Source organism: Spongiimicrobium sp. 3-5 (assembly GCF_046557915.1).
Classification (GTDB): domain Bacteria; phylum Bacteroidota; class Bacteroidia; order Flavobacteriales; family Flavobacteriaceae; genus JBHEBG01.
Window position 1 is genome coordinate 1 of record NZ_JBHEBG010000001.1, and the last position, 57,671, is coordinate 57,671.

The 57,671-nt window shown below is 38.6% G+C and carries 60 protein-coding genes (1 of these 60 running past the window's edge); 33 read left to right on the forward strand and 27 right to left on the reverse strand.

The genetic code is table 11. From position 1 onward, the window contains the following. Nucleotides 1-117: 117 nt before the first annotated feature. From ACEQ81_RS00005 to ACEQ81_RS00015, 3 genes are all read right to left on the reverse strand, one after another. Nucleotides 118-300 (reverse strand): hypothetical protein, encoded by a 183-nt coding sequence (locus ACEQ81_RS00005; RefSeq protein WP_411028783.1) that lies wholly within the window; start codon nucleotides 298-300, stop codon nucleotides 118-120. Nucleotides 301-681: 381 nt separating this feature from the next. Continuing rightward, complete coding sequence (locus tag ACEQ81_RS00010; protein WP_411028784.1) at nucleotides 682-1,062, reverse strand: alpha-L-rhamnosidase C-terminal domain-containing protein; 381 nt, start codon at nucleotides 1,060-1,062, stop codon at nucleotides 682-684. Between the two features lie 3 nt (nucleotides 1,063-1,065). Further along, entirely contained in the window at nucleotides 1,066-1,809 is a 744-nt protein-coding gene (locus ACEQ81_RS00015; RefSeq protein WP_411028785.1) for a trehalase family glycosidase, read from the reverse strand. A gap of 626 nt (nucleotides 1,810-2,435) precedes the next feature. Here ACEQ81_RS00015 and ACEQ81_RS00020 point away from each other — a divergent pair. From ACEQ81_RS00020 to ACEQ81_RS00030, 3 genes are all read left to right on the forward strand, one after another. Beyond that, complete coding sequence (locus tag ACEQ81_RS00020) at nucleotides 2,436-3,398, forward strand: fatty acid desaturase family protein (RefSeq protein ID WP_411028786.1); 963 nt, start codon at nucleotides 2,436-2,438, stop codon at nucleotides 3,396-3,398. A gap of 77 nt (nucleotides 3,399-3,475) precedes the next feature. Beyond that, on the forward strand, nucleotides 3,476-3,667 hold the full coding sequence (locus ACEQ81_RS00025; protein ID WP_411028787.1) for a cold-shock protein: 192 nt from the start codon (nucleotides 3,476-3,478) through the stop codon (nucleotides 3,665-3,667). 208 nt (nucleotides 3,668-3,875) lie between these two features. Continuing rightward, nucleotides 3,876-4,211 carry a hypothetical protein gene (locus tag ACEQ81_RS00030; RefSeq protein WP_411028788.1) on the forward strand — a complete coding sequence of 112 codons (336 nt, stop codon included), beginning with the start codon at nucleotides 3,876-3,878 and terminating at the stop codon, nucleotides 4,209-4,211. A gap of 230 nt (nucleotides 4,212-4,441) precedes the next feature. On the opposite strand, the gene ACEQ81_RS00035 is transcribed toward ACEQ81_RS00030, so the two are convergent. The 8 genes from ACEQ81_RS00035 to ACEQ81_RS00070 form a co-directional block, all read right to left on the reverse strand. Beyond that, nucleotides 4,442-4,696 (reverse strand): hypothetical protein, encoded by a 255-nt coding sequence (locus ACEQ81_RS00035; protein ID WP_411028789.1) that lies wholly within the window; start codon nucleotides 4,694-4,696, stop codon nucleotides 4,442-4,444. Continuing rightward, a complete protein-coding gene (locus ACEQ81_RS00040; protein ID WP_411028790.1) occupies nucleotides 4,693-5,544 on the reverse strand; it encodes a prohibitin family protein in 852 nt (283 codons plus the stop codon). Before ACEQ81_RS00040 ends, ACEQ81_RS00035 begins: the two co-directional genes overlap by 4 nt. Nucleotides 5,545-6,315: 771 nt before the next feature. Beyond that, nucleotides 6,316-6,990 (reverse strand): M15 family metallopeptidase, encoded by a 675-nt coding sequence (locus tag ACEQ81_RS00045; protein ID WP_411028791.1) that lies wholly within the window; start codon nucleotides 6,988-6,990, stop codon nucleotides 6,316-6,318. Beyond that, entirely contained in the window at nucleotides 6,968-8,053 is a 1,086-nt protein-coding gene (locus ACEQ81_RS00050) for an alanine/ornithine racemase family PLP-dependent enzyme (protein ID WP_411028792.1), read from the reverse strand. Before ACEQ81_RS00050 ends, ACEQ81_RS00045 begins: the two co-directional genes overlap by 23 nt. Continuing rightward, nucleotides 8,050-9,129, reverse strand: a complete 1,080-nt coding sequence (locus ACEQ81_RS00055) for a DUF1611 domain-containing protein (RefSeq protein ID WP_411028793.1) — start codon at nucleotides 9,127-9,129, stop codon at nucleotides 8,050-8,052. Before ACEQ81_RS00055 ends, ACEQ81_RS00050 begins: the two co-directional genes overlap by 4 nt. 12 nt (nucleotides 9,130-9,141) lie before the next feature. Continuing rightward, nucleotides 9,142-9,348, reverse strand: a complete 207-nt coding sequence (locus tag ACEQ81_RS00060) for a hypothetical protein (RefSeq protein WP_411028794.1) — start codon at nucleotides 9,346-9,348, stop codon at nucleotides 9,142-9,144. A gap of 660 nt (nucleotides 9,349-10,008) precedes the next feature. Then, on the reverse strand, nucleotides 10,009-10,164 hold the full coding sequence (locus ACEQ81_RS00065) for a hypothetical protein (protein ID WP_411028795.1): 156 nt from the start codon (nucleotides 10,162-10,164) through the stop codon (nucleotides 10,009-10,011). A gap of 105 nt (nucleotides 10,165-10,269) precedes the next feature. Beyond that, nucleotides 10,270-10,830: a helix-turn-helix domain-containing protein gene (locus ACEQ81_RS00070; RefSeq protein WP_411028796.1), complete on the reverse strand. Its 561-nt coding sequence runs from the start codon at nucleotides 10,828-10,830 to the stop codon at nucleotides 10,270-10,272. 570 nt (nucleotides 10,831-11,400) lie between these two features. Here ACEQ81_RS00070 and ACEQ81_RS00075 point away from each other — a divergent pair. Beyond that, a complete protein-coding gene (locus ACEQ81_RS00075) occupies nucleotides 11,401-12,513 on the forward strand; it encodes a serine hydrolase domain-containing protein (protein WP_411028797.1) in 1,113 nt (370 codons plus the stop codon). Nucleotides 12,514-12,797: 284 nt separating this feature from the next. Here ACEQ81_RS00075 and ACEQ81_RS00080 read toward each other — a convergent pair whose 3' ends face one another. Both ACEQ81_RS00080 and ACEQ81_RS00085 read right to left on the reverse strand, forming a co-directional pair. Next, nucleotides 12,798-13,100, reverse strand: a complete 303-nt coding sequence (locus ACEQ81_RS00080) for a hypothetical protein (protein WP_411028798.1) — start codon at nucleotides 13,098-13,100, stop codon at nucleotides 12,798-12,800. Between the two features lie 835 nt (nucleotides 13,101-13,935). After that, nucleotides 13,936-16,158 (reverse strand): alpha-L-rhamnosidase C-terminal domain-containing protein, encoded by a 2,223-nt coding sequence (locus ACEQ81_RS00085; protein ID WP_411028799.1) that lies wholly within the window; start codon nucleotides 16,156-16,158, stop codon nucleotides 13,936-13,938. A 306-nt stretch (nucleotides 16,159-16,464) separates the two neighbouring features. Here ACEQ81_RS00085 and ACEQ81_RS00090 point away from each other — a divergent pair, with 306 nt between their 5' ends. Next, entirely contained in the window at nucleotides 16,465-19,278 is a 2,814-nt protein-coding gene (locus ACEQ81_RS00090) for a TonB-dependent receptor (protein ID WP_411028800.1), read from the forward strand. A gap of 149 nt (nucleotides 19,279-19,427) precedes the next feature. On the opposite strand, the gene ACEQ81_RS00095 is transcribed toward ACEQ81_RS00090, so the two are convergent. After that, complete coding sequence (locus tag ACEQ81_RS00095; RefSeq protein WP_411028801.1) at nucleotides 19,428-21,242, reverse strand: hypothetical protein; 1,815 nt, start codon at nucleotides 21,240-21,242, stop codon at nucleotides 19,428-19,430. 404 nt (nucleotides 21,243-21,646) lie between these two features. On the opposite strand from ACEQ81_RS00095, the gene ACEQ81_RS00100 reads away from it, so the two are divergent. From ACEQ81_RS00100 to ACEQ81_RS00230, 27 genes are all read left to right on the forward strand, one after another. Continuing rightward, the gene (locus tag ACEQ81_RS00100; RefSeq protein WP_411028802.1) at nucleotides 21,647-22,636 is read left to right on the forward strand and encodes an AraC family transcriptional regulator ligand-binding domain-containing protein; all 990 of its coding nucleotides are present in this window, start codon (nucleotides 21,647-21,649) and stop codon (nucleotides 22,634-22,636) included. A gap of 122 nt (nucleotides 22,637-22,758) precedes the next feature. After that, entirely contained in the window at nucleotides 22,759-23,262 is a 504-nt protein-coding gene (locus ACEQ81_RS00105) for a DUF1772 domain-containing protein (protein WP_411028803.1), read from the forward strand. A 77-nt stretch (nucleotides 23,263-23,339) separates the two neighbouring features. Then, nucleotides 23,340-24,182 (forward strand): NmrA family NAD(P)-binding protein, encoded by an 843-nt coding sequence (locus tag ACEQ81_RS00110; protein ID WP_411028804.1) that lies wholly within the window; start codon nucleotides 23,340-23,342, stop codon nucleotides 24,180-24,182. A 195-nt stretch (nucleotides 24,183-24,377) separates the two neighbouring features. Continuing rightward, entirely contained in the window at nucleotides 24,378-24,782 is a 405-nt protein-coding gene (locus ACEQ81_RS00115) for a DoxX family protein (protein ID WP_411028805.1), read from the forward strand. 197 nt (nucleotides 24,783-24,979) lie between these two features. After that, nucleotides 24,980-25,504, forward strand: coding sequence for a GNAT family N-acetyltransferase (locus ACEQ81_RS00120; RefSeq protein WP_411028806.1), 525 nt, complete (start codon nucleotides 24,980-24,982; stop codon nucleotides 25,502-25,504). Between the two features lie 34 nt (nucleotides 25,505-25,538). Next, on the forward strand, nucleotides 25,539-26,759 hold the full coding sequence (locus ACEQ81_RS00125; protein WP_411028807.1) for a carboxypeptidase-like regulatory domain-containing protein: 1,221 nt from the start codon (nucleotides 25,539-25,541) through the stop codon (nucleotides 26,757-26,759). Between the two features lie 263 nt (nucleotides 26,760-27,022). After that, nucleotides 27,023-27,784, forward strand: a complete 762-nt coding sequence (locus tag ACEQ81_RS00130) for an SDR family NAD(P)-dependent oxidoreductase (protein ID WP_411028808.1) — start codon at nucleotides 27,023-27,025, stop codon at nucleotides 27,782-27,784. A 13-nt stretch (nucleotides 27,785-27,797) separates the two neighbouring features. Beyond that, the gene (locus tag ACEQ81_RS00135; protein ID WP_411028809.1) at nucleotides 27,798-28,712 is read left to right on the forward strand and encodes a helix-turn-helix domain-containing protein; all 915 of its coding nucleotides are present in this window, start codon (nucleotides 27,798-27,800) and stop codon (nucleotides 28,710-28,712) included. Between the two features lie 19 nt (nucleotides 28,713-28,731). Beyond that, complete coding sequence (locus ACEQ81_RS00140) at nucleotides 28,732-29,355, forward strand: Crp/Fnr family transcriptional regulator (RefSeq protein WP_411028810.1); 624 nt, start codon at nucleotides 28,732-28,734, stop codon at nucleotides 29,353-29,355. 66 nt (nucleotides 29,356-29,421) lie between these two features. Continuing rightward, nucleotides 29,422-29,661 carry a hexameric tyrosine-coordinated heme protein gene (locus ACEQ81_RS00145; RefSeq protein ID WP_411028811.1) on the forward strand — a complete coding sequence of 80 codons (240 nt, stop codon included), beginning with the start codon at nucleotides 29,422-29,424 and terminating at the stop codon, nucleotides 29,659-29,661. A gap of 112 nt (nucleotides 29,662-29,773) precedes the next feature. After that, entirely contained in the window at nucleotides 29,774-30,274 is a 501-nt protein-coding gene (locus ACEQ81_RS00150; RefSeq protein WP_411028812.1) for a DUF1905 domain-containing protein, read from the forward strand. Nucleotides 30,275-30,375: 101 nt separating this feature from the next. After that, nucleotides 30,376-31,032 (forward strand): hypothetical protein, encoded by a 657-nt coding sequence (locus ACEQ81_RS00155; protein WP_411028813.1) that lies wholly within the window; start codon nucleotides 30,376-30,378, stop codon nucleotides 31,030-31,032. 295 nt (nucleotides 31,033-31,327) lie between these two features. Beyond that, nucleotides 31,328-32,770 carry a hypothetical protein gene (locus ACEQ81_RS00160; protein WP_411028814.1) on the forward strand — a complete coding sequence of 481 codons (1,443 nt, stop codon included), beginning with the start codon at nucleotides 31,328-31,330 and terminating at the stop codon, nucleotides 32,768-32,770. Between the two features lie 36 nt (nucleotides 32,771-32,806). Further along, nucleotides 32,807-33,361, forward strand: a complete 555-nt coding sequence (locus ACEQ81_RS00165; RefSeq protein ID WP_411028815.1) for a Crp/Fnr family transcriptional regulator — start codon at nucleotides 32,807-32,809, stop codon at nucleotides 33,359-33,361. 78 nt (nucleotides 33,362-33,439) lie between these two features. Next, nucleotides 33,440-34,054 carry a DUF998 domain-containing protein gene (locus ACEQ81_RS00170; RefSeq protein ID WP_411028816.1) on the forward strand — a complete coding sequence of 205 codons (615 nt, stop codon included), beginning with the start codon at nucleotides 33,440-33,442 and terminating at the stop codon, nucleotides 34,052-34,054. Between the two features lie 123 nt (nucleotides 34,055-34,177). Beyond that, nucleotides 34,178-34,672, forward strand: coding sequence for a hypothetical protein (locus ACEQ81_RS00175; protein ID WP_411028817.1), 495 nt, complete (start codon nucleotides 34,178-34,180; stop codon nucleotides 34,670-34,672). A gap of 13 nt (nucleotides 34,673-34,685) precedes the next feature. After that, on the forward strand, nucleotides 34,686-35,114 hold the full coding sequence (locus ACEQ81_RS00180; RefSeq protein WP_411028818.1) for a DUF1801 domain-containing protein: 429 nt from the start codon (nucleotides 34,686-34,688) through the stop codon (nucleotides 35,112-35,114). A gap of 64 nt (nucleotides 35,115-35,178) precedes the next feature. Next, complete coding sequence (locus tag ACEQ81_RS00185) at nucleotides 35,179-35,658, forward strand: L-2-amino-thiazoline-4-carboxylic acid hydrolase (RefSeq protein ID WP_411028819.1); 480 nt, start codon at nucleotides 35,179-35,181, stop codon at nucleotides 35,656-35,658. Between the two features lie 107 nt (nucleotides 35,659-35,765). Then, complete coding sequence (locus ACEQ81_RS00190) at nucleotides 35,766-36,473, forward strand: DUF4386 domain-containing protein (protein ID WP_411028820.1); 708 nt, start codon at nucleotides 35,766-35,768, stop codon at nucleotides 36,471-36,473. Between the two features lie 3 nt (nucleotides 36,474-36,476). Next, complete coding sequence (locus tag ACEQ81_RS00195) at nucleotides 36,477-37,187, forward strand: ATP-binding protein (protein WP_411028821.1); 711 nt, start codon at nucleotides 36,477-36,479, stop codon at nucleotides 37,185-37,187. Nucleotides 37,188-37,268: 81 nt separating this feature from the next. Further along, nucleotides 37,269-37,703, forward strand: coding sequence for a MarR family winged helix-turn-helix transcriptional regulator (locus tag ACEQ81_RS00200; RefSeq protein ID WP_411028822.1), 435 nt, complete (start codon nucleotides 37,269-37,271; stop codon nucleotides 37,701-37,703). 3 nt (nucleotides 37,704-37,706) lie between these two features. Next, the gene (locus ACEQ81_RS00205) at nucleotides 37,707-39,035 is read left to right on the forward strand and encodes a S41 family peptidase (protein ID WP_411028823.1); all 1,329 of its coding nucleotides are present in this window, start codon (nucleotides 37,707-37,709) and stop codon (nucleotides 39,033-39,035) included. 160 nt (nucleotides 39,036-39,195) lie between these two features. Then, nucleotides 39,196-39,954, forward strand: a complete 759-nt coding sequence (locus tag ACEQ81_RS00210) for a hypothetical protein (RefSeq protein ID WP_411028824.1) — start codon at nucleotides 39,196-39,198, stop codon at nucleotides 39,952-39,954. Beyond that, on the forward strand, nucleotides 39,932-40,702 hold the full coding sequence (modA, locus tag ACEQ81_RS00215) for a molybdate ABC transporter substrate-binding protein (protein ID WP_411028825.1): 771 nt from the start codon (nucleotides 39,932-39,934) through the stop codon (nucleotides 40,700-40,702). Before ACEQ81_RS00210 ends, modA begins: the two co-directional genes overlap by 23 nt. Then, complete coding sequence (locus tag ACEQ81_RS00220) at nucleotides 40,695-41,099, forward strand: TOBE domain-containing protein (RefSeq protein ID WP_411028826.1); 405 nt, start codon at nucleotides 40,695-40,697, stop codon at nucleotides 41,097-41,099. Before modA ends, ACEQ81_RS00220 begins: the two co-directional genes overlap by 8 nt. Beyond that, nucleotides 41,096-41,767 (forward strand): molybdate ABC transporter permease subunit, encoded by a 672-nt coding sequence (modB, locus tag ACEQ81_RS00225; RefSeq protein ID WP_411028827.1) that lies wholly within the window; start codon nucleotides 41,096-41,098, stop codon nucleotides 41,765-41,767. The genes ACEQ81_RS00220 and modB overlap by 4 nt, the downstream gene beginning before the upstream one ends. Then, complete coding sequence (locus ACEQ81_RS00230; RefSeq protein ID WP_411028828.1) at nucleotides 41,764-42,639, forward strand: ABC transporter ATP-binding protein; 876 nt, start codon at nucleotides 41,764-41,766, stop codon at nucleotides 42,637-42,639. Before modB ends, ACEQ81_RS00230 begins: the two co-directional genes overlap by 4 nt. A gap of 47 nt (nucleotides 42,640-42,686) precedes the next feature. Here the strand turns inward: ACEQ81_RS00230 and ACEQ81_RS00235 are convergent, their stop codons facing one another. The 13 genes from ACEQ81_RS00235 to ACEQ81_RS00295 form a co-directional block, all read right to left on the reverse strand. Further along, nucleotides 42,687-44,033, reverse strand: coding sequence for an MFS transporter (locus tag ACEQ81_RS00235; protein ID WP_411028829.1), 1,347 nt, complete (start codon nucleotides 44,031-44,033; stop codon nucleotides 42,687-42,689). 160 nt (nucleotides 44,034-44,193) lie between these two features. Beyond that, nucleotides 44,194-44,580 (reverse strand): hypothetical protein, encoded by a 387-nt coding sequence (locus ACEQ81_RS00240; RefSeq protein WP_411028830.1) that lies wholly within the window; start codon nucleotides 44,578-44,580, stop codon nucleotides 44,194-44,196. Nucleotides 44,581-44,591: 11 nt separating this feature from the next. Then, nucleotides 44,592-44,840 (reverse strand): hypothetical protein, encoded by a 249-nt coding sequence (locus ACEQ81_RS00245; protein WP_411028831.1) that lies wholly within the window; start codon nucleotides 44,838-44,840, stop codon nucleotides 44,592-44,594. Nucleotide 44,841: 1 nt separating this feature from the next. Continuing rightward, the gene (locus ACEQ81_RS00250) at nucleotides 44,842-45,225 is read right to left on the reverse strand and encodes a hypothetical protein (RefSeq protein ID WP_411028832.1); all 384 of its coding nucleotides are present in this window, start codon (nucleotides 45,223-45,225) and stop codon (nucleotides 44,842-44,844) included. An 11-nt stretch (nucleotides 45,226-45,236) separates the two neighbouring features. Continuing rightward, nucleotides 45,237-46,655 (reverse strand): hypothetical protein, encoded by a 1,419-nt coding sequence (locus ACEQ81_RS00255; RefSeq protein WP_411028833.1) that lies wholly within the window; start codon nucleotides 46,653-46,655, stop codon nucleotides 45,237-45,239. Between the two features lie 245 nt (nucleotides 46,656-46,900). Next, complete coding sequence (locus ACEQ81_RS00260; RefSeq protein ID WP_411028834.1) at nucleotides 46,901-47,578, reverse strand: hypothetical protein; 678 nt, start codon at nucleotides 47,576-47,578, stop codon at nucleotides 46,901-46,903. Between the two features lie 201 nt (nucleotides 47,579-47,779). Beyond that, on the reverse strand, nucleotides 47,780-47,962 hold the full coding sequence (locus ACEQ81_RS00265) for a CPXCG motif-containing cysteine-rich protein (protein WP_411028835.1): 183 nt from the start codon (nucleotides 47,960-47,962) through the stop codon (nucleotides 47,780-47,782). 47 nt (nucleotides 47,963-48,009) lie between these two features. Further along, nucleotides 48,010-49,374, reverse strand: coding sequence for a TolC family protein (locus ACEQ81_RS00270; RefSeq protein ID WP_411028836.1), 1,365 nt, complete (start codon nucleotides 49,372-49,374; stop codon nucleotides 48,010-48,012). Then, nucleotides 49,371-52,661: an efflux RND transporter permease subunit gene (locus ACEQ81_RS00275; protein WP_411028837.1), complete on the reverse strand. Its 3,291-nt coding sequence runs from the start codon at nucleotides 52,659-52,661 to the stop codon at nucleotides 49,371-49,373. The genes ACEQ81_RS00270 and ACEQ81_RS00275 overlap by 4 nt, the downstream gene beginning before the upstream one ends. Beyond that, on the reverse strand, nucleotides 52,658-53,791 hold the full coding sequence (locus ACEQ81_RS00280; RefSeq protein ID WP_411028838.1) for an efflux RND transporter periplasmic adaptor subunit: 1,134 nt from the start codon (nucleotides 53,789-53,791) through the stop codon (nucleotides 52,658-52,660). The genes ACEQ81_RS00275 and ACEQ81_RS00280 overlap by 4 nt, the downstream gene beginning before the upstream one ends. A 10-nt stretch (nucleotides 53,792-53,801) precedes the next feature. Further along, nucleotides 53,802-54,266 (reverse strand): MarR family winged helix-turn-helix transcriptional regulator, encoded by a 465-nt coding sequence (locus ACEQ81_RS00285; protein ID WP_411028839.1) that lies wholly within the window; start codon nucleotides 54,264-54,266, stop codon nucleotides 53,802-53,804. Between the two features lie 126 nt (nucleotides 54,267-54,392). Continuing rightward, nucleotides 54,393-55,271 (reverse strand): hypothetical protein, encoded by an 879-nt coding sequence (locus ACEQ81_RS00290; protein WP_411028840.1) that lies wholly within the window; start codon nucleotides 55,269-55,271, stop codon nucleotides 54,393-54,395. A 189-nt stretch (nucleotides 55,272-55,460) separates the two neighbouring features. After that, on the reverse strand, nucleotides 55,461-57,371 hold the full coding sequence (locus tag ACEQ81_RS00295) for an ABC-F family ATP-binding cassette domain-containing protein (protein ID WP_411028841.1): 1,911 nt from the start codon (nucleotides 57,369-57,371) through the stop codon (nucleotides 55,461-55,463). 65 nt (nucleotides 57,372-57,436) lie between these two features. Between ACEQ81_RS00295 and ACEQ81_RS00300 the strand changes: the two genes are divergently transcribed. After that, on the forward strand, nucleotides 57,437-57,671 hold the 5' portion of the coding sequence (locus ACEQ81_RS00300; RefSeq protein WP_411028842.1) for a DUF983 domain-containing protein. Its footprint extends 164 nt past the window's final position; only the first 235 of its 399 coding nucleotides appear in the window; its start codon is at nucleotides 57,437-57,439; its stop codon lies beyond the right edge, outside the window.

A 57,671-nucleotide genomic window follows, 5' to 3' on the forward strand; every position in this document is an offset into this window, starting at 1 on the left:
ATTGACCAAAAGTCGGTGGCTTTTTGTTTTTGCACCCGTGGACATATCGGCGGGCCATATCCGCCAAGGGCGGACACCGGTCCGGGTACAGTTCCCGCTACTAGGGGAAGCCATTGATCAAAAGTCGGTGGCTTTTTGTTTTTGCCCCATGGACATATCGGCGGGGCCATATCCGCCAAGGGCGGACACCGGTCCGGGTACAGTTCCCGCTACTAGGAGAAGCCATTGACCAAAAGTCAGTGGTTTTTGTTTTTGCCCCATGGACATATCGGCGGGGTCATATCCGCCAAGGGCGGACACTGGTCCGGGTACAGTTCCCGCTACTAGGAGAAGCCATTGATCAAAAGTCGGTGGCTTTTTGTTTTTGCACCCATGGACATATCGGCGGGGCCATATCCGCCAAGGGCGGACACTGGTCCGGGTACAGTTCCCGCTACTAGGAGAAGCCATTGACCAAAAGTCGGTGGCTTTTTGTTTTTGCACCCGTGGACATATCGGCGGGGTCATATCCGCCAAGGGCGGACACCGGTCCGGGTACAGTTCCCGCTACTAGGGGAAGCCTTGGGAGCGACGGTGGTCATTATGATTCTTAACAATGAGAAGGGAATAGTAAAAAACCCGGTCCACTTTATAGATAGACATTCAATTTAAATCATCAGTGGTTTTAAGCTTTTTTTTTGCTTAAAAACTGTTTATCAACTGAATTTCGTGTTTTCCCGGAGTTAAATGCAAGGATTCAAAAATCTGCAAAGTTTTTTTGCCATTATGAATCATTTGTTCGTTGTTTCTGTGAGATAAAATAAATTCTGCCCCCATGTTAGCAGGTATTTCAATGTTATATAACGCTACTCCATCAGCTTTTAAAACATAGGTGCCCCTTATTGTTCCTCTGATGGTGGGTACCTCAATGCTGCTTTTTTTCAAAGTGCCCAACTGCGGTTTAATGGTAGCAATATTGTAGCCTGGTGTTTTAGGTTGGATTCCCCATAGCCCTCGTGGGATAATATTTGCAGGAACCGCCCCCCATGCATGGTTCCAATCGGCGTTTGGTTTGTATTTCATGTCTCAAGCTTCTAAGGTGATTGTTGAGCCAATCCGTATCATATTGTACCAGCTTCGGTCACTCTGGTCGGTAAGTAATTCCAGTGCATAATCCTCCTCTTCGGCATGGTACAATGCATCCATTAAATATTGAGCACCATAAACACTACAGGCCATGCCTCTGGATTTAATGAACTCAACAACTGATGACACATATTCTTTAGGTACGATACCAAAGGCCAAGGGCATCATATTTGCATGAATGGACGAGTGGTCTGTTCCCTCACCATCTATATAATACCCCTTGTTTTTATCCAATAATTTTTCGTTGATTGATTTTTTAGCTTTCAATGCAAGCATTTCAAAATCCAGTACCTCATCTGTTTTTCCCAAAATAGAGGCGAATTCTGCCATAATCATCATGTTCTTGTAATAAAAACTATTGATTACAGTGTTATAGGGCATAAAAACAAATCCATCTCGCTCTCCTGTTACGTTGGGGTCTCCACCCCAACCAGCAGGAGGCCAGTCGGTTATATCTCTTAATTTCTCTTTATCATCCTTAAAACCCAACTTTATCATGAATTCCGGAGTCACATTTGTAGATGAAATTAGACCATCCTCTCGCGAAAGCTCTGTCAAGGTTTTATGTTTTAAACCTTCGTAGTATTTTTCAATAAGTTCAGTATTGCCGGTGTACATATAATCGGCATGAAACATCAAGGCTACATGCTGTTGCCATTCCGTGGGCCACGTTGGGTGTTCCATAAAAGGTGAATTAACGAAACCACTAAATAAGACCAGAAATGGGACTCCATTATCAAGAGTTCCTTCCGATGTCAAAAGTGTTTCGTAAAAAGGCCCTTTTAGTAGATCAATGAAGAAATATTGATAAAATACATATTCACCCAATTATAGCTTTTGGTTTATCATCTAAATCCTATGTTATAAAACATTGAATATCAGTATTTAACATATAATTGGCGAATATTGCCCAAATTACAGCTACCTTTATCAAGTTAAAATTCGGAAAGCTCCGATTAGTCTTGTCTTACCAGATTCAATATTCTTTTCCAGCTCTCTCTATTTTTAGTAATAGTGCAAAAAATATTTTTAGTCCACAAATAGGTTGGCGGTACTGGTTTAAATATTCATTTGTATTTAGAATGAACGTTTCCAATTGTCCCCAAACCTATTCAGGCTTATCCATAATCCTTAAACTGCATTTGTAAACAAGGATTTAAAACGACAATAATAGTATCAAAAATCCAAAATTTTCAGAAATAACAAACTCTGCTTTTTCAAAAACATTAAGAAACAGGGTCAACCGGTATTTCAAAACGAACAATAAGAGTAAGCATGCGAACAACAGCATGGTGGTTAAGACGATAGTAATGTTAACACTATTCTTTGCACCCTTGGTGCTGACCAATATTGGCGTTGTCGCGACCCCATGGTTGCTTTTCGTTTTATATATAACCAGTGGAATCGGGATGGCCGGAATTGGTATGGGTATTATGCACGATGCCATTCATGGTTCATACTCCAAAAATAAAAAAGTGAATACGTACCTAGGCTACACCATGAACCTAATAGGTGCGAACGCAACGGTATGGAAGATCCAGCATAACGTATTACACCATACATATACAAACATAGAAGGAGCGGACGATGATATTAACGCACCCTTTTTCCTGCGCTTTTCGCCACACGCAAAAAAATATAGACTCCATAGGTTTCAACATTTGTATGTATGGTTCTTTTATGGTCTGTCCACAGTCTCGTGGGTAACTGCCAAAGACTTCATAAGATTAGGCCGCTATAGAAAAATGGGGTTCCTAAACAAAAAGAATGAGTTCAGAAATGAACTATTAAAAATCATAGGCTGGAAACTATTGTACTATTCCTATGCTTTGATTATACCACTGTTAATGGTACCAATTGCTCCATGGATAGTCATCCTTGCCTTTCTTAGTATGCACTTTGTTACCGGGTTGCTTATAAGTATCGTATTTCAAGTGGCACACATTATGCCAAATATGGAATTCCCCCTGCCTGATAATAATGGTGAGGTTGAAGGAGATTGGTTTGCGCACCAATTGGCCACCACTACCAATTTTGCCCCCAAAAGTAGGTTTTTTTCGTGGTTGATTGGGGGATTGAACTATCAAATAGAACATCACTTACTACCTAACATCTGTCACATACATTATAAAAAAATATCAGATATTGTGGCTGATACCGCCAAGGAATATGGAATGCCTTATAATACAAAACGAACATTCGCTACGGCCATTAGGGATCATATTGGAGTTTTGCGCAAGTTGGGGAAAATACAACACATTCCAACACGGTAGTAGCACAATTTAAACAACAAAAAATTAAGATTATAAAACAAGTATTGAATAAAATAGTAAACAACGAATATAAAGTAATGAAAGAAGGAACAGTAAAATTTTTCAACAGTGCCAAAGGTTTTGGTTTTATAAAACCTATAGATTCGGATGAGGATGTCTTCGTACACCAAAGTGGTCTTATCGATGAGATTCGTGAAAATGACAACGTCAAATTCACGATGGAAAGAGGCCAAAAAGGAATGAACGCGGTAAATGTGGAACTGGCCTAAAAAGCCTCTAATTTACGTATTAGTCAAAATGCCATCTTTTGAAGATGGCATTTTACGTATTGTTTGTTGTTTTCTTTATAAGTACCGAAATTAAGCTTTGACTATGGACAGCTATGGTTCGAAAATAAACCGGGTATCTTAATGACGGAAGAGTACTTGAACCCAAATTCCAAAAGTTATCCTCCTTTTCAAGAAGATTAAAATAATTATGCGAACAATGCTATTCTTTATTTTTTTGACCACATTGGCCATTCCTCCGCACCAAGGAATAGATCAAATAAAAAAAGTAGAAGGGGTCTTTTTTGGGCGTGTTGAGGACGGATATTCATTTTGTTGTAAAACAGCATTGGGTATGGAAGAAATAGTTGTTTTTGATGAGATTCTGTCGGTTATACTTGAAAAATATCCACTACATATTGATAAACATGTTGGGGGAAATTTTATTATCTCATTTATTGAGAATGTAAAGGTTTGGGAAGATGATATCGAGGAAACATCTACAGTAATACGCTTACAAAAGCTTATGCCGGGGCAACACCTTTAAGAGTGATATTTCAAAATTGATCCAACCACGATTTTCAATTCTTACTAGGGTTTGCACATTAACTCTTTCACCATAGATTCTGAAGTTCACAGATTTTTAAGCCTTGCCAAAAGTCGGATTCATAAAATCACTTGGTTTTAAACGATAAGAATTGCTGCGTGATTACCGATAACATTTCGAGTCTAATAAAGATTCAACCCCACGGATGACTCCTTGCCTTGTTAATCAATTCATGAATTGAAGAGTAAAAACAGCATAATAGTCAAGGAAGCTGAAAGTAAAAAAGTAGTCCAACTGAAAGTGCCAGTTAACCAATTGTGTGCTAGTTTGCCCAAAAGATTCATGGGATGGTCGCCATAGTAGTTGTATTGGTATTTTTCAATCATTCGATATCTATACAGCCCTCGAATGCTGCCCACTATAAGGTGGATGAACACTAACCCAATAATTATGGATTCTGTATTCAAATCCAAAGATATTCTCATCTTTTGTTTTTAATTGCATCACCAACTCCAATGAATGGAATTGCCCCTGCACCCGTTACCTCAGGTAAAATCCCGTTCCATTTTTCTATGGCCTTAAGGTTTGCTTCTATCTTCCTGAGTTCAATAAGGTCGGGTGAAATATTCATTTTTTGTAACCGTAGCGCCTCTGCTTCGGCTGTTGCTGCAGCAATGGTCTGTTCTGCTTCGACCCTAATCCTGTCCAGGTCCCTTTTTGCCTTCAATGCATTTTGCTCCGCGGTTTGTTTTGCCTCAATGGCATCGGTAAAGGTTTGGGAAAAGCTAAATGAGATAATCGAAAAAGCGTCGACCGATATGTTGGATGCGAGTAATCTTGATGTAAGCGCTTGCTGCATTTCGGTACTGACCGCCGGTCTTTTGGTAATCAATTCCTCGGCAGTATATCTGGCCGACACCGCTTTCATTACTTCCTGAATGGCAGGGTCAATGATCCGCTCCTTAAATTGCACACCAATAGTTTGATATACCAAATTGGCTTTATCGGGTATAATGTGATAATTAAGGGCTACGGATAAATCCACATCCTGCAAGTCAGAGGATGAAGAGGCAGCATCTGTCATCGCTTTTTGAATTTTTACGTCCATTAAAATGACGGTTTGCACTATTGGAATTTTGAAGTGGATGCCTTCATTCAATACTTTGTCCTGAACGGCACCAAAATTCTGGACAACGCCTCGCTCACCGGCACCAATCTGAACCCATGGTTTAAATGCAAATAGTAATACCATTAATGCAGTAATAATGATCAGATTTCTCCACTGACCTTTTTTCAATACGCTTTTTATCTCACCCATAGGGTCATTATCCATAGTAATTAGGTTTAATTATAAAGATAGGATTTCCCGTACCCGAGCTTCTTATACTAATTCAAGCCAATCTTACATAAATCACACATTGTATATTACGGATAAGATACTATTTGCCCAGGTTCTTTTAATCTGAAAGTCTGTGGTCATGAAAAACGAAGTGATTCTGACAGAAAAAAAACTATGGGAACTTTAGCCGCCGGCGAAAGACTATTTTTAGCCAAAAGGACATTTTAAGCTATTAGTAAGGCGTTTTAAGAGTGGATAACAGTTGTATGGGGTTAATTGGCTTTGGAAGGGTGCTATCGGCAGGCGGACTGAGTCAAAATTCTAGGTGTTCAAATAGCTTGTATCCCTCATTTTATCTGTCTTAGTGTCGTGTTAAACTTGATCTAATAGTGTTATGTTTCAACTATCTTTGCATCTTGTAAGATGTGTAGATAAAGGTGTGTATTACACCTATCACAAGTAAGCAAATAGAGAAGGAATTATGAAGCATACGAAGAAAGAACCTCAAGACAACAATAATAGTATTGACAGGCCATTGACCCGCCATGAGAGCTGGAAAAATCACCGGAGGCATAATGCCTTAAAACTAATACGTTTTTCTTAAGGACCAGTACTATTTAAAGAGGGCAAAAGCCCTCTTTTTTTCTTTATAGTAAACGATAATAATTATCTTGCAAACGTTTTTTTGTTTTAACAGGGAAGTCAATTCAAGGGTTTCGAAGATAGTAATAAAACCCTTACTTTTCATTCAGTGGGTTGACATGGCTAAGTTATGGGTCCATAAATGGCATATTCCTTTTCTTTTTCAATGGCCCAAACAACATTGCCGTAATCAAAATGCCAATATTCCTTCAAATCACATACAAAATTTTCGTCTTCAAATAGACCGATTAGAAGTGCCCTATTTTTTTTCGCCTCAGGACTAATATCTGGATAGTAGGGATAGCATTTTTTTGAAAGATTAATCTCCAATCCGTTGTTGGTGCCAAAATCCATCACACGATCTTCAAGTTTGTCATAAATCAAAGCATCTACTGCTCCGCCTGTAGCGTGCATGGACATTGTTGGGGAAGCGATAAAATAGCTTATGATTTCTTTGATTTCAGTATTCGATTTTTCGGGATGTTTTTTCCGGTAGTAGGCAAATTTGGAATCCCATAAAAGTTGTTGATGTTCAGAAGATCTCCAAGCAGAACGAACAATCAAAATTTTATTTTGCCTATCCAATTGTTTGCTGATTCGGCCTATTTTTATGAATATATCTTCTCTGACGAGGTACTGATAGTCTTTTGATATTGAAGGTTCAAAAATCAAATTAAAACTAGTATCTAACAAACTCACTAGTGGTGAATGATTTTCCCGAACCCAAATGGATGGGGCCAAAAGTTTATGCTGAAGGTCTTTTATCTCGACCGCTTCACAGTATGTTTGCACATTCATATAAATCGATTGTGTTTTTTGTAATGTAGGGGGTGCTGAATACTCTTAACAATGCGCTATAATTCAGGTCGAACGCTACCGTATCTCCCACTCTTAAACTTGTTTTGGTATTGTCTATCAACATGTGATCACTGCTAGCACCTAACACGGTTATTTTTTGTTTTGGAGTGATTCCTGAAACAATGACGTCCTGCATTCCAATCGCGAGAACGGCCCTATCCATCAAGCCTTTATTCTCAAACATGGGTATATCACCGTTCGCATTTTGATATACTTCCCCATAGGGTTGTGATGGTTTTCGTTTTGCTTCGATAACCTCTGCTCTTAAGGTAAAAATATCGGTAAAAAGTCCTGGTATAGGTTTTCTACAAAGTGCTTCCCTGCCTAAAAAAATAGATTCGCCTAATCGTAAGCTATTTATTCTGCCTATATCCTTTGAAGACGTAAACCAGTTGTAATTTGCAGAGTTTCCGCCGGACACCATTGCTAGGGTGATTTTGAATTTTTCTTCCAAACGGATCGCTATTGAAGACAACTCGTTCATTTTGTCCGCATCAGGGCTTATTCCGCCAAAGCATGCGAGATTTGTTCCTATACCCATCAGCTCTAGACCTTCCAAACTTAGCACCTCCTTTACAAGAGCATTCATTTCCGATGGCATAATTCCTTCTCGCAAGTCTCCAAGTTCCACCATAAGAACAACCTTATGTGTAATATGGTTTCTTAAGGCGCATTCCGAAAGTTTTTTTAGAACTATTAATTCGGAATTTAAACTTATATGAGCATGAATAACCACTTCTTCCACTTGGCTGAGTGCAGGCGTTCTGAGTAACAGGTATTGTGCTCGTATACCCGCTTTGCGCATTTTTATAATATTCGAAATTCTAGAGTCGGCAATAATCTCAATACCATTTTTGACCAATACGTCAGCAATTATTGGATTGCCCCCGATCACTTTGGTAACCCCTATTATATTGATGCCCTTAGAGCCATACAGTATTTTCAACTGTTGCGTATTGTGGGCAATCTTTCCCAAATCTATATCTATCCTGGGAAGATTCAAATCAACACCGACTCTCTTTTTAACTCTGGAAATGTTTTGATCAACTCCCTTACCAGTTTATCGCATCCGTGCAGTAAGACATCTGTAACAGGTAAATCATATTTAGATTCATACCGCTTAATGGCATTATCGACCTCAACGTTGGTCATGTTTTCGTGGTTAATGGTGATGGCTATAACTTTTGATTTAGAGAATACCTCTATCATTTCAATCTCGTCTACCAAGTCTAGCAATGGAATTTTAGGATAGTCACAATAACTTTTTCGCTTTGGGGGATGCTGTATAATAATTGCATCGGGCATTGCCCCACGAATAATGGCACTTGAAGAAGTAAATGCAGGATGACTCAGAGCCCCTTGGCCCTCAACAACAATGATATCGGGTTGTTCTTGCTCATAGGCATTTAAGATGGCGTTTTCAACTTCACCGGTGGCGAACCCTGATGTTAAAACGTCTATGGCCACTCCGTATTTAGAGCCTTGGAGCAAGCCAGTCTGACCGGTGGTCACAAAGACGGCGTTCAGGCCTTCATTCCGTAATGCTTCCACTAATACTAATGCGGTGGTTCTTTTGCCTACAGCACAGTCGGTTCCCATTACCGTAATTATAGGAACCTTTACCTCTCCAATACGTCCCGAGAAATTATGGAGGTTTTTACGCGCTGGTGGTTTCCTGACATCTTGTATAGTCACACCATATTTGAGTGCCATATTAGTATAATGAATATTGTCATTAAAAAACTCAGGAAGACCGTTAACGATGTTCATCCCACTCTTCATAGCGGTAAAAATAATTTCTTTTTGTTCATCGTTTAAAAAGGAAGCGAGTGGGGCGATACCATAGATAAAGTATTCCGGGATAGTGCTTAATTCTTCTAAGGCATGCTCTATGCTTTCGAAAATGAGGATTCCGTTGCTTACACCATCAAGACGTTCACCTGTATCTTGTCCCTTCTTTGAGCTATCGATAATTCCAACAATAGAATACCTTTCCGATTGCCGAATAAGTCCATTAGCTACTTTACCGTCTACACTACCAAATTCGTTCTCGCAATAAACCAATGCATCCGCTTTCATAAATGTTGTTTCTTAAGTTTTCCAAATTTGTGGGAGTCCATCACAAGATTTTAATTCCCTATCAAAATAGACCAGTTCATTCGCCAGAGGATTGTTTTGAATGGCGCAATAGTAAACCTTGCGTGCGTACAATCGTACAACAAGGGATACCGAAGGCCTCACTTTGGCACAGACGACATCTCCTATTTTGAATCTATTTTCCACTTTATTCTTTTCCAAAAGGTGCCTTTTATTATTAAAACAGATGACTTATTTATTTCTTATAAGATTGCACTTTACCATAATCGAATACAAATGGGTGTATGACACAGTTGTTTTCGACTATTATGTTTTTACAACTATCGTATTAGAAGTATACTCTATATCTACCAAGTTAAACTTCTTGGATTCCTCAAATTCACCATTTTCCACAGTTAAGCAATAAGGTTTATGATCTTTTCCTTCTTCCTCTTATTCCGCTGTATTCTTTGCGTTCCGTTTTGCCCTTTTGGCGGCCTTTTTCTCTTTAGGAGTGCTTGATGGTGCCGTTTTCCCAGATTTTTGTTTATCTTCTTTTTCTCTCGACATAATTTTAATTTTTAATTAATTTGTGGAAGCGGAACAGTGAGCACCCACATCATTAACAATAGAATAAAGTAATAAGCGCATTTCCTCATCGGATATATTTTTATCTGTGCTATCTACCTATATAAATTTGTTTGGCAAAGACTTTAGTTATAAGAAGTCTAATTTATTGAGTTTTTTTACGAAAAAAGAGCAGTGTTTTTTAGTTCCTGCTCTTCTTTGGACTTCTAAACAGATTAGAAGTATTCATCAACCAACTAAGTTAAATTTTCTTTCTCTTTATATAATGAGGAATTATTTTGCCATTGCCCCAAGTTACTTTTTTATTTTGATCAAATCTGGTTTTAGGTTTATCTCCAATTCATTCCACCTTGTGTTTTGTAGGCTTTCATTATCAAATATCGGTCTAAAGACATCTCTTAATTTTTTGAGAATACCGTAAACAAGATTGTCCTTTTTGAATATGTCCATAAATGCTGTGTATTTTGTACCGTTCATTAAAATCATAACAGAAGTCAAAGGTGCGACAGAATCATGGGAAGTATACTATATAAATGTTTGTAAACCTTGCATATATCACAGGTTTTCGAGATTTTGCTGTCTTTTTTCCTTTAGCTTTTTATAAAAAGATGGTGTGAGACCGGTTACTTTCTTAAATTGATTCGACAGATGGGATGGGCTACTATAGTGAAGTTTATGGGCAATCTCTGTGAGGTTGAGCTCATCATATAACAGTAATTCCTTTACCTTTTCAATTTTATGTTTGATGATATAATGCTGTATGGTGATTCCTTTCACTTCAGAAAACATGTTCGACAAATATGTGTAGTCGTATCCTAATTTTTCGCTTAAATAACCAGAATAATTGGTTTTTGGAATTTCATCCGTATAATGAATCATTTCTATAATCGCAGTCTTTATTCGCTCAATTAGGATGCTCCTAGTATCATCAAGCAATTCAAGTCCCGATTTAAGAAGGTTTTGCCCAAAAAGAATTTGTTTATCTTTCGGAATGTCTTCCAAGATTTCGACCATTCCGAGATCCAATGTTGCGTGGTCCAAGTCTAACTTTTTCAATTCTTCCCTTACCAACATTTTGCAACGTTGACTAACCATATATTTAATATATAATTTCATGTTTTCAGTTTAATGGTCAAGTAAAAAGTAAAGGTGATCATCTAGCTAGTGCGCACAAAAAGCAATGAACTTTTACATCTTAACTCCTAGATCGTTAAAAAAGCTTTTCTACTTTGAGTAGATTATTCTGCTGTCTTTTGAAACCAGTAATTCGCAGTTGAAATTGTTTATTTTAAAGGTAGTTAATAAATGGTGTTTTGATGTATGAACATAAAAATCTTTTAGATGTTAAAGTGTTTATTTTTAATGTTTTAGCATCTTATTTGCAAAAACTTCGCTGTTTAGATTTAATCCTGTTGAATCCAAGTGGGAATATATTTGGTTTAAAGCACTATCTAAATGCAAATAATAACCTTAACAATCGCACTTCAGAAATCTTTAAGAGTACAAAAGTTATCCTAATAATAACTCTGTTTCTAAGAAAGCTTCAAAAAATGTTCATTTTTTTGGATTTACAGTTTTCTATCATTATTCCTTTCAATCGGTGCCTGGGGCCAAGTTCAATACGATTCTTAAACAACTGTAACATTTCATACTAGGTTTTCTCTTTATGATAATAACACCATCTCTATGAAAACGAAAACCCTTTGTTTACTGCTCACCTCGTTGGCCATATTATCTTCCTGCAAGGATAAATCAACAAAAAATAATGGCCCCGAAGATTATAAAGTTGTTCTCAACCTAAACGATCGAGAAGTCCGGGCCGATTCCATAGATTCCTTTATTCGGCAACAAATGGACTTGATGAAAATCCCTGGACTTTCGTTTGCAATAATCAACAATGGGCGTATAGCCTATCACAATGTTATTGGGCATACGGATAATAATTCCTTGAAACCGGTTACGGATTTAACTCTATTCGAAGGAGCCTCTACGTCTAAAGCCCTATTTGCTTATATGACCATGTTTTTAGTTGAGGAAGGAAAATTGGACTTGGACACACCATTGGCAGCCTATCTTGATCCAGCTCATCACGCCAATTATAATTTTGACGAACGCTATGATCAAGTAACTGCAAGAATGGTGCTTTCACATACTACCGGGTTCCCCAATTGGCGGGGAGATGGTAATCTCTATATTGGCTTCGAACCAGGAACGGATTTTAGTTATTCAGGTGAAGGTTATCAATACCTAGTAAAGGCTTTGGAATCGATACTGGATACGGACTACAAGGGTCTAGAAGAATTTTACCAGAAGAAAGTTGCAGTGCCCTTGGGCATGAAGTACACTAAGTTCGTACAGGACGAATATAATTTGGCCCATAAAGCCGCCCCACATAAGGAAGGAATTAAATTGCCATTAAACCATTGGACGGCCAGGGAGTTTAATGCGGCCTCTGCCATCCACACAGACGCAATTGATTTCTCAAAATGGGTAATAGCCCTTTTGGAAAACAAGGGACTTTCCGAAGAAAGTTATGACTTACTTTTTACAAATCAAATTACGGTGGCCGAGGCGCCCACCCTACTTTCGGAAGAGGGCGCTATTGCCTGGACTTTAGGGTTCGCCAAGTACAATATTGACTATCATGTAGTCTATGGGCACGAAGGCAATAATGATGGGTTCAACTGTCTTTTCCTATTCGACAAAAATAAAAAATGGGGCATGATTCAATTCAACAATGCCCATGAAGTATACGATTTTGGATTCAACTTGTTTAGATATATTAATCAGAACAACTAGGTACAACAATAGCTATAATTTGGCGTAAACGCATTCAAAAAAAAACTCGCTTATGCCAGTTGGTAAGTTCGATTTAGCCTTTTTTACTGTCCCATAATACCAGCGTTTTACGGGACAATCCATATGTAGAACTTGAAGTAAATAATCCCACCTTAATTTAAACTTTACAGTGAACTCAAATTCTATCACTGCAGATTCTCAATTGAAACTGCACTAAGAACAGTTGTCGTTTAATTAAAAAATTCTCAAACTTACATAAAAACCGTGTTGGAGAGCTTTGTCGCCTACTCTAAATGTTCCACGGTATTGAGCAAGGATTGACGAATCAATGGCTTTTCTTTTTCCGCCCTTAATACTGCCAGGTCACTTTCCTCTATTTGTTTCTGGGAGATATTGGGATTTCGAGACCAATTTTTGTCTTCATAAGCTCTAATAACGTCACCAAGTTTTTTTCTGATTGGTTCCAACTTGCTATTTTCCTTGACCATAAGCCTCAACAACCTGCGAGCAATAGAGGCTCTTTCAAGATCCAGTTCGTTTTGAATTCCTGATGCGATAATCGTGTTTACATCAAATTCTGTTTCCATTATTAGTAAGTTCCATATTATTAGACTATTACAAAAATATAACTAAGTATTCAATAATTCTCGAAACATAGGACACGGGTAACAATTTTAAGTCGGTAACAACCCCTTTAAAGCTGTTCGGGTTTACAGGGCTATCCTTATATATATTTTAAACATCTGTTTATCAAATAGTTAAATAAATAAATGATTGTATTGGCGGGCTCATATCCGCCAAGGGCGGACACCGGTCCGGGTACAGTTCCCGCTACTAGGGGAAGCCATTGATCAAAAGTCGGTGGCTTTTTGTTTTTGCACCCGTGGACATATCGGCGGGGCCATATCCGCCAAGGGCGGACACCGGTCCGGGTACAGTTCCCGCTACTAGGGGAAGCCATTGACCAAAAGTCGGTGGCTTTTTGTTTTTGCACCCGTGGACATATCGGCGGGCCATATCCGCCAAGGGCGGACACCGGTCCGGGTACAGTTCCCGCTACTAGGAGAAGCCATTGACCAAAAGTCGGTGGCTTTTTGTTTTTGCCCCATGGACATATCGGCGGGACGATATCCGCCAAGGGCGGACACCGGTTCGAGTCCAGTTCCCGCTACTAGGAGAAGCCATTGACCAAAAGTCGGTGGCTTTTTGTTTTTGCACCCGTGGACATATCGGCGGGGTCATATCCGCCAAGGGCGGACACCGGTCCGGGTACCGGGTACAGTTCCCGCTACTAGGGGAAGCCTTGGGAGCGACGGTGGTCATTATGATTCTTAACAATGAGAAGGGAATAGTAAAAAACCCGGTCCACTTTATAGATAGGCATTCAATTTAAATCATCAGTGGCTTTAAGCTTTTTTTTGCTTAAAAACTGTTTATCAACTGAATTTCGTGTTTTCCCGGAGTTAAATGCAAGGATTCAAAAATCTGCAAAGTTTTTTTGCCATTATGAATCATTTGTTCGTTGTTTCTGTGAGATAAAATAAATTCTGCCCCCATGTTAGCAGGTATTTCAATGTTATATAACGCTACTCCATCAGCTTTTAAAACATAGGTGCCCCTTATTGTTCCTCTGATGGTGGGTACCTCAATGCTGCTTTTTTTCAAAGTGCCCAACTGCGGTTTAATTGTGGCAATATTGTAGCCTGGTGTTTTAGGTTGGATTCCCCATAGCCCTCGTGGGATAATATTTGCAGGAACCGCCCCCCATGCATGGTTCCAATCGGCGTTTGGTTTGTATTTCATGTCCCAAGCTTCTAAGGTGATTGTTGAGCCAATTCGTATCATATTGTACCAGCTTCGGTCACTCTGGTCGGTAAGTAATTCAAGTGCATAATCCTCCTCTTCGGCGTGGTACAATGCATCCATTAAATATTGAGCACCATAAACACTGCAGGCCATGCCCCTGGATTTAATGAACTCAACAACTGATGACACATATTCTTTAGGTACGATACCAAAGGCCAAGGGCATCATATTTGCATGAATGGACGAGTGGTCTGTTCCCTCACCATCTATATAATACCCCTTGTTTTTATCCAATAATTTTTCGTTGATTGATTTTTTAGCTTTCAATGCAAGCATTTCAAAATCCAATACCTCATCGGTTTTTCCCAAAATAGAGGCGAATTCAGCCATAATCATCATGTTCTTGTAATAAAAACTATTGATTACAGTGTTATAGGGCATAAAAACAAATCCATCTCGTTCTCCTGTTACGTTGGGGTCTCCACCCCAACCAGCAGGAGGCCAGTCGGTTATATCTCTTAATTTCTCTTTATCATCCTTAAAACCCAACTTTGTCATGAATTCCGGAGTCACGTTTGTAGATGAAATTAGACCATCCTCTCGCGAGAGCTCTGTCAAGGTTTTATGTTTTAAGCCTTCGTAGTATTTTTCAATTAGTTCAGTATTGCCGGTATACATATAATCGGCATGAAACATCAAGGCTACATGTTGTTGCCATTCCGTGGGCCACGTTGGGTGTTCCATAAAATATTCTATGGTTTGTCGGGCAATGGCATATTCGCTATCAGTGGTATAATGACTCAATTGATTAAGATAGGCATCCGCTTCGTAGGGAATTCGTTCGCGATCACCATCAACATAAAGACCGTTAAACGTTGTCGCTTTAATTGAGTATTTGCACAAATCCCAAACTTGATTCAAAATGTCATTTGAACTTTCAAAACTACTTGTGTTATCTTCCCAATAACTATGATGGGAAAGTTGCGTGAAATTATCCTCAGATAGCTTTTCTAGAGCGCCGTCTACCTCAGCATATCTAAAGGGCATTAACACCGGGAATCCTTCAGGTAAGGGCAATGCTTTTCCCGGCAAAGTATTTCTCTTATCCGTTTTTACCTGAAGCTGGTATTTGATTTGGCCCGGTTCCACGGGCATTTTGATTTCTTGGTACCGAATGGTACTCTTTTTAGATGGGTTCCTATTTATGTTAATACCTTCTAATTGCTCCCCTATTCTAACTGTAAGGGTATGAGGAGATTTTGCTCGATATGTAAAATTGATTGTTGCAAAGGCTGCCTTTCCAAAATCTATAAAATAGGTGTCACCCCGTTTTTCAAATAGAGTAGGTCTAATTTCGTCTACCTGAAAAATGTTTGGAGTGGTTATGGTCATTTTTTGAGATCCCATTTGAAAACTCTGACTTTGGGAATATGGGGAATGTACATGATCTTGGTCCCAGATGCGTACTTTCCAAAAGTAGGTTGCATTCGGTTTTAAGGAGTTTCCCCCATGAGAGATATTTGAAGAATGGTTATGGTGTATTTGTCCACTATCCCAAACATCCCCTATGTTGGCGTCAATGCTTTTTTTTGATGATGCAACAAGGATTTGATACCCTGTTTGCACAACTGCAGTTTTTGGCACCACCCAGCCATATTCTGGTTTAGGATCTATAATAGCGACTTTCTCAGGGTTTCTTATCCATTCAATGGTCAAATTAAAAGGAACCTTGTTAAGCGCGTAGTTAGCTTGGTCCGGGTTAATAGGTGTGTGTGATTGGGCATTCAGCCAAATACCAACCGTACTGCAAAGCAGAAAAAATAAAACTCTGGTTTTCATATACTTCTCAATGTTTGTTGTCTTTTAAACCGAAATAGATTCCGATCCAATCAAACTTATCGATAAAATTCGAAAAATCTGTCCTGTTCTATCTGGGAACGAAAGATGTAAGTTTTTGATTGTGAAACAATCTATATTCGGTTTGAATTAATTTTCTACATTGATTTCAACAAGTTAAATTTGATATCGAGTAAAAAATCAAGTAAACGACCCAAAGATCACCAGTTCAAATTTGGCCTGTATTATTAGAGTATAAAATACTAATTTTCAAAATCTTAATTAAACCCTTTTAGTCCTATAGACATAATGAATAAAAATTTTGCTCTGGTAATAGTATTGGTATATAGTGGGGTCAACATAGTTTTTGGACAAGTAAAGGTAACAGGCGATGTTAAAAATGCTGAAGGTTCTCCCTTACCGGGAGTTCACATAAGTCTAGAATCTGCTGACTATTTTGGAATTACCGACAGGAATGGCGTCTTTGAAATAGAAAATGTTGATCCTGGCATTTACAATATAGTCGTAACCCATTTGGGTGCCAAAACATATAGAGATACCCTACAAGTGGGAACTGAAAAAATATCTCTTTCCGTGCTATTGGAAGACGATCTTTTAAACCTACAAAATGTTGTTGTTACCGGAACATTTGAACCGCGCACCCAACTTGAATCGAACACAGCTATCACGGTGCTAGAATCCAATACTTTGGGTAAAGTTTTTTCTAGAGGAACTGCCGATCTATTACGGGCCATACCGGGTACGTTTACGGATCCTTCGGCAGGAGAGGTGTTTACAAGGGTATACTCCAGGGGTATTTCTGCAGCTGCTGAGGACGATCTTGGCTGGTATTACGTTTCTTTGCAAGAAGATGGATTGCCGGTAAGTTTAGTCCAACACTCATACTACGGCCCCGATATTTTTCATCGTTTGGATCTCACGACAAAAAAAGTAGAAGCGGTAAGGGGTGGAAGTGCCTCCATAACCGCGCTTAATGCTCCCGGAGGAATCTATAACTTCATCTCCCATGGTCTTCGCAAGCATATTGGCGGGGAATTTGAGATACAGGGAGGGGTACAAGGCGAAGAAAATCCATTGTTCAGAATCGACGGAACAATTGGCGGACCATGGGGCAATAATTGGTTCTTTAATGCTGGTGGTCATTACCGTCGTGATGACGGTGCGCGCAATACTCCTTTTACCTTTAGTGAAGGTGGACAGTTTAAGTTTAACGTCACTAAGAAAAACAATCACGGACATATTAAGTTTTATGGCAAAATATTGGATGATTTTACCAACCGATATACAGGTGTAGCTGCGGTAGATTGGGATAGTCCACTTGAAGCATTTGGTCAGGATTTTAATACCACCGCATTGTTGATGCCTGCTTTTAAAGCCAATATTCCGGACGGGCGCGACCTTGCTGAAGGCCGAACGAATAGTTTTGACCCTTCTCGTGGGGTGCATGCCCAAGATTTGGCACTTGGTATTGATTTTTTTCAAGACATTGGTAGGGATTGGTCTATAAGTTACAAGGCTAAATATTCGAGAAAGAAAGCCGATTGGCAAACGTCTATTAGCAATGCATTTGTTTCTTTAAATGATCCTCTGGCCTATTTTATTAGTGGGGCTCAGTTTCCCATAGGACAAGTTGTATTTAAGGATGCCCAATCTGGTACTGAGGTGGCCCGTATAGATAACAGTGCAATTTTAACGGGAGATTCTTTCACATATGTAGGTAACGGCACCTTACCTAACGATGCCATTATGGGTACATCGGCTTGGTATAAACAATCGGAGGCAAATGAATGGATCGATCGATTAACATTTCGAAAAAAATGGAAAAACCATGATCTGAACCTGGGTATCGCTTCCGGTTTTTCCAACACTTCACTATTCACCCAAGGGAGCTTTGCTTACGTAACCTATGAACCGAACCCCAGAATGTTGCAAGTGACGTTAGAAAACCCCGGAGAGCCCGTTATTGCATTATCGGATGATATGGGAGTTAGCAATTATGGTGGTTTATTTTATATAAATTCCGAGGCCAAAGTGAGTCAATTGGCCTCCTTTGTCAATGATCGATGGAAAATTCACGAAAAATTATATTTGGATCTGGGCATCCGATACGAAGCAATTAAACATAAGGGCAAGAAAGATCGGTTTGCGCCCTTTCAGCAGAATGGTGGCTTGGACAGTGATCCTACGACTGCCTATGACAACGGAATTTTGGCATCGACCGGTGAAGAGGATAATTTTGATTTTAACTATGATTATCTTTCCTATTCCTTTGGAATTAACCATAGCCTTGATGACGAAGCGGCCATATTCGGGCGCTTTTCCTCAGGAAACAAAGCTCCTGAACTGAATTATTATTTTAATAATTTCTCTAACGTACCTATCAATCAAAAGGGAGAAGTCCAAAAAATTAAGCAAGCAGAACTTGGTTTAAAGTGGAGTCGTAAAAGTTTCTCTACAACCACAACTTTTTTTTGGAGTCAACTTAAAGATATCGGTACCACAAATTTTGAATTTGATCCGGACGACGGAAGTATCTTTTATACACCGGTTCAGTTTAACGATTCGAGAACCTTTGGTTTGGAACTGGAGAGTGCTTATTCACTCACCTCCTATTTGACCTTGCGATTGAACGGTACTTTTCAAAACGCCGAAGCTACAAAATGGACGGTCTACGATGCTGCAGGTACGGTAGGTACAGATGATGATACAATTGTAGATTTCTCCGGTAACGTATTGCCGTTTAACCCGGACATTATGTTCAACCTGGGTGCCGAGTATGAACAAGATAAATTGAGTGCTTATCTACGGTGGCAGTTTATGGGAGCCAGAGAAGGCAACGTTGGCAATGCTTTTCAGCTGCCGGCTTATAGCATTTTTAATTTTGGATTGGGTTATGCCCTAAGCCAACGTTTGTCGGTGAATCTTTTAGTGACCAACCTATTTAACTCCGAAGGCCTGGCCAACTTTTTTGGCGCAAACAGTTTTGGGGCCAATGCCAATGGCATAACGGCCCAATTCATCCAAGAAAATCCCGATGCCAGTTTTGTTGTTGTTCCTGTGCTTCCAAGGGGAACAATGTTAAAACTTAACTATCATTTCTAATAGGTTGGTGTTATATTATCTTCCAAAGTTTTTATAGAAATATCTAAGTATTAAGGGATTTCCATATAAGCGATCCTTCCTTTTTAGTTAAGTAAAAGGAGATATCCTCATTTTACAATAAAACAACGGCTATAGGTGCTTAAAAGATTTTAACCATTCTTAGTCTTAATTTGTAATTCTTCCAGTTCGGAGCATATTTGGTTCAGGACATTCCTTCCCTTATCCAAGTCGCTCTGAATCTGTAATTTAGAATTTTTAAAAGCGGTTTTCAAACCGCCAAAAATATGCTGATAATAAGAAATTCCTTCGCTTAGGTTCTTTGCAAACGTAGAGAGGTATTTCTTTTGTTTCCCGTTGACTGAATCTTTTGTTTCTTCCAGTTTGGTTTTTAAAAACTCTAGATAGAGATCAAGTTCTTTTATAAACATGTTGGGACGATCGTTCCTAACAATTACATCAGACTTCCCATAAATATGTTCGGTAATTTCTTTTAGATTCATGGTTTTGGAAAAATAGGCCATGTTTGGACCCGGGCAAACGGAAACCCCCTCACCTTCTTTTTTGGTGTCCAAGTTATATTTTAATAGCGCTGCAGTTCCCAATCCTACACAGGCGCATGCTTTTTGCACAATTTTGTCATATTCCTTTTGGTAGGTTTTCTTAGGAAGTTCTTTTTTGTCTAATTCCTTGATCTTTAGATATTGATAGTGTCTTGACGCACTACAAATCGCTTTTTCCGTAAACTCTTTGTTTAGGGCGACATATTTTTTAGGACAAGAACTTCCTGGCCTATTCTTCTTTATTAAAATTGATTTTTCTTCATCTTTGGTGTTTCCTTTAAGGTTATTGAAAGGTACACCCAAGGGAGATATGTTACTAAGATATAAGTCTTCTTCTTTGGCATCAACCAATTTGTTCAATGTGTCCTTATCTACGGTGGTGGCTTCTGGCACCAGAAGAAAAGGAGTTCCCCAACCTACAGAATCCACTTTATAGTGTTCCAATAAAAATTGATGTTCTTCCGCAGTACCTACCCCGCCTTGGGTTGTGATCTTTATAGGTAAGGGTAGTGAAGGGATATGGGCTTTTTTATGGGAAAGCGCGTCAACCAAAATCTTATGTATCTCTTGGGTCAATTCTTCTTTGTTGTCCCTGAACTGGGCAAGTATGGGTCCCATAAGATATCCGTCCGTGGCAAAGGCATGCCCCCCACAATTAAGTCCGGATTCAATTCTATATTCCGATACCCATAATCCCTTTTTCGCCAAGAACTTTCCCTGTATTAAAGCTGATCTATAGTCGCTTACCTTTAAAACTATTTTCTTTTTGATTCTTCCCTTCGCATCAGCGTAAAAGTCCTCAAATTCCTCCATATAACTGTATAGCCTGGGATTCATTCCGGCAGACAGTATTACCGATGAAGACAGATTGCTATTGGCATAACCTCTTAAGGCGGCATGAGCATCATTATATTTGACAGGGAGTAACTGGGCTTTTTGGTAGTTTTCCTTATCGACCTTGGTCATGATATTAACATCTATACTGCCCATTGAAAGATTTGTCTCCAACAAATCTTTAAGCTTGCTCAAGTTAAAACCATATGAGGTCAAAGACTTAAATTGCTGTTTTAAAGCAGAGGTATCGGGTAAAATATTAAAGTATTGTTTCAACTCATTGCTGCACCCGGTGGTGATTTCTTTAAGCTTCCCAAACTTTTCTTCCGCCAGATCGTTTATCAAATTAAGATAGGAAGTAATTCTTTTAGCCCTAAAATCCTCTATGCTTTCCGAAATCTCATGATAGGGCATCTCAAACATTTCACAATACATTTTTCTCAGTTTTTCCAATAGGATATCGTCAACCAAGGAAATGACGGAGTCTATACCTAAATGGGAAACCTTCAATGGGGTGTCAATGGTGAAACCTATCCCCATTACAGGAATATGGAATGAATGTAATTTCATGAGGACAATTCTTTTGTGATTACACAGTTGCGGATTCAACCAGATTCATATTTGTTACTCGTAGTTTTAATGTTGACTTATTTTCGATTAGCCCGAACCTATGAATACAACTGCTGACTATTTTCGCCAAAATTAACCAATGGAATTAGGGGCAAACATGACAATTATCATTTTTTAAGAACTCTAAGCTTTAGATCTAACTGCACAATGAATGGGATGTTACCATAGAATTTCATTAAAAAACCCAAAAATCAGCGCATAAAGTTCTCGGAATCGGAACGGATCATTATTTTAGGATAGAAATAGGATTCTTTGGATAACTCGGTGGCAAGAAATACCCGAACTTCACAAATACCGTAGGACCTTTTCTTTTTTAATATCAATTTGGACAAGTAAAAAGACAAATGAACTATATCTCCATCAGCCTATATCGTAAAGTAATGGAACATGCTATAACGGAAGGTATGAGGAGCGAGGACTTTAAGGATTTACCCATTCCTTTTGATACTTTACATGAAGTGCAGGCAGTCCCTGCAAATCATTTTTTTGAACTTCACGAAAGGTTAGACCATATCTTGGGGCCAGGCTTTTCTGTGAGGGTTGGACAACAAATGAAGATAGAAGATTATGGGGTGCTTGGGTTGTCATGGAGGACCTGCTCAAAGGCAGGAGAAATATTTGAACGCAGTGAACGCTATTTTAAGCTACTATCCAACACTTATGTTTTTAAGGTTGAGAAAGACCATGACATATCTAAAATACATCTATTTAGAGAAGGGTATCGAAGAGGTGTGGAACTTTCAAATGAAGCCACATTTTCAGCAACCGTGGTAGTATTGCGGGCAATGACGGATACAGATATATCCCCCGTCAAGGTAGCGTTTAAGCATAACCCCCCAAGTAATCTTAAATGGTACAATGAGGCCTTTCAGTGTCCCGTACTGTTTAATCAAAATAACAATTCCATTACCTATAAGACTTCGGATTTGGAAATGAGAACTGCCAAGGCAGATACAAGTATCAATAAATTTTTGGTCGAACGTGTTGAAGAAGCAACAAAAGGCATTGAAATCAGTGCCAATCGTATCGCAATCGACGTTGAAAATTTAATCAAGGATGCACTTCCAAGCGGAATTCCCAGCATTGTGGCAATAGGAGAGCATATGGGTATGAGCAACCGCACGTTAACAAGAAGATTAGCGGAAAATGGTGTCACATTTCGTGATTTAATTCAAAAAAAACAGGAAGAAATATCCAAAATACTTCTTAGGGATGCATCTAGAAGCATTTCTGAAATAGCTTTCGAAACGGGGTTTTCAGAACAGAGTGCATTTAACCGCGCATTTAAAAGATGGGTAGGAAAGACCCCTATTGAATTCCGAAAATCATTGTAATAGTATGGGTTTGGCTTAAACTGTCAAAAGATTGGCGGTAAGTGTCAAGCTTGGCCTTTGGTTTATTGAGATTTTTGCCTCGTAATAAATACTCAAACACATAAACTAAAACCTCTATTACCATGGAACTATCGATAAAATCGCTCATTTTATTTGGTGCAGTGTTGCTTACAGGTCTTTCAGCCGGATTGTTTTATGCATGGTCGGTCTCCGTAATTCCCGGCACTCAAAAAATACCGGATGCCACCTATCTAGAAACCATGCAGTCTATTAACAAGGCTATTCTTAATCCGGCGTTTTATATCATATTCTTCGGAAGTTTGGCATGTCTAAGCATTTCAAGTATTTACGAGTTCCATTCCAACAAACTGGTATTCTGGTTAATACTTGCTGCTTCCATGGTATATCTTCTAGGTACTTTCGGCGTTACCGCATTGGGAAATGTACCCCTTAATAACCAATTGGAGCTTTTGAATTTAGCTGAATTGAGTAAAGAAAAACTCGCCGTTTTTAGAGCTTTTTACGAATCAAAATGGAACCGGCTACATCTCATCAGAACCATTTTTGCAGTCATGTCCTTCATCTTATCCTTGCTAGCCGTATTCGTAGAAACAAAAAGGTCTTGAATAGAAAAGAATGATAAAAAACGCTTCAATGAACTGAAGCACATTAATAACAAATAATTATTTAATACATCTTTAAAATGAAACACAACATCTTAGTTATCGGAGGGACCGGTAAAACAGGTCGCCGAGTAGTAAATGGATTAAAAAACCTAGGACACAATGTAAGAATCGGATCAAGAAGTAACAATCCTTCCTTCGACTGGAGCGATCCTTCAACATTTTCCGGAGCCTTAAAAGGTATGGATAGGGCATACATTACTTATTACCCCGATTTGGCCGTACCGGGAGCAAAAGAAGCCATTGATACTTTAACCCAAGCTGCCTTAAAAGAAGGATTGGAAAAGGTAGTCCTATTATCTGGCAAAGGGGAACAGGAAGCAGAGCGATGTGAAGAGATCGTAGCTAATTCAGGATTAAACTACACCTTAGTTAGGGCTTCGTGGTTTAATCAAAATTTTAGCGAGAGTTTTTTGTTAGAGCCAATATTGGCGGGTTACGTTGCTTTGCCAATGCCCGAAGCCAAAATACCTTTCGTTGATGCAGATGATATTGCAGACGTAGTTACAAAGGTTCTTGTTGATGATACGTATAACAGCCAAACCATTACCGTAACAGGGCCTCGTAAAATGACCTTTGAAGACATTGTTAATGAAATTTCTTTAGGGTGTCAAAGAAAAATTACTTATGAGGCGATTACCTTGGAAGAATATTCGGAAGCCATGAAAACATTTGGCTTACCTGAAGACTATATCTGGCTATTTACTTACCTATTTAGAGAGGTATTGGGCAACCCGGAAAACCAGGAGATCTCAAATGATTTTGAAAAAGTGCTCGGAAGGAGCGCTACTGATTTCAGTGAGTTTGTACAGAAAACCGTAAAATCGGGTATTTGGAATCAATCGATTGCACAAACTATTTAACCCGTACAAGCCACCATTGTATTCTAACGGGCTTTTTTAAGCGCTGAATTGGAAACACTCCTTGGGAAATCTGAGCGTTTTTTGGCCGAAACAAAAATGGCATTCGTCTAAAGCAAAAAGAAGTCTACCTATTTTCTTCCAAAAAAATCTGCAATATGACCTATTTTGATTTTAGAAAATTTAAAGACAAGTATTATGAAAACAAACAAACTTATCTATCGTATCTGGCTTGGTTTATTTTCTCTTGCCATTATTGGAGCTGTCGTAAATTCTATACTCAACTATGACACAGTGGCCCTTACTTTCGAAAAACTGGGGTATCCTGCGTACCTTATACATGTTTTGGGAGCCGCCCAAATCGTTGGGCTAATACTTATTATATCTAACAAAGATCATTGGTACGTAGAGTGGGTCTATGCAGGTTTCTTTATGAATTTCACCCTTGGATGCATTGCCCATTTGGCCACAAACCATGGAAACGGTGCCTCCGCCGTTTTTTGCCTAATGTTGCTCTGGGTAACCTATATTCACAGCAAAAAAGTAAGGGTCTCAAATAAAGAAACCGAAAATGTAATAAAACCAAAACCCGAATATGCTTAAACCCAACAAACCTAAGGTGATAAAAGAACCCGCTACAAAAGCGGGTTCTTTTTTATGGAGTTGATCTATTGGGGAGGCGCACCTAGGCAGAATATCTTGCGTCCATGAAAACCAAGGATTGGTTATCTTAGGCATACAATAACAATGTTATTTATGATTGATGGCAGCAAGCCTAAACTATATTTAACCCTTAGAAAATGAATTTACAGCCCACATTGGAAAGTAATCTGGTAAGGATTAGGCCTTTGACTGAAATAGATTTAGAACCCTTGTACGACGTTGCCAAAGACCCGAAAATTTGGGCTCAACATCCTTGTAAAAGACATTTAAGACCAGAATTTGAACATTTCTTTAACGAATCGATAGAGTCCCGTGCAGCATTGATCATCATTGATAAAGCAACCGGTAGAATAATTGGAAGTTCACGATTTAAAAGATTTGAAGGCTTTAAGCATGTAGCGGAAATTGGATGGACTTTTCTTAATAGGGAGTACTGGGGTGGCAAATATAACAAAGAGGTTAAAAATTTAATGATCGACTACGCCTTCAATTTTGTGGATGAGGTGCTGTTCTTCGTAGACAAAAACAATATTCGTTCGCAAAAGGCGGTGGAAAAAATAAGTGGACAAAGAATAGTTGAAGACGAAATTAAAAATTACCCTGCAACAATTTCGGATAATATAACTTTCGCAGTTAAAAATACTAATCAAAAAGTAAGATAGTGTAACAATAATTTCGTCAAATCGTCTTAAAAAAATGAACAATTCTTTTCGATTTTATATTTTCATCATACTATTGTTTATTTCGTTCACAAGTTTTGCGCAGAACAGTATAACTACAGTTTCAGGACAGATTTTAGACCAGGAAACTTCCGAGCCAATTCCTTTCGCCTCAATATATATTAAAGCACTCCCGATCGGAACTACTTCCAACGAAGAGGGGTATTTTGTCTTTCATATACCTGCCGAGCGGGAAACGGATACAATCGTTATATCAGCAATTGGTTATTTGTCCATTTCGAAAAAAGGGGAAAATTTTATTCCGGATCAAAAAGTATATCTTTCTTCTAAAATCACCGACTTGGACGAGGTAATACTCATAGCCACAAAAAAGAAAGAACTAACTGCAAAAGAAATAGTAAAAAAAGCATATGCCGAAATTCCAAACAACTATCCTTCACAACCGTATATATTAGAGGGCTACATACGAGATCTTCAAAAAGAAGATGACAAATATGTTGAATATCTGGAATGTGCCGCCAAATTTTTATACCAAGGATATAAAACTAAAAAAGAACCTCATGTAGAACTATTAGAGGTAAGAACCAGTTATTTGGCCGAAAAACATCCCTGGAACGAGAATTCGGAACGTAAAAATTCGATTATTGATTTGGTTGAGGACGAATTTATTCGATTCGATTACGGACCGATAAAAGGGAAAAATGGCTGGAAATTTGAACTTGAGAATGTTTTACCATACAACAAAGGCCAGGTCTATAAAATAACAGCTAATCATAAACCCTTTCAAAAAGCCACGCTATTCATAGACACAGAAACATTTGCTTTTGTAAGGATGGAGTTAACAAGGCAAGCTATAAACGACAGGTCTTGGGCCAGGAGATTTACCAATGGCGCACTGCAAGTTTATTATAATGTAATTTTTGAATATCAAGAATTTAATGGAAAAATGTACTTAAAGTATCAAAAAGAAGAAGATACCTGGAAGATTTTTAAGGAAGCAGAATCAAAAAAATTGCTTTTAACACAATACCCTAAAAAAGAACTTTTCATCAACAAAATAATCGTCGATAATGTAGAAAAATACCCCTTTAAAAGAAATATGGATATTGGCACCAGTATCGAAAACCAAGCAAAACATTATAATGCGGAATTTTGGTCTTCGTATAATATCCCGAAACAGACCGAAGGGGAAAGTAAAATAATTTCGGAACTAAAAAAAAGAACCGATAAGTACTAAAATCACGAATAAATGGCTCACTCCGACAGAAACAAGGAATGCGAACGCGGTATATAAACATTATGACAATGTGTAAATATCAATGATTCGTATTTTTCTGGAAAGTCGCCCTACCTCCCTGCATTTTGTTTCCCAACCGTTAGGGCAATCATAATTGCACGAAAAATAATTTCTGTTCCAATTTTCGACTACAACAAGCATAGATTTGACTACATCCACGTTTTTGCTTCTGCCGAACTTTGTAGAAACAAAAATTATTAAAAATGACAAAAAGTAAAATTGCATTAGTAACAGGTGGAAGTAGGGGTTTAGGCCGAGAAATGGCCCTAAATATTTCTAAAAAAGACATTGACGTTATCATTACCTATAATTCCGATCAACAATCGGCCAATACAGTTGTTGCGGAAATTGAAAAAAGTGGGCGCAAAGCCAAAGCATTTCAACTAGACACCAGTAATACAAAGGGGTTCGAAGATTTTTTTAAGCGAACATCTGCTTATCTTACCGCTGAATATGGAAGTCCGAATTTTGATTTTCTGATAAACAACGCCGGAACCGGACTGCATCAGCCCTTTAGCGAAACCAATGAGGACCAATTTGATGAAATGCTAAACATTCACTTCAAAGGTGTCTATTTTTTAACACAAAAAGCATTGTTGTATATTAACAATGATAGCAGTATCATTAACATCTCTTCGGGCTTGACTAGGTTTTCCTTTCCAGGCTCATCGGCCTATGCCAGTATGAAGGGGGCCATTGAAGTTTTTACCCGATATTTGGCCAAGGAACTGGGAAGCAGAAAAATTAAGGCCAATGTAGTTGCCCCAGGTGCTATTGCAACGGATTTTGGAGGAGGCACAAATAGGGACGACCAAGAAAAAAGACAAATTATTGCCAATATTACCGCTTTGGGAAAAGTTGGTGAGGCAGAAGATATAGGTGGGATCGTGGCTTTCCTTTGTACCGATGAAGCACGTTGGATCAACGGCCAACGCATTGAAGTTTCGGGTGGTATGTTGTTGTAAATTTAAGAGAGAAATGAAAAACAATATTCGTAAGATTGAAACCCTAAGCGATTTTCATAAAATTAGAGGGCTATCCAGTCCACTACATCCTCTGGTGAGTTTGGTGGACTATGGCCTCTCAAAAATTCTTCCAGAACATATCGGCGAACAATGGCATTTTAGTTTTTACTCCATTGGGATAAAAAGAAATGTAGGAACGCTCCGATATGGACAACAAAAATATGATTTTGATGAGGGACTAATGTCCTTTATATCGCCAGGGCAACTTTTAAGCATTGAACCTAATAGCAAAGCCAACCTGAAACCCTCGGGTTGGTTACTGTTGGTCCATCCAGATTTTCTTTGGAATTCTCCGCTTGCAAAGACAATAAAACAATATGATTTTTTTGATTATTCGATAAATGAAGCGCTGTTTATGTCGGAAAAAGAAGAGAAAGTTATTGAAGGCTTATTACAAAATATTAAGCAAGAAATTGAAAACAATATTGATAACTTCAGTCAGAATATTATCATTGCCCAAATAGAATTATTGCTCAATTATGCGCAACGATTTTACCAGCGCCAGTTCATTACCAGGAAGAAGGGCAACCATTATAAACTAAATCAGGTAGAAGAGCTACTAAACGATTATTTTAGTAGTGAAGGCCTAATAAATAAGGGCTTGCCAACGGTTAAATACGTTGCAGATTCAATGAATATGTCCTCTAGCTATTTAAGTAGTTTGCTGAAAAACTTAACAGGGCAAACAACGCAGCAGCACATCCATAACAAATTGATAGAAAAAGCCAAAGAAAAATTATCCACTACCAATTTATCCGTCAGTGAAATTGCTTATGAACTGGGGTTTGAGCATTCCCAATCTTTTAGCAAGCTTTTTAAAACAAAAACTAACTTTTCCCCTTTACAGTTTAGGGCTTCCTTTAATTAAAACCAACAGCACCAACGATATGAAAACTGCCTTTTTAAAAGAATGTTATCCAAATCTTGAAAAAGAATTGCTTCAAGAAATAGAAACACATTCTTTTTTTAAATCCTATTCGCCCCAAGAATACATTGTTCAAGAAGGTCAGTACGTTAGGCATTTGCCCATTATCCGAAGTGGTTGTGTTAAGGTCTTTAGCAACGAGGATTCCATACAGTTTTTGCTATATTACATTAAATCCGGGGGATCTTGTATTTATAGTTTTGCCCATACATTTAATACCGGGCCTGCAGAATTTTCTGCAATTGCGGAATTGGACAGTCAGTTACTGCTGCTCCCAATAGAAAAAGTATACCTTTGGATAAAAAAGTTCCCTTCCCTAAATTCCATTATTCTCGATAACTACAAAAAACACTTTGATGAATTACTGAACACCACCAAACAAATAATTTATTACAATCTAGAGGACAGGTTGATGGACTATTTAAAAACCAGTGCGCAACTTAAGAAGACGGATCTTTTGAAAATATCACATCAAAACATTGCCGACGATTTAGGCACATCTAGGGAAGTTATAACCCGATTGATGAAAAAGCTAAGTCTAAAGGAAAAAGTTAAACAAGATGGTAGAAAAATAAAAATTCTGTAAAGTAACACATGTCACTGATAATGATTTAAGTAGGCAATATTTTTGTGCCTCACTTAAAAGAAAATTATGTCAGATCAAACACAGTTAATTCCGGGAAATTCATTAATTACCAAGACCCCAGAGGAAGGAAGGGCCTTAGCGGTAAAGATGGCAAGATTAATTATTAAGATTACCCAACCCGATGCGGAAATACGGGAAAAGCTACGTCCAAACTATGCCAATGACGCGGCTATGTTAATTGCTATTGGACAAACCGTGGCTGCTGAGTTTAATACAATTGCCAAAGCCAATGATTATTGGAAATAAAGTAAAATAGCACATAATACTTCTAGGTTTCTATTGCAGAATTATTCTGTTTTATTATATTTTCGTAGAAATCATCTGATTACATACGGCAGTTAGTTGGTAATGCGAAAAAATGAAAACGGAGAAGCCATTGGTTAATTCTGAATATTTGCTGCGAAAATTTCCGGGAAAAGGAGGCTGGACCTATGCCGAAATACCAGAGATTCTTCAAAATAGAGATAACCCTTTTGGCTGGGTAAAAGTTAAAGGAACAATAGATGGATATAACCTAAAACAATATAAACTTATGCCAATGGGCAATGGAAAGTTGTTCCTTCCTGTTAAAGCCGAAATTAGAAAAAGAATTAAAAAAGAGGAAGGGGATTATGTAACTGTGATCCTATATGCCGATGAATCATTGTTAGAAATACCTTCTGAAATAATAGCATGTTTTAAAAACGAGCCGAAAAAAACATTTGACACCTTCTTATCTTTTACCGAAGGGGAACAAAAGGCCTATTTGGACTGGATATACCAGTCCAAAACAGACGAAACAAAAGCCAACAGAATAATAGGAATGATGCACAAGCTGCAAAAGAACCTGAAATTTTACAACAAAGAAAATGTTCAATAAAAAGTCTTTCTGTAACTGGAAGCATAAAAATTTATTTCACTCTTTTAATCTTCCACCTAATCACCAAGGTGTGATAAGGTTTGGTATTTAAACACAAAATTATGACCCACATTGAGAACATAAAAACACTCTTGAAGCAAATATTTGTTTCAAAAAAGTTATGGTCGTGCATACTTATTGCAATTGTACCAGCCATGCTATTCTATAGCCTTTCATTGATTGGATTAAGATCTTTGGGGTTTGAAACCATGGAGATACTTAGGGATCCTGCCCAACAGAGCGGAGCATCTAGTTTTCTAGGCTTTCTGTCAAACATTGGAATTTGGTTTTGGATTAGTTCTGCGGCAATTAGTTTTTTCACGATTCTTACTAGTGCCTCCGTAATAAAGAAAAACTTCAAAGAACTATTTTTCTTAACAGGCATGCTATCCTTATTACTTGCCATTGATGATTTTTTCCTTATTCACGATCGCTATGTCCACCAGAATATCTGTTATCTAACCTATGCCGTTTTCTTGGGGTGCCTTTTCATCCGCCATTTTAAAATGATAATTGCCATTGAAGGTTTTGCTTTTTTGACAGCCGGTATTTTTCTGGGATTATCCATATTTACCGATTTGGTTCAGTCAGAAGTACCACTGGGTTATGTAGATGTACAAATAATCGAAGAAGGGTTTAAGTTTATAGGAGCGGCTACCTGGCTGTATTTTATTGGTAGGGCAGCATCATCGCCCTTCATTTTTTTACAGAAAAGATGATAATCAAACAAAGTGGCGGAAACAATTTAAAAAAGGCATTTACCAATTTCATTTTTAATTAATTATCGATTCTTACCTGCCTGTAAAAATCACTTCAGATTTTCTATTCGGTTTTCTTTTGCTAAATTGTTAGCTAAACCGTGCAACTAATCATACTAAAACATTAGAGCACATTCCAAAAATGAGATACCCCTTAAAAATCCACGCTTTATCTTTTTTAATGCTGTTAGGTTGCGTGTCAACAAAAAATAACCCGTTGGTCCATAAACCGTTCAGTTATGATTATTCTTTGAATTTGACAGAGGTAAAAAACGATCAAATATCGGTAAACCTTAATGTTGAAGGTTTGGCTACAGATACAATTCAGTTTTGTTTTCCAAAAATTGTTCCTGGAATTTATGGGGCTATGAATTATGGAAATTCCGTTGAAGAAATAATTTTTAAAAACGATAGAGGAGATATCCTATTAAATAAAAAACTGGGTGAAAATTGTTGGGAGTTATACGAGGCCAAAAGCCTAAGTGAAATAACTTACAAAGTAAATGACAATTGGGAAGAATTCGATGCTACTTTAAAAGGCTTTTACCATTCAGCTTCTTCAAGTTTTAAAGAAGATGTTTTTGTAATAAACGGCAATACTCTTTTTGGGTATTTTAGAAACTATCAGGCATTTCCCATTCAGGTAAAAGTGAAAAAAACCCAAAAGATGTCTGCTGCAACAAGTTTACCAATTAAGGAAGCCACGCATTTTAATGATGTATTCTATGCTAAGTCTTACAATCAATTGGTAGACAACCCTATACTGTACTCAATCCCGGACACCACGAGTATAAAATTACCAAATATTAATGTTAAAGTGGCTTGTTACTCCACTACCGCCACACCTATTGCAAATGAAATAGCAGAACACATTAAACCGTTATTGACAAACCAATCAAAATATTTGGGAGACAAATTGCCTGTTTCCCAATATACCTTTATTATATATCACTCCCTTGCCAAGGATTATGAATCTTTTTTTGCTGATGGTCTCGAGCATTCAAATTCTACCCTAATCCTGCTAAACTCACCGTTAGATATTGAAACAATAAAAAACACAGTATATGGAATTGCCAGTCACGAGTTCTTCCATATTCTTATGCCCTTAGGGATTCATTCCTATGAAATTGCCGATTATGATTTTAATGAACCCAAATTCTCCAAGCATTTGTGGTTGTATGAAGGAATGACAGAGTATTTTACCATTCACATGCCCATAAAGAACGGACTACAATCGTTCAACGAGTTTACCAAAGTTATCGAAGGCAAACATAGTAAAATGCAAAAGTTCAACAACAAACTCGCAATTACGGATTTAAGCATAAATTCAATGGATATGCAAGACCAATATTACAATGTTTATCTAAAAGGAGCATTGATAAACCTGTGTCTAGACATTGAACTAAGGGAGTTTTCAAATGGCACATTTGGCACACAGGAATTGGTCCTTGAACTTCTTAATAAATATGGGCCAAACAAGGCCTTTGAAGATGATAAACTTTTTGAAGAAATTGAAAAAATAACTGGACACAGTCAGCTTAATGGATTTTTTAAAAAATACGTGGCAGGAAATGCTCAACTACCGTTAAAAGAGTATTTGTTTAAAGTAGGTTTGGCCCTAAATGGCGACTCTATTAAAGAAGTTGAAAATTTATCCGTGGAACAAAAGAAACTTCGGAAATATTGGATAGGTCAATAAAGATCCAAACGTACTGCCTCTTACAACCTATGAGAGATGCTAAAAAATTACTTTGAAACCCATTTACCCAACGAAAAAGCGGTATTGCTTGCAAGTATTTTTGAATCACAAAATTTTGAAGCAAAAGCAAAATTTGTTGAACAAGGTAAATATTGCAATAAAGTTGCATTTATTGAAAGTGGGTTGGCAAGGGCATATTACCTAACTGGGGCAGGGAATGAATTCACTGTTTGTTTTTCGTTTGATAATATGATGATGCTAGATCCCGTGGCCTTTTATACAGGAGAGAAAGCAAAACTTACCATTGAATTCTTGGAAAAAAGTGTTGTTCATATTACCGAAAGATCTAAGTTGGAAGATCTTTTTAATTCCGATCCTATACTCAGCTCATTGGGCAGAAAGATTACAGAGCGGTCTTATGTTATGATGCTCGAAAGAATTATGGAGAGAGACACTTTATCGGCCGAAGAACGTTATTTAAATTTATTGAAGAACAGTGAACTTTTTAAAAAAATACCATTGAAGTATTTGGCATCATACATAGGAATTACAGATTCCTCACTAAGTCGAATTAGAAAAAAGATAACCTAGCAGTATTTCTTGGCATAGGTCAAGTAGTTTAACCGCATTCTTTCCGAGTTTCGAAGATGTAATCTCAAACAAAGAACAATGAGGAAAGAAAAAATAATTGCAGCCCTGGTTATTGGATGTATCCTGTCTTACGTTCTATCGGTATTAGTTTTAGCCCATATAAAGCCAGAATATAATCATTTTACCGATTTGGTCAGTGAACTCGGCAGATCGGGAGAACCTTTTAATTATGTGCTGAACATGGTTTTAATTTTAAGCGGCATTGGTTTAATGTTAATGGCATGGTCTATCTCTAAGTTAATCTCTACGTCCAAAACATCAAAATACGCAACCATCTCCATGGGGTTATTTGGTGTTTCCGTTCTTTGTGGTGGAATTTTTACATGCGATTCCAGTTGTCTGGCCCCTACCTCATATAGCGGGTTTCTGCATGCTATAACGGGTATGCCAGCAGTGATAACGGCACCAACCGCATTTATTTTATTTGGCAGAACTTTTAGATCATCTCCTCACTTTGTATCCATATCAGCAATAGTTTTTTGGCTAGGTATAGCCTCCATATTTGCAATGGTTGCCAGTGCGGTGATATTCCCATATATAAATCTAATGGGGCTTGGACAACGAATTGCCGCTATTTTTCAGCTTACCGTGCCCTTTATTATTGCCTACAAATTATTTAGCTATCCTATTTAGATCAAAGGATGTATATTTAGATAGTACTTAAATTTAAACGCTAAATTTGATACTTATCAAAAAAAGACTTAAACATATTGAACCGCGGTTTGTTCTAAAACTGTCTAATACAACTAAATAAAAATGAAAAATAATATACTCTTATTAATACTCTGGATACCCTTGGTTACCTGTGCCCAAAACACTGACCTTTCTATATTTGATAATCTTGTTACAAAAACCTGGAAAGCTGAAGGAAATTGGGGAGATGGAAGTAAATTTAAACAAGAAATAGTGTTTACATACGCTTTGGATAGCACTATAATACTAGTTAACTCTAAGGGGTTTATTAATAAAGAACAAACCAAATTAGGTGTAAGAAATCACGGAGTACGACAATTTGACAAAAAATCTGACCAAATAAAATTTTGGGAGTTTGATGTCTTCGGTGGACTAACGGAAGGGACCGTGTTTTCTGAAGGAAAGAATATCCTATATAAATACAGTTATGGAGATTCGACGGTTACGGATATGTGGGAGTATGTAGACGACTCAACTTATAATTTTAAGGTGGGGAACTACGAAGATGGGAACTGGAAACAGATATATCTTAATACACAATTTAAAGCAGTAGAATAAAAGTGCTTCATCAATGAATAACCTAGAAGTAATAACTAACCCGGCCGTTGAAAAGGTTTTTGACAATTACCCCGAAACGGTTAGGGACAGAATATTACAACTTAGAAGTCTAATCTTGGAAACGGCTAAAGAAATAGCCGAAATAGTTAGCATAGAGGAAACATTAAAATGGGGAGAACCTAGTTATTTGGCTAAAAAAGGAAGTACCATACGTATTGATTGGAAAAAGAATAAACCAGACCAGTATGCTATGTATTTTAAGTGTACGAGCAAGTTGGTGCCTACTTTTAAAGCCATTTATAATGACAAATTTAAATTTGAGGGAAATAGGGCGATAGTTTTTAAACTAGATGACAGCATTCCGGAAACTGAACTAAAAAAATGTATTGCAACCGGTTTAACCTATCACAACGTAAAACAGCTGCCGCTGTTGGGTTTATGAAACCTAAAAGCGATCAGGAAAGAATCATTGGAAGAAAACCGCTTTCGATACCATAAGTTATCTCATGGAAAAGGAAACAAGCCACCAAAAAATAAGTCATATTAAGCAAAGGGAAATTCAGGCGTCCATTGCAGTTCCTATTATCAACGGATTTATAAAAGAAATAGGAAAAGAACGTACGCTTCAAATTCTATCCCAGATAATAGAACAAGATGCCATAAATTCTGGCCATGAATTGGCAAGCCAATTTAAAGGAAACGGAATCAACGAACTATCACAGCTTGTACGGGAAGTATGGTGCGATGAAGGGGCACTGGCTATTGAAATTCTGAAGGAGACCGAAAATGAATTTCATTTCAATGTAACCAAATGCCGTTATGCAGAAGTCTATAAAAAACTAGATGTACCAGAACTAGGCAAATGCCTTTCTTGCAATAGGGATTTCTCATTCAATAAAGGGTTTAATCCCGAAATAACATTAGAAAGAACGCAGACCATTATGGAAGGCGCAGATCATTGCAATTTCAGATATTCCAAACCATGAAGGTCTTTCTATCAGCCAAAGCAGGTAAAATGCGCTAGAATTTAGAGGTATAAATCCACCGCATGTAACAACTAACACGTCCGTTCGTCCTATTAAAAACCAAAGAGATGAACAACAGAAATAAAACAGCCAGACTTGCCGGACTACTTTACTTAATCCTTGTTATTAGTGGAATTATAAATCTTATGTATATCCCTTCACAATTGATTGTTTGGGAAAGTCCCTCGGAAACCCTAGAAAACATTATAAACTCCGAATTGCTGTTTCGGCTAGGTATCATCAGTGGAATAGTAACTTTTTTAGCTTTTTTACTTCTGCCCTTGGCATTATATAAATTACTCCATGAAGTGAACAAAACCAGTGCGGCCCTGATGGTGCTTTTTGCCATAACCAGTGTCCCCATTTCTTTTGTGAACATACTGCATAAATTTTCTATACTTACATTGATAAGCAAACCCAATTACCTAAAAGATGTAGATATCTCCGAAATTCAACAACAAACCATGTTTTACCTAGATCTATACAATAATGGCGTAGAAATTTCCCAAATATTCTGGGGCTTATGGCTATTGCCTTTTGGGTATTTGGTGTATAAATCGGGGTTTCTTCCAAAAATTTTCGGTATGCTGCTCATGGCAGGGTGCTTTGGATATTTAATTACATTTTTTGGTGATTTTCTATATCCCGACTTTCATAAAACCACCTTCTCCACAATTGTTGGGTTACCAGCATCAATAGGTGAAATAGGGATATGTTTGTGGCTTTTGATCGCCGGGGCACGAACTTTGAATTTTAGAAAAAAGCAGCTAACTTGAGGCGTGACCAAAAAATGCAAAACATATTTCAACTGGAGCTCGGGAAAAGATGCTTCGTTAGCGCTTTACCATCTGCAAAAGGATGAAAAATTTAAGGTCGATAGATTACTTACCTCCATCAATACGCATCATGATCGGGTTTCTATGCATGGCCTCCGAAGAGATCTGTTAATAAAACAGGCAAATGCTCTTGAACTTCCCGTAAGTTTTATTGAACTGCCAGAGGAGCCTACCATGGAAGTCTACAATGGGCAATTGACCCGGATAGTAAAAAACATGCAATCCCAGGGATATGCCCATTGCGGTTTTGGTGATATTTTTCTAGAAGATCTGCGTACTTATCGCGAAGAAAAATTAAGCCCTTATAACATCAAATGCCTCTTTCCATTATGGCAAAGAGATACCACAGAACTAATAAAGGAATTTTTGCGACTTGGTTTCAAGGCTATTGTCATTTGTATCAATGCCGATTTGTTGGATGTCTCTTTCGCGGGGCGCCAGATTGACGAGAACTTTTTAGATGACTTGCCGTCAAATGTAGATCCTTGTGGCGAAAACGGGGAGTTTCATACCTTTTGCTTTGATGGCCCAATTTTTTCCCATCCCGTAAAGTTTACTATTGGAGAAAAAGTGTATCGAGAATATAAAAGCCCTAAAGAAGGTGATGAAGGTAGTGTGGGTTTTTGGTTTTGCGATTTACTTGTAGATAATTAATGGGAGGTTTAAACCGCAAATTATGGTAAAAATTTGTATTTTATTTGATATATCAATTATATTTGTATCAAATAACAAAACATGAACTTAGGTCTAGCCCCAAAAACCGTTTTTTACACCATAGAACGCACAATAAAAAGCTACAGGAAGTTTTCACAAAAAAATATATCCAAAGTAGTAAGTGATATTACCATTGATCAAAAGTTGGTACTTCAGTATCTTAACGATTATCCAGAACTGTCCCAAAAGGAAATAGCGGAACTGGTTTTTAAGGATAATGCTTCCATGACACGTATGATCAACATCATGGTTAAAAAAAAATACCTGAAACGTTCAACGAATCTTAAAGACCGTAGAAGGTATAAAATTGAGATTACCCAAAAAGGAAACCAGGTACTGTCCAAATTGCCTATGGTGATCAAAAGCAATAGAGAACAAGCGCTTACCGGGGTAACACAGGACGAATTGGTGCAACTGGAAAAAATATTGAACAAAATTTTATCAAACCTCAAATAACTTATGAAGAATTACAAGACATTTTTGATTAGCGCATATTTAATTGGCCTTCACCATTTTGGATATGCGCAAAAAAAACCAGACCTACTTACGTCATCCGAAAAAATAGAAACCACCAAATCCGTAGGAAGAATAATCAACGAAAACTATATATTTCCGGAAGTAGCCGATAAAATTGTTGCCCTGTTAGATGGCAAATTAAAGAATGGCGAATATAAGGCGGTTAAAGACCCATCAGAATTTGCCGAGATGCTTACCAAAGATATCCAATCGTTTAACCACGATCGGCACTTAAGAGTGCTTTTTGAGCCTCAAAGAATTGCCGAACAAAAAAAAGTGATCAGTGCAGAGGACCGTTTACGGCTTGAACAAGACTATATCGAAGAACTTAAGAGGAAAAATTATTTTTTTAAAGAGGTGAAAATACTAGAGGGGAACATTGGCTACATAGATTTTAGGAGGTTCAGAGATCCCATATATGCCGCCCAAACTGCAATTTCTGCCCTTAATTTCTTAAGTAATACAGAGGCAATTATTATAGATCTTAGATATAATGGAGGGGGGTCTCCAAAAATGGTACAACTTATTTCGAGTTACTTTTTTGGAGACGAACCTGTTCATCTCAATTCTATCTACAAGCGAAAAAACAAGCAAGATAAACAGTATTGGACCCTACCTTATATTGATGGAAATAAAAACCCCGATGCACATTTGTATATTCTCACCAGCAAAATGACCTTTTCCGGGGCCGAGGAATTTGCTTATAACCTAAAACACTTAAAACGGGCCATCCTTATTGGTGAAAGTACCGGAGGAGGCGCTCATCCTGGAGGCCGGATTGCTGCCAACGACAAATTTAACGTTTGGACACCCACCGGACGTTCCATTAACCCCATCACAGGAACCAATTGGGAAGGTGTGGGTGTAATACCCCATATCCAAACTTCTGCCCAGGAAGCCCTGTTGGCTGCGCATATAAAAGCTTTGGATTCGCTAAAAACCGAAAGTGAGGATCTAAATCAAAAAAAATATTATCAATGGCATCTGCAGATTTTAGAAGCCAAGAGAAAACCGGCAAGCGTTGCATTATCTACTTTAAAAACCTATGTTGGCGATTACGGCATCAGGAACATTAGTTTAGAAGACGGAAGCCTTTATTATCAAAGGAAAAACGCAACAAGGTATAAGTTGATCCCCGTAGATCAAACAACTTTTATCATGAATGAATTTCAGGATTTTAGAGTGCAGTTCTCAAAAAGCAACAATGAAGTTGTTGCCTTACTGGGACTAAATGAAGATGGAACTTCAACAGAATACAAAAAGACCAAATGATAACCCCCCAACAATAATATACCATCACCGCGCAAGACTTTGCGAAACCTTTTGAGTTTGTTACCGCTTCTGTATTAAAACGAAATATCTACACAAGGGGTGCGCTCCTTTTTGCTAACTTAGTCCCTGCACTCTCAGAATCATTTGCAAAACAATAGTAATGAAATTTAAGCTGGTACCTATATTGGATAGGATGGAAGACCTCTACAAGTCGCCAAGGACCCATGAGCGATTTGAAAGGTACCTTTTTATGCTTCAAGGAAAAGAAAAAGGTGAAATGGTCTTACCGATTGCCGGTTACAACCCCATGGGCAAAGCAAACGTATTGCTAAAAATTCGGGAACTGAAAAAACTACAGGCCGAACTTCTGATCGAAGAAACTTTGCAAAAAATCAACAATGATGTAAAAGGGAAGGTAAATAGGGAAATAGAGGTGGTCATTAATCTTGCCGATGATGTAGGGGGAGCTTGGTCTAACTTATATACAACCGACTTTTCAAGTAAATTTGACATAACCGCCTTATTAAAAAGAAACTTTTGCACCCCGTATTATTGGACCAGCGAAAACTATACGGAGGAACTAATTGTGCGCAGGGCGAAAGAATATGTCTTTCGGACCCTGTTTCGGGAAAATAATGGAAATCCAAAATCCTTAAAGGACCACCTACTGCAAGAGGTTTTTGTTCAAGATAAATGCAATAACAAAGAAAATAGGTATGTTCATGGCATTACCCATACCAAAATCGAAAAATTCTATTTGGAACACGCAAAATCTAAGGATTACAATCTAATATTCAACTTCTTTTATGGAGATGAGGCTTCAAGATCATTAGAATATGCCTGCTGGGGAATAAAAAGATTTGCGGGTTTTGAATATGCAAAATACGTATCAAAAAGTGAAAAGGATCTTACTTTTTAGGAGTATACCTCTTATCCTAGTTCTCTTGTCCGTAGCTTGCGCCGATCGGAAAGGAAATAATACCGTTATGGTTGCCACATCGGCCAACATGCAATTTACCATGACCAAAATTGTCGATAAATTTTATGAAAAAACAGGTATCGATGTAACACTGATCGTTAGCTCATCGGGTAAACTTACCGCTCAAATTAAAGAGGGCGCACCGTATGATGTGCTGGTTGCAGCAGATATGAAGTACCCTGTGGAAATATTTAACAGCGATCTTGCCGAAACATCCCCAAAAACTTACGCCTACGGCAAGTTGGTGCTTTGGTCTATGAAAGATAGTATTAACCCTTCAATTGCCATGCTCTCCGATGATACCGTTTCCCACATAGCTTTAGCCAATCCCAAAACAGCGCCATACGGAATTGCCTCGGCAGAAGTGTTGAACCATTACCAAATTTATGATGAATTGGAAGGTAAGCTGGTTTTTGGGGAAAGTATTGCACAAACCAATCAGTTTATAACCTCTGGAGCGGCAGAAGTAGGGTTTACTGCCATGTCTGTAGTGTTATCACAAGAAATGAAGGATAAGGGAAAGTGGGTAGCCCTAGACGCCTCCTCCTATACCCCTATTGAGCAGGGTATTGTCCTCATTAAACGCGGCAAAGACAAAAATAAAGCCGCAAGGCGGTTCTACGAATTTATTTTTTCGGAAGAAGCAAAAAAGATATTGATGAATTTCGGATATTCGGTAGATGAATAGGCTTCAAGGAAATATAGCCGATATAGAAACAAGCGGCAATTTGTCCGTGGTTTCGGTAACAATTAATGACCAGGTTTTGCTAAAAGCCATTGTTGTGGAGACTCCGGAAACGGCCACCTATTTACGGATGAGCAACCAAGTTTCCGTGCTGTTCAAAGAGACCGAAGTTATTCTTGGTACTGGCGAAAACCATACCATTAGTGTACAGAACAAAATACGCGGAAGTATAATAAATATAGATAAAGGGACACTTTTAAGCAAGGTACGGCTAAATACCGTTGCAGGTGAGATTACAGCTATTGTAAGTACGGCCGCTGTGATAGAACTTAACCTTAAATTACAACTGAATGTTACTGCAATAATTAAGTTAAATGAGATGATGCTTTCAGAATTATGAATTGGGACCCACTATTTGTAACGTTTAAATTGGCCTTGATAACGACCGTTATTCTTTTGGTTTTATCAATTCCTTTGGCGTATTGGCTTGCCTATTCAAAATCGCGTATTAAGCCAGTCATTGAAACTTTGGTCAGTATGCCCCTAGTTTTACCTCCTACGGTGTTGGGGTTTTATTTTTTGGTGGCGTTCAGCCCAAACAATGCTTTTGGCAATTGGTTAAACGATTGGTTAGGTATTAAATTGGTGTTTTCCTTTCCCGGCTTGGTCATTGCATCGATCATATATAGTTTGCCCTTTATGGTGCATCCCATTCAATCAGGGCTATCGGGGATTCCAACTTCCTTAAAAGAAGCTGCTTATGTTATGGGAAAATCCAAATTCAGTACCTTAAAAAACGTATTGCTGCCCAATATTAAACCTTCTTTGCTTACAGGTGTAGTTCTTGCCTTTGCGCATACAGTTGGGGAATTTGGGGTGGTTCTGATGATTGGAGGAAACATTCCCGGGAAAACAAAAGTTGCTTCAATTGCCATTTATGATGAAGTGGAGGCATTGAACTATGATGCGGCCAACTACTATTCCTCAATACTTTTTGTAATTACCTTCTGTATTCTTCTTTTGGTCTATTTAATAAACGGAGGCTACATAAAACGCTTTTGGAAATGATCTTGATCAACATACAAAAAGATTTGCATGCAGCTAGCGGCGATATGACTCTCCGTTTAGACCTTCATATTAAACCGGGGCAGCTGGTTACGCTATATGGATCATCGGGTGCAGGTAAAACCTCCATGCTAAGAATCTTGTCCGGTTTGTTAAAGCCAGAAAAAGGAACAATTACGGTGAATGGAAAAGTATGGTTCGATGCCGAAAAGAAAATCAACCTAAAACCCCAAGAACGTAACATTGGCTATGTATTTCAAGATTATGCCTTGTTTCCCAATATGACGGTTTTACAAAATCTTGAATTTGGTTTGATTAAAAATAAAGACCATAAGATTGTATCAGAACTCATCGCCATTATGGAGTTGGGAGACTTACAACATCGAAAACCAGAGACACTTTCGGGAGGACAAAAACAACGTGTAGCTTTGGCAAGGGCCTTGGTACAACAACCCGATATATTGTTGTTAGACGAACCGCTTTCGGCCCTAGATGTAAAGATTCGGCTGAAGCTCCAGGATCATATCTTGCAGGCACATCGTAAATTTGGGCTCACTACGATATTGGTCAGTCATGATATCGGTGAGATCCACAAACTCTCGGATTGGGTCTTTGTCTTGGAAAACGGTGAATTGGTGCAAGAAGGCAGTCCTTCCGAAGTCTTTGTGAATGAAAAGATCAGTGGTAAATTCCAATTTAAGGGCGAGGTGCTAAAAATAGAGCAAGAAGAGGTGGTTTTTAGCGTAACGGTGCTCATTCAGAACGAAGTAGTTAAGGTTATAGCTCTAGAAGCGGAAATAAAAGACCTAAAAGTTGGCGATAAAGTTATTGTCGCCTCCAAAGCCTTTAATCCGGTTATTTATAAAATTGATTGAGGCCGCGCTTTGTTGTACACGCACGTTTTTTAGAAATAGCCCACCAACTATGCGGACATCGTATCCAAGACCGGTGATACTTTGTGCTTTACCCTAAGAAAGTTAATCAACATTAAAAGGGTTATAATCAAAAAGATGATTGCGCCAATCAAAAAAACTATAGTATTGATACGTTCAAAAAGAATACCTCCCAATACCAGTCCAAACATACTGGCCATACTGCCCATACTATTACCATAACCTTGTATGGCACCTTGCATCTGGGGACTTCCTGTACGGGCCAATAGTGATAAAAAACTGGGCCACATTAATCCATTTCCAATAGAAAAAGCCGTATTGGCCACATATAAAAGAACAACCTGTTGTATGGAAAGCAACGCAAAGCCTCCTGCGATGAAAAGGGAACCTACCAAAATTAAAGATCGATTAGGGACTCTACTGGAGAGTACCGAAAGTACGGGCCCTTGCACCAAAATCATTATACCGCTAGAGTATGCCAGAAATAAGCCCAAATCAATAGCGGTCCATTCTAAAACAGTATTAGCATATATGGGCAAACCTGCATAAAAAAGGCTAAAGCCCAAAAAGGTAAGGAAATACACACTGTACAATAAGGGAATCCCGGGTTGCCTTAAGATGGTTGCCCACCCTTTTTTCTCCGGGTTGGCCTCTATATCGCCATCCAAATAACAATCTTTGTGCTCTACCTGAAAAAAACGACGGAAAGAACTTGTCCTTAATGGTCCTGTATCCACCACACAGGGGTTACTCTCTTTTAGACGTGTATTGATCACAAAAATGGCGATTAGGGAAATTACTGCTGCCAATAACAAGGGCAACACTTCGCCCAAAAAGGTAGAGGCCAGCACTCCGGCCACCGCTGGGCCCAACACAAAGCCAGTACTTGTGGAAGCACCCATTTTTCCAAAATTCCTATCCCTGTCCTCATCTGTGGAGATATCTGATAAATAAGCGTTTGCGACTGAGACATTACCTCCTGTAAAGCCATCGAAAATGCGTGCAACAAAAATGGTTATCAAGGGTAAGGTCATTACATAACTCCCCGTAAAATCTGTATGCTGAGACCACAATTCGGTCTTGGGCAGCATAAAGGCCAGCAAAAAGAGCAGCCATGCCACAAAGGTGCCCAACTGACTTATTACCAACACTTTTTTCCTTCCAATACGATCGGACAAACTTCCCAGTATAGGAGCTCCGATAAACTGAAAAAAAGGATACATGGCCCCCAAAATGCCATATATAAATCCGTTTCCGCCCATATCTACAACAATAAAAATTAGTATGGGAATAACGATACTATATCCAAGTATGCCAATAAAGTTGACCAAGAGGATAGGAAATATTTTTGACGGAATAATGGTGGATAACTTCATAACTCAGCTCCTTTGGAGATATCCTAAAAGTAATGAATTAACAAAGGGTAATCAATGTAGGTATTTAAATTTGGCAACACCGAAATTATTGTGCAATATCCCGTGGCTATCAGGAGTGACGGCATCAGAGGCTAAGTCTTCTTACAACGGTACAATTTGATTATATTGATTCTACCACTGCTTCAACTCGTATAAAAGCACTTTTTTTGATAAAAAAGATAATATATTTACTTATGTCCGTGCCGAACCTTATTTCATCAAGATTAATTCCCTTGTTCTTATCATAGGATTTGGATTTTCGAACAAATCTTTTAAGGTTTAGTACTTTTTTTGGTCTTAATCCATAAAGTATTTCTGATTCCAAAAAGTAAAATGTCTCATAGGTAGATTCCTTAATATAGTATAGACCAGACTGTTCTTTAAAGGTTTCTATGTACTTGTCGTCATATTTGAAATACAATGTATCCTTGAATGTATCATTTTGGCCTAGAATGGAATTTGTTATGCTTACAAAAACTGTAAAAAACAAAAAGGTAAGATTCTTCATGATTTACTTTATTAATTTGGGCATAGCTTGGTCAATGTGTGAAGATTTTCTCTTAGGGCTGCTTCCAGCACGCGCTTTCTACTTTCCGGTACTGTACGCCATAGTTCAACCTCTATCCCTTCGCCTCTTAATCCTTGCCAGGCCAAAGCATCGTATAAAGGATCCAAGGAAATCTTGCCATTATTAGAAAGAAAATTATAATCGGTCCGAAGCTTTTGCTGGTGAAAGCTTTTAAGTGTTGCTGCGCTACTTTTTAGCACCTTACTCTATTTCCAAAGTAGGAATAACCCGGATAAAAGTGTCTTTCTTTACAAGAAACACAATGCGTTTGCTGAGATAATTCCCAAAATCTTCGTCATCCAGATTAACTCCTTTACCTTTTCGATAAAACTCCGATTTACGGATAAATCGCTTCAAATTCAATACTTTACTGGGTTTTAAGCCTCTTAATTTTTCGCGTTCTCCGAGATAAAAGGAATAATATGAATACTCTCGTAAATAATTGTGCCCAGGTAGTTCCGGATAAGTCTGGATGTACTTGTCATCATACTTAAAATACAAAGTGTCCTTGGCCGTTTCATTTTGAGCTTTAACGGAACTTAATATACCAATCATCACTACCAATAGAAAAGTACAATTTTTCATAATTTACCTTATTAATTTGGACATCTCTTGGTCAAAGCTGGCAGGTGTTCCCTAAGAGCTGCTTCCAATACCCTCTTACGTCCTGCTGGTACAGTATTCCACAATTCAGTCTCCAGTCCCTCATTCCTTAATCCCTGCCAGGCTAGGGCATCGTATAAAGGATCCATGGAAATCTTGCCATTATCCGAGAGAAAATTATAATCGGCCCGAAGCTTTTGCTGGTGAAAGCTTCTAAGGGTAGCCGCCATTTCCTTTAGATATAAATCCGCCATGGTATTGTGCTGAGGGCTTGCTCTAAAGATACCGCTTTTATAGCGTGTATAGGTTTCTCTAAAGTCTAGGTCCCCTGATGTTGGAGCACTAGTATTTAACTTTCGAAACATTTCCGCATGTACGTACTCGTGAATAATAGTTCTTGCTAAATCCAATGTCGATTTGTTTCTTGATTGGTTACTACTAATCTCAATCTTAATGGTTCTGCTTCCTAAAGGAAGGGATGTATTCCCATTAACCTCCCTGACTAGCCCCGTATTACGATCTCTATTTACCACTACATTTTTAGAAACGATCTCTATATCAAACTCCGATTTTCCTCTAAATTTTTCCAAAAGTTCCATAAGAAAGGAGTTGGTCTCGTGCTTGGCATATTTATTCAACAGTTCATGTACGCAGCGTTCCTTTCCTTTAAGGCCATCACTATCTATTTTATCATAGACGGCTTTTTGTGCCTTTTTTCTATAATAATTGGCATAAGCCTGCCCCATGGAACTATAATTGTTATTAGATCTCCAAAACTGGTGTATGCCCATAATGCCGGGCCTTGGCGGTGCATATTTTGGAGTACGTGCCGGAGCGGTAAGTACCACCTCCTTTAAACGAATACCACAGGCAATTCCGATACAGGTACTTCTTGGCAGGGCATAAGAACGCAATCTAATCTCTCCCAGTAAATTGCCTCCCTTGTACATATAACTGTTAAGCACGGTTCCGCGCAGGTTGGTCATAACCCTATGGCCCGTAAATCTTCTACTCCTGTCTGCGGTATCGCCAGCCTCTTTTTCAGTAGGTACCTCGTTCAACAATACGGTTTGCAGTTCCCCATCAATTTTAATTTGTAAAACATAGCTGTTTACATTTTTAAATTTGGTCTGAGCGGTAATAATGTTAAGTTGTTCCTCGGAATCACTAATGGGTAGCTGTTCTATGGTAGAAAGGTCTACATTTAGTTCAATATCATTTCCTTCTTTAAACGCCTTGGAGTTTTTTAATTCTTTGAAAAAAGCCGTGGACTCCGCTATGGAAACCGTCTCAAAATCTGTCTCCTGCGTAATTGCAATCTCTTCCGTATCTTCTACTAAATTCTCCTTGTGACAACTTATCATATGTATGCATATGAGCAACAATAATGCCGATTTAATCTTTAACTTCAATGTAATGTTATTTAGGTTATTTCATTGACCGTAGTAAGGTGGAAAACCTCGGGATTACTACAGTGCTTTTAACAAGGGGGTCGTTATTTCCGGTAAAAAGGTCTTCTTATTGGAGGAGCTCCATTACCAAAATTCGAAACTAAAAAAAAGGGTGTCGAAGGGGGTGAAAAAACACTCCCAATATGTAAGGGCCAACCCTTACTTTAAGGTAACAGTATGGTATATAGCCATATAGATTCAAAAAATTATAGCAGGCCACGTTCTTTGGCCGCTGCTATAAGCGAGAATACATCGTTAGAATTCAAATCCAATAGCTCCGCCAGCCGTTTTTTTCGTTTTTCGATACCAGACAAGGATAAGGGCAAAAAATTGGGTAAATCCTTTATCTTTTCTCCTTTGGAAAGGTAATACAGTATGCTGCGATCGATTTGATCTATGGGTAGCCCCAAACACACTTCGCTACGTAGAAAATCCACAACGGTTTTGCTATATGCCGTGTTGTTCTCCAAAATAGCGTGCAGATAACTTTTTAATAAGACAAAATCCATTTCGCCCTTAATCAAAAAACCTTCCGGGTTAATATTCCGAAGTAACGTATAGAAACAATAATTGTCCTTTATGGAAGTAATTATAACGATTTTGGTTTCGGGAGAATACCTTCTTAGACTTATGCCAAGTTCCTTACCATACATGGCCGTATCCCCATCAATAGAAACTAGACGCAAATCCAAAATAGCTAGCGCATACCACTGATGCCCAGTGGCTGAGGTCTCAATGGCGGTTAGTGCAGGTTCAAAATTGTGGTATACATCACTGTCAAATCTTAGTTCTTTCGAATCCTCCGAAAGTTCTTGTAAGATTAACTGATAGACATTGCAGGTCAACGGTTCATCCTCTACGATCAGCACACGGTACTGTTTCATTTGCTAGTAGGTTAAGTTCGTAGGGGTACTATGAAATATGCAAAATTTGGGCCATTTTTTCTAAATTCCGTTGTGGACCACAACTAAATTTATCATCCTAAACATTACTCATTGATTATCAAATAACTAAAAGGTTTTTTTGAGCCGTGTTTTATGACAGTCTTCGCATGAGCGAGCCATAAGGTCACGTTTTATTAAACACTACTGCTCCAAACTCCTCACTTCTAGAGAGGTAAGCACCTCATTTTCAAACCGAGTGGTAAGTTCAATAGGATTACAGCATACCTCGCAATCCTCGATATATGTTTGTTCGGCAATGGACGTGTCTAGAAGCATGGATATCTGTTGCCAACAATAAGGACACTGAAAAACTTGTTCCAACATAACATTTCCTAATAATTAAAGTCTCGCAAGGCAAAGGAACATGGGGGTTAAAAATCCACATTCAACAACTGTCCCGTAAGCTGTAACAATTGCAATTCGGCCAGTTTAGCATCATACTTGGCCAAATTTTTGTTGGTTTGAGCGTTTAAGAGGTTAATCTGTGCCTGCCTAAATTCTATTGAGGTAATTCTACCCAATTGAAATTGCTCTTTGGAACGTTCAAAATTGTTTTGATTGGTAATCACATTTTGTTCCTGGATCTCAAAAATATTCAACCTATTCTCGTAGATGGCCATAGCGTTTAAAATATCTCTATCTACTTCCAAAGCAACCTGTTCTTTTAACAGTTCTTGATTTTCGTAAGCAATTTTGGCATTCTTTACCCTTACCGTGGTTCCACCTCCATCGAACAGGTTCCAAGTTAGATTGGCTCCAAAAGACAAGCTATTGATGTTGGCATTGGTACCCGGAAAAATAGCTCCTGACAAAAAAGCAGAGGGTGCGTTCTGATTTCTATTCCAACCGTAGGACCCAGTAAGATTCAATGTAGGTAAGTAACCAGCTCTGTTTACTTTGATGTCATAAGAATTTATGGCCAAGTTCTTCTCGTTCTGTAGTAAGGCCACATTGTTGTTTTTAGCTTCAGCCATAAAGCTTTCCAACTGTAGTTTTGGTATAAATCGGACCACAGTATCAACTACATATATTTCATTTAGGTCTTGACTAAGCACTACGTTAAGATCGCGCTTGGCATTAACCAATTGTTGTTTGGTGTTTAAGAGGTTAATACTATCATTGGTAACATCGACCTGTGCATTTAGAATGTCCAATTTTGTATTCTGACCATACTCAAACGCGTATTCCGCCCTTTTAATCCGGTCTTTGGAGATTTCTAACGCCTGCTGGAATATTTTCTCGTTCTCTTCCAAACGGGCCACCTCAAAATATACGCTAAAGAGCTGTACAACGGTATTTTCTATAGTTTCCCTAGCCTGCAATTCGCTAAGCTGATATTGTTCTTGCAGGCGTTTGTAATTATAGAATCTTCCTAAGCCGTCGAACAGGGTATAGTTTAGATTGACCGCGGAACTATAACGTTGACTTTCTGCCTTATCCAATGTGATATCCGGCCTAGGGCTCCCGTCATCCAAAAGTTGTCCTGGAAATTCCGTTCTGGTATCATTGCGGTTGTAGGTGGCACCTGCTGTTCCGGTTACCGTAGGCAAGTAACCAGAGTTAAGAATACCCTGATTGTTATCTGCTATCAACACTTGGTTTTTAGCCACCTTAATCCCAAAGTTGCTTTCCAATGCCAGGTTTACAGCTTCCTCTTTGGAAAGTAATTTTTCTTGTGCCCTAAGTCCTGTAAATACTATAAAAAAAAGAATAATTGCCGTGCAGGTTGTTCTCATTTTTCGGTGTCCTCTAATGCTTTGGATATTTGTTTGTTTTGCGGATCTACTTTCTGGGACCCATTAAGGGTAAGCGTCATTTCACCCTGTAAATACGCCTCTTCTTTTTGTTCTTTTATGGCCCGTTCTACCTCTTCCTTAGAAATCTCATTCCCAGTGACCAACCATTTGGTATTTACTTTCACCTTATTGCTAAAACTTAAAAATATAGGTAACATCAGTAACGTAAGTACCGTGGCGAATCCTATGCCGTACGCAATGGAAATGGCCATTGGTTTTAGGAATTGGGCTTGTCTACTGGTTTCGAGCATTAAAGGTGCCAAACCGGCTATGGTAGTAATGGATGTTAGAAAAATTGCCCTGAAACGCGAGCGTCCTGCCTCGTACATCGCATCATCAAAATTCATTCCTTCGCGCAGGTTACTATTGAATTTTCCTGTGAGTACCAGCCCATCATTAACCATAATCCCTATCAAGGCTATAATACCCAGCATAGACAATATATTAATGGGGAAATCGTGGATCCAATGCCCCCATGCTACCGCAGTTAAACTAAATGGAACCAGTAATAAGAGCATTAATGGCTGACTAAAACTGCGAAAAGTAAAGGCGATAGTGATGAAAATTAAGCCCAGTACGCTTAGCCCAACAAATCTGAGCGACCTTATAAGTTTCCCTGCCTCTCTGTTCTGCCCTTCGTAGGAAGCACTTACCGTAGGGTATCGTGATTGGATATCGGGCATTATCTGCGTCCTTATCTCGGTCATTATATCCGTAGCACTCGTTGTCTTGTCATCCTTTAAATCAGCGGAAATCTGAATTTCGCGTTGACCGTCCAGGTGATTTACCGCCACATCTCCCCGTTCAATAGTATAGTCTGCAATTTCTTTTAGAGGTACTCTACTGCCATTGGGTGCAACAATACGCATTTCATCCAAGTCCGTAATAGAAGATCTGTTGGCACGATCGTACCTAACCCATACTTTTATTTCGTCTTGCCCCCTTTGAAAACGTTGGGCCTGTACGCCGAAAAATCCGGCTCGTACTTGGTTCATTACGGTTCTCAGATCTAATCCAAGCAGATAGGCATTTTCTTTTAAATCTAACCTAATTTCCTTAATACCGGCGGGGTCATTGTCCGCCACATCCTTAAGGGCAGCATTGTTGAGCATCGCTGCTTTTAATTCGTTTTTGGCCGCTTTCAGCTCCCCAATATTATACCCTAGTAATGAAACGGATACCGGATCACCACCGAAGTTACCGCCAGATCCAAAAATAAGGCTCTCTACTCCTATTACAGGGCCCACAACATCGCGCAGTCTATTGGTTACCATACCCGAAGTTATGGCATTGGGCCGTTCTTCCCCAGGGAGTAAATTTATGGTCAGCGTAGCTGCCGAAGATCCGGGACCCACTCTTTTAATGACATTCTTAAAAAGCTCTTTCTCCGATCCCTGAAAATATTTCTCTGTAAATTCACCATTTACGATCTTGGATTTCTCCTCTATCATGCTGATGATGGAATCTGTTACAGCTTCGTTGGTACCATTGGGCATCAGTAGCTCTACCTGTACTCTATCACTGGCGATCCTGGGGAAAAATGAGGTTCGGATAATGCCTCCTCCTATAGACCCGAAAGTCAGTACAAGTGCTACCACAAAAAAGGAAAACGTGAGTAATTTATAGCGTAGGGCGAACCGTAAGGTTGGACCGTACATATTATCTCGCAGCCAAGACATGGTATCGTCCCCTATTTTGTTTATTATCCTTAGCTTGGAGAACATTTTGCCAAGCCCCTTCTTGGGTTTATCATCTTGTGGCTGTAGGGCCTTGGAATGGGCCAAATGCGCAGGCAAAATAATTAGGGCCTCTACCAAGGATACCACAAGGGTAAGCACTACGATTACAGAAACTTCGGCAAAGAAATCGCCTATTCTACCGTCTAGGAACAGAAATATTGAGAAGGCCAAAATAGTAGTAATTATAGCTGATACTATCGGGGGAATCACTTCCATAGTACCGTCGATCGCTGCTTGTATGGGCGTTTTTCCCTTCTCATAATGCTGATATATGTTTTCGGCAATTACAATACCGTCATCCACCAAAATTCCAATTACGATGATCATCCCAAAAAGGGATAGCACATTAATGGTTACGTCGAAAAATCCGGCAAACACAAACATTCCCAAAAAGGCAACGGGCAATCCAAAAGCTACCCAAAAAGCCAAGCGCGTATTTAAAAAGAGCGATAAGAATATCAATACCAGAATCATCCCTATAATCGCATTTTCGGTAAGCAGTTCTGTACGTTGTGTAAGCGTAGTGGACTGATCGCTGACCACATTTAACCGAACGTTGTTGTGCTTTTGGTTAAAAACCCCGATATAGTCGCGCACTTTTTCGGCAGAGGATATAAGATCTTCTGTATTGGTACTGGTAATTGTGGTATTCACAGAAAGCTGACCATCAAAATAGGATGCATTTGGAGTCTCTGAGAAGCGGTCCCGAATTTGGGCAACATCTTTTAAACGAATGGTTTGGCCAGAGGGGTCTGCCCTAACAATTAAATTAGATAGTTCATCGCCATAGTATGATCTGTTGTTGGCCCTAATAAGGTATTCTTCCGCACTGGTCTTTATATTACCTCCGGTAACCAAAATATTGGCATTGCTCACCGCTTGTGATACTTCGGCAAAAGACAAGCCATAGGCCAAAAGATTGTTCTCGTTGACTGCAATCTCTATTTCCTCATCAGGATATCCTGTTACTGTTATCTGTGATATTCCGGGAATGGCCCTGATATCATTTTCTATTTGCCTTCCAATCTGTTTTAACGTGGCCAGATCAATATCTTCCCCACTGATTGCAAAATTTATGGTTTGCCTAATGGACTCGCGCTTGGAAACAACCAAAGGTTCCATACCGGTAGGGAAAGAGGGCACACGATCTACGGCATTCTTAACCTGCAAGAGCATAAAGTCTATGTCTCTTCCCTTCTCTATCTCCACATCTATGGTACCGCTGTTCTCCCTAGAGGTAGAGGTTACCCTGTCTACCCCTTCCAAGCCTTTTAGGTTATCTTCTATTTTAAGGACAATACCTTCTTCTACCTCTTGGGGTGAAGCACCTGGGTACGTAATGTTAATAGCGATGTTCTTGGAATCGACCAAAGGGAAAAAAGAGGATTTTAATGACAAGGCCCCAACAATACCAAATATGAAAAATGCAATGATAATTACATTTACAGCTACATGATACTTAATAAAATAGGCAATGACGCTTCTCATAGTTTAGCTGTATTTGAAACTTCTTCCTCATAAATTTTCACTAACATTCCTGCATAGGCACCAACCACGGGTTTTGTAACAATGGTTAGCCCATCCGGGATGTCTTTCAACACCACTTTTTTATCGGAAAAATGTACGGGTCTCACATCAATTAGGTCTAGAATTGTATCTCGTACCACAAATACCCTGTTGTTCTCTAGCAAGAGCCCTCGGTCTATTTCAATAGCATCGGTTTCTTCTTTTGCATTTAAATTGGCCTCTAAATACATCCCTTCTTTTAAGCTTTTATCACTCACTTCAATAAATGCCCTTATCGTCTGTGATGCCTGATCAACACGGCCGTTAATCCTTGCCACCTTGCCTTTGTAGGTCTTGGTTCGTTCTAAATTCACCAAGCTTACCGTCTCGCCCAGTTTTAATAGATCGCTATAGGTTTTGCTAATGGCTACTTCTAGCTCGTATACATCGGTATTGATAAATTCTCCCAGTTTTTGTCCGGATCTTACCAAACTGCCCTCTGTTACCAAAGCATCGGTTAACACCCCGTTGAAGGGGGCAACGATCCGATATTTTGAAAGACGCTGTTCCAAATTCTTAACATTGTAATAATTGGTGAGTATGCCCCGACCCGAAATAAAGTACTTCTCTTTTTCCGAAGGCATTTCGGGTAATGGTGGTGTACTCTTATTGATATCGAAACCAGAAAGATACGTCTGCCATTTAGGGAACACGTCTGGGTAGTCTAACCGTAGATCGGGCATTATGGAGGTAATGAGATTGTACAGATTGCTTTTGGCAGATTGCACGCTGGCATAATATTCAGAAGCATCTATACTTATAATGGTTTCTCCTGCCCTATACGTTTCACCCGTCTTAAAAAGTTTGCTACCTTTTCTAAAAACACCCTGTACTTCGGAAAAGAGTTCTACCCTACGCTTTGCAACAAGGTTTCCATTGGCCGGAACTATAATGGGAACTGTACCGTTCTGTACGGTTTTGGCAAAAACGATTTTAACCACCTTTTCAATCTTGGGTGCTGGTTTTGTTTTGCTGTCGGCAATCTTCTTTGCAAGAAACACCGCCGCTATGATCAACACAATGCCTAATATGGATAGTACTAATTTTCTCATATATCGCAGGTTATAGGAATGCCTTTTTTGATGTTAGGTTAAACTGTATCTTCTGAAGTGTGGCAATCATTTGATTTGATTCTTCTTTTGTAATATTCTGCTCCATTATGGACATAAGTTTTTTTATTATGGGTCTGGTCCTTTTAAATACCTCGCGCCCGCAGTCGCTTAAATACACATGATTGATGCGTTTGTCCGTTTCACTTTGTTCTCTCCTTATATATCCTTTACGTTCCATTTTGGAGAGCAGGCGGGCCAGGGAGGATTTATCCCTTAGGGTTAGGAATGCCAGTTCATTCTGGTTCATTCCATTTTTATGGTGTAGTTTTTTAAGGACAACCATTTGCTCCTTACTTAGGTCTAAGCCTTCACCGAGAAATGCTTCTTGTAGATGATAATCCACCACTTTTGCGGTCTTACCCAACCAAGGTGCTATAGAATTGTCAAAATCAATAATGGGGTACTTCGGTTCCATAGCGCGAAGCTACTTAAAAAGGGATTAGTTGCGCGTGCAACTAATGTTAAATATTTACTAAATACAGCAACCAAAAAGGGACGCAAAATGCATCCCTTTTAACCAAACTAACTAAACTATAACTAACTACTCATCATCAACATCTTCAAATTTTGTGTCCGCCATACGTGTTTTACTAAAATTGATGTCTTTAAAATCAACCTTTACATCTTCTTTGTCATAATCAAAAACCAAAAATTCCTTAGATTCCATCAACTGCAGGTTTTTATAAGAATCAAACTTGTTGTTCTGTATTTGCAATATCTGTAAGCTTGCCAATTGTCCAAATTCAGCAGGTATTTCTCCACCCAATTGATTATTGGCCAATACCAGTTCCCGTAATCGATCTAGCTTACCCAATTCGGCTGGGATAGAACCGTACAACCCATTCTCAAAAAGTCCAAGGCTTTCCAATTTAGAGAGGTCGCCTATAGAACGTGGAATACGCCCCATGAAATTATTGCTGGAAAGATTTAACTCCTTTAAGCTTGCAATTTCACCAATACTTTCCGGAATTCTTCCTTCCAAAAAATTATTGAACACCGTAAGTTTTTCCAAGCTCTGCATGGCACCTATATTGCTAGGAAGTTCTCCCTTTAATCTATTCATCTCCAATCTAAGTTCCTTCAATTGCGTAAGCAATACCAGATCACTAGGAATCTCTCCGGTAAGGCTATTGAATGCCAAGTTAAGCGAAGTAAGATGTTCCAATTTGCTAAAACCTACAGGAATAGGGCCCATCAGATTATTTCTGAAAAGATTGATCCCCACAATGTGGTTATTCTCAACCTTCACCCCATACCATTTGTCTACCGATGCCTTGAGATCCCACTTTTTTACCCAATGGGCTCCGTTGGTACTATTATAAAGCTCTAGCAATACCTTCTTTTCTTTACTTGGAACCTTAGCGAAGGCCATATTGCAAATGGCCAGGCATAAAATCGAAATAAAAAATAGCTTTTTCATAAGTTATGGTTTATACCACAATAAGATTTGGATGTGTTCTTTATCCAATACTAAAGAATTACCCTACAAATTTATATAGAATAACTGATAAACTACCAAGATTCTCGATGAAGTGTCCGTTTTTGTTGTGAAACCATGATATTTTGTGGTTTAGCAAGTCAAAAATATCCGGAATTGCCCTGTATAAGGCTATTTTTCCAAGTCTGAAGTAATCTTTTCCCAGCGCTCCATCAACGTTTCCAAGTCTTTCTTTTTCTGTTGATAGCTATCAAAAAAGTTGGGTTTGGCAATAGTCTGATCGTAGTTCATAAGCAGATCATGATCTATCTGTGCAATATCTTTTTCCAAGGCCGTAATCTTACTTTCAACAGCACTAAGTTTATTTTTTAGTGATTTTACCTTCTTTTGCGCTACGTAATCTATTTCTTTACTAGAGGTGTCCTTCTCAACTTTGCGGCTGATCTGTTGTTGTTTTTCAATTGCCCTAAAATCTTCCACTTTTCGTTGGCCCAAATAGTAGTCTATGTCCCCAAGGTATTCTTTTATGCGACGGTCTTTAAACTCATACACCTTATTGGTGAGTCCTTGTAAAAAATCCCTATCATGGGAAACCAAGATCAGTGTACCCTCAAAGCGCTGCAAGGCTTGTTTCAAAACATTTTTGGACTTAATATCCAAGTGGTTGGTAGGTTCGTCCATTACCAGGACATTAAAGGGCTGTAAGAGCATTTTGGCAAGGGCCAGCCTATTACGTTCGCCCCCTGACAGTACTTTTACAAATTTGTCCACATCATCTCCCCTAAAAAGAAAAGAGCCTAAAATATCGCGTACCTTGCTTCTATTTTTCTCATTGGCGGCGTCGATCATAGTATCCAAAATCGTTTTATTTCCATCCAGATACTCTGCCTGATTTTGAGCAAAATAACCTATCTCAACATTGTGTCCCAATTTCACAAATCCTTCACAGTCCAATTCGCCTACTATAATTTTGGCCAGAGTAGATTTTCCCTGCCCGTTTTGCCCTACAAATGCAGTTTTACTATCGCGTTCTATGAGTAGGTCTATGTCTTGCAGTACGTGGTTACTTCCATAGCTTTTAGACAACCCTTCTATTTCCGTAACTACTTTTCCCGGTGTTATGGATATGGGGAACCTAAGGTTCATTACGCTGTTATCGTCTTCGTCTACTTCTATACGCTCTATTTTGTCCAACTTTTTAATAAGCGATTGGGCCATAGAGGCCTTGGTAGATTTTGCCCTAAATTTCTCAATTAACCGTTCTGCTTGTTGTATTTCCTTTTCCTGGTTTTTTTGGGCATTCAACTGCTGTTCCTTCATTTCGGCTCGCAGTTTAAGGTACTTTGAGTAGGGTTTTCTATAATCGTAAATCCTTCCTAGTGAAATCTCTATGGTTCTGTTGGTAACATTATCCAAAAACATCTTATCGTGTGATACTATAACCACGGCACCAGTATAATTTTTGAGAAATTGCTCTAACCAAATGATAGATTCTATATCCAAATGGTTGGTAGGCTCATCCAACAGCAATACCCCATTGTTCTGCAGTAAAAGTTTGGCCAATTCTATACGCATGCGCCACCCGCCAGAAAAAGTATCTGTTTTTTGGTTAAAATCTTGACGTTTGAAACCGAGTCCCTGAAGTATTTTCTCCGATTCTCCCTGATAGTTGTAACCCCCAAGAATTTCGTACCTATGGGTAAGATCATTAAGATCTACGATCAGCTGACTATAGCTATCACTCTCATAGTCGGTCCGAGTGGTCAGTTGTTGGTTGATATCCTCCAACTGCGATTCCAACTGTTTTATTTCTGCAAAGGCTTGATGTGCCTCTTCCATAACCGTTCTTCCTTGCTCAAAATCAATATCTTGTCTAAGGAAACCAATTTTTACTTCTTTTTCCATCGCAATGGTCCCAGAATCGAATTCCATTTCCTTCGACAACAGTTTTAACAAGGTTGACTTGCCCGCTCCATTTTTACCAATAAGTCCAACACGGTCACCCGAGTTTAGGCGAAATGAAATTTCCTCAAACAGATATTCTCCGCCGAAAGCTACCGAAAGATTGTGGATATTAAGCATAATTTGTGACCTATGTTACAATGAAAAACAGCGCAAAACCATAATTTTGCATAAACATTTTGCAAATGTTAAAAAAAGGAAACAAACTGTACAGTATTTTAACAGGAACTTGTCCCAAATGTCAAATGGAAAGCATGTACAGGGATAAAAACCCATACCATTTGAGCAATATTTTCAAAATGCACGAAAGATGCTCTCATTGTAACACAAAATACAAGATAGAGCCATCCTTCTTTTACGGCTCCATGTATGTAAGTTATCCAGTAGGTATCATCTTTGCTTCGGCAGCGTTTGTGATCG

Coding starts and splice junctions, on each gene's coding strand:
- ACEQ81_RS00185 (WP_411028819.1), top strand. CDS start 35,179: ATGGAAAAGGAAACAAGCCACCAAAAAATAAGTCATATTAAGCAAAGG.
- ACEQ81_RS00230 (WP_411028828.1), top strand. CDS start 41,764: ATGATCTTGATCAACATACAAAAAGATTTGCATGCAGCTAGCGGCGAT.
- ACEQ81_RS00270 (WP_411028836.1), bottom strand. CDS start 49,374: ATGAGAACAACCTGCACGGCAATTATTCTTTTTTTTATAGTATTTACA.
- ACEQ81_RS00220 (WP_411028826.1), top strand. CDS start 40,695: ATGAATAGGCTTCAAGGAAATATAGCCGATATAGAAACAAGCGGCAAT.
- ACEQ81_RS00045 (WP_411028791.1), bottom strand. CDS start 6,990: ATGAATGTGCAAACATACTGTGAAGCGGTCGAGATAAAAGACCTTCAG.
- ACEQ81_RS00010 (WP_411028784.1), bottom strand. CDS start 1,062: ATGAAATACAAACCAAACGCCGATTGGAACCATGCATGGGGGGCGGTT.
- ACEQ81_RS00190 (WP_411028820.1), top strand. CDS start 35,766: ATGAACAACAGAAATAAAACAGCCAGACTTGCCGGACTACTTTACTTA.
- ACEQ81_RS00085 (WP_411028799.1), bottom strand. CDS start 16,158: ATGAAAACCAGAGTTTTATTTTTTCTGCTTTGCAGTACGGTTGGTATT.
- ACEQ81_RS00125 (WP_411028807.1), top strand. CDS start 25,539: ATGAACAATTCTTTTCGATTTTATATTTTCATCATACTATTGTTTATT.
- ACEQ81_RS00260 (WP_411028834.1), bottom strand. CDS start 47,578: ATGAAACAGTACCGTGTGCTGATCGTAGAGGATGAACCGTTGACCTGC.
- ACEQ81_RS00075 (WP_411028797.1), top strand. CDS start 11,401: ATGAAAACGAAAACCCTTTGTTTACTGCTCACCTCGTTGGCCATATTA.
- ACEQ81_RS00235 (WP_411028829.1), bottom strand. CDS start 44,033: ATGAAGTTATCCACCATTATTCCGTCAAAAATATTTCCTATCCTCTTG.
- ACEQ81_RS00150 (WP_411028812.1), top strand. CDS start 29,774: ATGAAAACGGAGAAGCCATTGGTTAATTCTGAATATTTGCTGCGAAAA.
- ACEQ81_RS00170 (WP_411028816.1), top strand. CDS start 33,440: ATGAGGAAAGAAAAAATAATTGCAGCCCTGGTTATTGGATGTATCCTG.
- ACEQ81_RS00080 (WP_411028798.1), bottom strand. CDS start 13,100: ATGGAAACAGAATTTGATGTAAACACGATTATCGCATCAGGAATTCAA.
- ACEQ81_RS00205 (WP_411028823.1), top strand. CDS start 37,707: ATGAAGAATTACAAGACATTTTTGATTAGCGCATATTTAATTGGCCTT.
- ACEQ81_RS00285 (WP_411028839.1), bottom strand. CDS start 54,266: ATGGAACCGAAGTACCCCATTATTGATTTTGACAATTCTATAGCACCT.
- ACEQ81_RS00090 (WP_411028800.1), top strand. CDS start 16,465: ATGAATAAAAATTTTGCTCTGGTAATAGTATTGGTATATAGTGGGGTC.
- ACEQ81_RS00015 (WP_411028785.1), bottom strand. CDS start 1,809: ATGGAACACCCAACGTGGCCCACGGAATGGCAACAGCATGTAGCCTTG.
- ACEQ81_RS00250 (WP_411028832.1), bottom strand. CDS start 45,225: ATGAAAAATTGTACTTTTCTATTGGTAGTGATGATTGGTATATTAAGT.
- ACEQ81_RS00290 (WP_411028840.1), bottom strand. CDS start 55,271: ATGAAAAAGCTATTTTTTATTTCGATTTTATGCCTGGCCATTTGCAAT.
- ACEQ81_RS00275 (WP_411028837.1), bottom strand. CDS start 52,661: ATGAGAAGCGTCATTGCCTATTTTATTAAGTATCATGTAGCTGTAAAT.
- ACEQ81_RS00280 (WP_411028838.1), bottom strand. CDS start 53,791: ATGAGAAAATTAGTACTATCCATATTAGGCATTGTGTTGATCATAGCG.
- ACEQ81_RS00035 (WP_411028789.1), bottom strand. CDS start 4,696: ATGAGAATATCTTTGGATTTGAATACAGAATCCATAATTATTGGGTTA.
- ACEQ81_RS00100 (WP_411028802.1), top strand. CDS start 21,647: ATGAACTATATCTCCATCAGCCTATATCGTAAAGTAATGGAACATGCT.
- ACEQ81_RS00055 (WP_411028793.1), bottom strand. CDS start 9,129: ATGAAAGCGGATGCATTGGTTTATTGCGAGAACGAATTTGGTAGTGTA.
- ACEQ81_RS00120 (WP_411028806.1), top strand. CDS start 24,980: ATGAATTTACAGCCCACATTGGAAAGTAATCTGGTAAGGATTAGGCCT.
- ACEQ81_RS00070 (WP_411028796.1), bottom strand. CDS start 10,830: ATGAAATTATATATTAAATATATGGTTAGTCAACGTTGCAAAATGTTG.
- ACEQ81_RS00095 (WP_411028801.1), bottom strand. CDS start 21,242: ATGAAATTACATTCATTCCATATTCCTGTAATGGGGATAGGTTTCACC.
- ACEQ81_RS00295 (WP_411028841.1), bottom strand. CDS start 57,371: ATGCTTAATATCCACAATCTTTCGGTAGCTTTCGGCGGAGAATATCTG.
- ACEQ81_RS00145 (WP_411028811.1), top strand. CDS start 29,422: ATGTCAGATCAAACACAGTTAATTCCGGGAAATTCATTAATTACCAAG.
- ACEQ81_RS00175 (WP_411028817.1), top strand. CDS start 34,178: ATGAAAAATAATATACTCTTATTAATACTCTGGATACCCTTGGTTACC.
- ACEQ81_RS00030 (WP_411028788.1), top strand. CDS start 3,876: ATGCGAACAATGCTATTCTTTATTTTTTTGACCACATTGGCCATTCCT.
- ACEQ81_RS00065 (WP_411028795.1), bottom strand. CDS start 10,164: ATGGACATATTCAAAAAGGACAATCTTGTTTACGGTATTCTCAAAAAA.
- ACEQ81_RS00025 (WP_411028787.1), top strand. CDS start 3,476: ATGAAAGAAGGAACAGTAAAATTTTTCAACAGTGCCAAAGGTTTTGGT.
- ACEQ81_RS00200 (WP_411028822.1), top strand. CDS start 37,269: ATGAACTTAGGTCTAGCCCCAAAAACCGTTTTTTACACCATAGAACGC.
- ACEQ81_RS00155 (WP_411028813.1), top strand. CDS start 30,376: ATGACCCACATTGAGAACATAAAAACACTCTTGAAGCAAATATTTGTT.
- ACEQ81_RS00020 (WP_411028786.1), top strand. CDS start 2,436: ATGTTAACACTATTCTTTGCACCCTTGGTGCTGACCAATATTGGCGTT.
- ACEQ81_RS00110 (WP_411028804.1), top strand. CDS start 23,340: ATGAAACACAACATCTTAGTTATCGGAGGGACCGGTAAAACAGGTCGC.
- ACEQ81_RS00240 (WP_411028830.1), bottom strand. CDS start 44,580: ATGAAGAATCTTACCTTTTTGTTTTTTACAGTTTTTGTAAGCATAACA.
- ACEQ81_RS00115 (WP_411028805.1), top strand. CDS start 24,378: ATGAAAACAAACAAACTTATCTATCGTATCTGGCTTGGTTTATTTTCT.
- ACEQ81_RS00180 (WP_411028818.1), top strand. CDS start 34,686: ATGAATAACCTAGAAGTAATAACTAACCCGGCCGTTGAAAAGGTTTTT.
- ACEQ81_RS00165 (WP_411028815.1), top strand. CDS start 32,807: ATGCTAAAAAATTACTTTGAAACCCATTTACCCAACGAAAAAGCGGTA.
- ACEQ81_RS00040 (WP_411028790.1), bottom strand. CDS start 5,544: ATGGATAATGACCCTATGGGTGAGATAAAAAGCGTATTGAAAAAAGGT.
- ACEQ81_RS00130 (WP_411028808.1), top strand. CDS start 27,023: ATGACAAAAAGTAAAATTGCATTAGTAACAGGTGGAAGTAGGGGTTTA.
- modB (WP_411028827.1), top strand. CDS start 41,096: ATGAATTGGGACCCACTATTTGTAACGTTTAAATTGGCCTTGATAACG.
- ACEQ81_RS00105 (WP_411028803.1), top strand. CDS start 22,759: ATGGAACTATCGATAAAATCGCTCATTTTATTTGGTGCAGTGTTGCTT.
- ACEQ81_RS00135 (WP_411028809.1), top strand. CDS start 27,798: ATGAAAAACAATATTCGTAAGATTGAAACCCTAAGCGATTTTCATAAA.
- ACEQ81_RS00210 (WP_411028824.1), top strand. CDS start 39,196: ATGAAATTTAAGCTGGTACCTATATTGGATAGGATGGAAGACCTCTAC.
- ACEQ81_RS00140 (WP_411028810.1), top strand. CDS start 28,732: ATGAAAACTGCCTTTTTAAAAGAATGTTATCCAAATCTTGAAAAAGAA.
- ACEQ81_RS00265 (WP_411028835.1), bottom strand. CDS start 47,962: ATGTTGGAACAAGTTTTTCAGTGTCCTTATTGTTGGCAACAGATATCC.